The following is a 54,509-nucleotide window of genomic DNA, read 5'->3' as shown; positions in this document are numbered from 1 at the left end:
AGCAGCACGCCCACCGGCCAGTACCAGTGCTCCAGCTCGTGCGGGTGCCGGATCTTGTTGTAGCCCTCGTACAGGGCGAACAGGCCGCCCACGCTGAACAGCACGATGGAGACCAGGAAGGCGTAGACGTAGCGCTCCCGGCCGTAGCCGAACGGGTGCTCGTCGGTGGCCGCGCGCTTGGCCCGCTTGCCGCCGAGCAGCAGCAGCGCCTGGTTGCCCGAGTCGGCGACCGAGTGCACGCCCTCCGCGAGCATCGAGGACGAGCCGCTGAACCCGAACGCCACGAACTTCGCCACGGCGATGGCCAGGTTCGCCCCCAGCGCCGCCACGATCGCCCTGCTACCACCGCTGGCACTCATCTGCGTCCGTCGTCCCCTCGAAGATCATTGTCTTACCGAGCCCTCAACGTACGCGATCGGCGCGGTCGAGAGGAGAGACTAGGGGGATGCAGCCGCTCAGACACGCCGAAACGGTGATGGGCACGGTCGTGTCGTTCGACGTCCGCGATCCGGGGCCGGGTACCGGCGAGGGCCTGCGCCGGGCGGTGGCCTGGCTGCACCGGGTGGACGCGGTGTTCTCCACCTACCGCGCCGACAGCCAGGTCAGCAGGCTCGGCCGGGGCGAACTGGCGCTCGCCGACTGCGATCCGGAGGTGGCCGAGGTGCTGGCGCTGGGCGCCGAGGCGGAACGCGTCGGCGAGGGCTGGTTCAGCGTTCGCCCCGGCGGCGCCGACGGACCATTGGACCCGTCCGGGGTGGTCAAGGGCTGGGCGGTGGAGCGGGCCTCGGCGATCCTGCGCGCGGCCGGGTCGGTCCGGCACAGCGTCAACGGCGGCGGCGACGTGCAGACGGCGGGGGAGCCCGAGCCGGGCCGCGGCTGGCACCTGGCGGTGGCGCACCCGCTGCACCCGGGGGCGTTCGCGGTCCTGGTCCGCGGCAGCGGCGTCGCCCTGGCCACCTCCGGCACCGCCGAGCGCGGCGCGCACATCCTGGACCCGCGCACCGGCGCCCCGGTCAGCGGCGGCGGCCTCGCCTCGGTCTCGGTGGTCGGCGCCTCGCTGACCGCCGCCGACATCGCCGCCACCACGGCCTTCGCGATGGGCGGCGCGGCGGCGAAGGCGTGGCTGGAACGGCGGCCGGGGCTGGAGGGCTTCGCGGTCACCGCGGACGGCCGGGCCTGGTGGACCTCCGGCTTCGGCGCCTACGCGGACCTGCCCGGCGCCGGTTGAGGCCGGTGCCGGGCAGGCGCGGGACGGGCCCGCCGCTACTGCTTGGCGGTCAGCGCGGCGGTGTGCTCCTTGATCTGCTCCTTGGTCAGGTAGGCATCGGTGTACTCGAAGTCCCGCAGCGTCGCCGGGCGACCGCGCTGGAAGCCGGTGCGGACGAAGTCGTCCCCGGCGGTGGCATTCAGCAGCCAGTTGGTCATCACCCTGACCTTGGCGACATTGGTCCGCAGCGCCATCAGGTGGTAGCCGCGGGCCACCGCCTGGGCGGCGACGCCGGTCAGCTCCACGCCGACCGGCTTGGACACCGCGTCCGCGCCGCCGAGGTCCACCACCAGGCCGAGGTCCTTGTGGAAGTAGTCCTTCATCGGCTGGCCGCGCAGCGCGGCGACCACGTTGTCGGCGACCACCTTGCCCTGCCGCTGGGCGTGCTGCGCGGTGGGCGGGCAGACCGAGCCGTCGCCCTTGGCCAGGTCCGGCACGGCGGCGGCGTCGCCGAGCGCGAACACCCCGTCCAGCATCGGGACCTTCATCTCGGCGGTGGTGACCAGCCGTCCGCGCACCGTCTCCGCGTCCAGGGTGGCGATCAGCGGGCTGGCGGCCACGCCCGCGGTCCAGATCAGGGTGCGGCTGGGGATCACCCGGCCGTCGGTGAAGGTGATCGAGTCCTCGCCGGCCTCGGCCACCGACACCCCCAGCGACACCTGGACGCCGCGCTTGCGCAGCACCTCAAGCGCGGTGGCGCCGAGCTTGTCGCCCAGCTCCGGCATCAGCTTGGGGGCGATGTCGATCAGGTGCCACTTGATCAGGTTGGGGTTCAGCCGCGGGTAGCGCTTCACCGCGGAGGTGGTCACCCGCTGCAGGCAGGCCGCCGTCTCGGTGCCGGCGTAGCCGCCGCCGACCACCACGAACTGCAGCCGGGAGATCCGCTCGTCGCGGTCGGTCGCGGCGTCGGCCAGGTCCAGCTGGCTGATCACGTGGTCGCGCACGAAGGCGGCCTCGGCCAGCGTCTTCATGCCGCGGGCGTGGTCGGTCAGGCCGGGGATGTCGAAGCTCCGGGTGATGCTGCCGGGGGCGAGCACGATGTAGTCGTAGTGCTCGGCCACCACCTCGTCGGTGATCTTGCGGATGATGCAGACCTTCGCCTGCGGGTCCACGCCGATCGCGCCGCCGGGGATGATCCGGGTGCGGTGCAGCATTCTGCGCAGCGAGACCGCGACCGACTGCGGCGTCAGCACCCCGGCGGCCACCTGCGGCAGCAGCGGGAGGTAGAGCTCGTAGCTGAAGGGGGCGACGATGGCGATGTCCGCCTCCCCCGGGACCAGCTTGTGTTCGAGCCGACGGGCGCACTCGACGCCGGCGAAGCCGCCGCCGACCACCAGGATCCGGGGTCGTTCCATTGGATGCCATCCCTCACAGGTTCAGACAGATGCGTCGCGACTGGTTCGGGCCTACTCCTGCCCGCCACCCTGGCACGCACACGGGGGCCCTGCCACCGCAGTCCGCCAAGTCGGGGGACGACTTCGCCGGGTCGCCGCTGGGTAGGGTGGGGCGCATGTTGTCTGAGCTGCGGGCCGTCCGCTATGTGACGCCGCTTCGGGAGGGCGGTTCGCTGCCGGGCCTGGTCGAGGCGCGCGGCGGCCCGGACGGCGGCGTCCGCGGGCTGTGGGTCGCCAAGTTCACCGGGGCCGCGCAGGGCAGGAAGGCGCTGGTCGCCGAGGTGGTCGCGGGCGGTCTCGCCCGGCGGCTGCTGGCCGGGGAGCGGCTGCGGGTGCCGGAGCTGGCCACCGTCGAGGTGGACCCGGCGCTCGCGCTGGGGGAGCCGGACGAGCGGGTCCAGCAGCTGGTCCGGGCCTCCGCCGGGACCAACCTCGGGATGGCCTTCGTGTCCCGGGCGCTGGGCTTCGACCCGCTGGCGTTCCCGGTCGACCCGCTGACCGCGGGCCGGGTGCTCTGGTTCGACGCCCTGATCGGCAACGTCGACCGCTCCTGGCGCAACCCCAACCTGCTGGTGCGGGACGGCGACCTGTGGCTGATCGACCACGGCGCCAGCCTGATCTTCCACCACAACTGGCGCACGGCGGCGGCGTCCGTGGACAAGCCGTACGACGCCGAGGGGCACGCGCTGCTGCGCTTCGCCCCGGACCTGGCGGCGGCGGACGCGGCGCTGGCCAGCCGGGTCACCGAGGAACTGCTGCGGGAGGTGCTGGCGGACGTGCCCGAGGTCTGGTTGGCGGACGAGCCGGGCTTCGGCTCGGCCGAGGCGGTGCGCGAGGCGTACACCGCCCAGCTCGCGGCGCGGGTCGGCGGGGCCCGCGAGTGGCTTCCCGAGGTGGCGTCATGAGCCCGGTGGTGTACGAGTACGCGCTGGTCCGGGTGGTGCCGCGGGTGGAGCGCGGGGAGCGGATGAACGCCGGGGTGCTGGTCTACAGCCGCCAGGCCGGGATGGTCCGCGCGCTGATCGAGCTGGACGAGGCCCGGCTGCTGGCGCTGGACCCGGCGGCCGACGTGGCCGCGGTGCGCAGCGCGCTGGCGGCGGTGGCGGACGTCTGCGCCGGCGGCCCGGCGGCGGGCCAGGCCGGGGCGGACGACCCGGGACGGCGCTTCCGCTGGCTGACCGCCCCGCGCAGCACGGTGGTCCAGCCGGGCCCGGTGCACCTCGGGCTGACCGACGACCCGGAAGGCGAGCCGCAGCGGCTGCTGGAGCTGCTGGTGCGGTGACCGCCGTACCGTCGGCGGGTCGCTCCGACCTGGACTGTTAGGCTTGCGAAGCGTGACCGCGAAGCCGAACATCCCGAATGTCCTTGCCGCCCGCTACGCCTCCGGCGAGCTGACCCGACTGTGGTCCCCCGAGCACAAGGTGGTCCTGGAGCGGCAGCTCTGGCTCGCCGTCCTCAAGGCGCAGGCCGACCTGGGGATCGAGGTGCCGGAGAGCGCCGTCGCCGACTACGAGCGGGTGCTGGAGCAGGTCGACCTGGCGTCCATCGCCGAGCGCGAGCGGGTCACCCGGCACGACGTCAAGGCCAGGATCGAGGAGTTCAGCGCCCTGGCCGGGCACGAGCAGATCCACAAGGGCATGACCTCGCGGGACCTCACCGAGAACGTCGAGCAGCTGCAGATCCGGCAGTCGCTGGAGCACGTCAGGGACCGCACCGTGGCCCTGCTGGTCCGGCTGGCGGCGCTGGCCGCCGAGCACGGCGAGCTGGTCATGACCGGCCGCTCGCACAACGTCGCGGCCCAGGCCACCACCCTCGGCAAGCGCTTCGCCTCGGCCGCCGACGAGATCCTGGTCGCGTTCCAGCGTCTTGAGGAGCTGATCGCCCGTTACCCGCTGCGCGGGATCAAGGGCCCGGTCGGCACCTCGCAGGACATGCTCGACCTGCTCGGCGGCGACCAGGACAAGCTGGCCGAGCTGGAGCGCCGGGTCGCCGGGCACCTCGGCTTCCAGCAGGGCTTCACCAGCGTCGGCCAGGTCTACCCGCGCTCGCTGGACTACGACGTGCTGTCCGCGCTGGTCCAGCTGGCGGCCGGGCCGAGCAGCCTGGCCAAGACGATCCGGCTGATGGCCGGGATCGAGCTGGTCACCGAGGGCTTCAAGGAGGGCCAGGTCGGCTCCTCGGCGATGCCGCACAAGATGAACACCCGCAGCTGCGAGCGGGTCAACGGGCTCGCGGTGATCCTGCGCGGCTACGCCTCGATGGTGTCCGAGCTGGGCGGCGACCAGTGGAACGAGGGCGACGTCTCCTGTTCCGTGGTCCGCCGGGTGGCCCTGCCGGACGCGTTCTTCGCCTTCGACGGCCTGGTCGAGACCTTCCTGACGGTGCTGGACGAGTTCGGCGCGTTCCCGGCCGTGATCGCCGCCGAACTGGACCGCTACCTGCCGTTCCTGGGCACCACCAAGGTGCTGATGGCGTCGGTGCGGGCGGGCGTCGGCCGGGAGACCGCGCACGAGGCGATCAAGGAGCACGCGGTCGCCTCGGCGCTGGCGATGCGGGCCGGGGTCCGCGAGAACCAGCTGGTCCAGCGACTGGCCGAGGACCAGCGGATCCCGCTGGACCGGGCCCAGCTGGACGCGCTGCTGGCGGACCGGCTGTCCTTCACCGGCGCGGCGGCGAGCCAGGTGGCCCAGGTGGTCGGCCGGGTCGAGGACGTGGCGGCGGCGTACCCGGCGGCGGCCACGTACGCGCCGGGCGCCATCCTCTGACGGCGGGTCGGGCGGGTCCGGGCGGGTCCGGGCGTCCGGCGGTCCGGCGCGGGCGGGCATGCGGAAGGGCCCCGATGGGGGGATACCGGGGCCCTTCCGGGCGGAGGCCGTCGGGAGTAACCAGGGGGGAGAGGATCCCTCCCGTCGCCGTCCGCAACTGACGCCTTACCCGTGCCGCAGACCCTAAACCTCCCGCATCCGCACCGCCGCGGGCTGTCCCCCGTTGGGGCGAGTCGGCGTCCCCGGGTGTTCGGCGCCGGGCCCCCGGGGGAGACCTCTCGTTGGTCCCGGCAGCGGTCGGACGGAACGAGGGAGCGCAGACGGATGATGTCGACGACGACCGAGGTCGAGAGGCCGCCGCTGCCGCGGGACGGGCTGGCGCTGACGCTGGTGCTGCCCCGGGGACGGCTGCTCGCGCCCGGCGACCACCCCGACCGGGAGTCACTGCGGCGGCGGCACGACGCCTGGTTCCGGGAGCGGATGTCCGGCCTCGGCCTGGACGCCGAGCGGCGGCTGTTCGAGGAGTGCGAGGGCGTCAGCCTGATGTGCCGCGTGCTGCCCGGTGCGGACGGCGAACGGCTGCTCGGCATCTGCCTGGCCGCCTCGGTGCTGTTCCTGCTGGACGACGTGACCGACGGCGACTCGGCCGAGACCTCGCACGCGGACCGCTACCTGGCGGTCCTCGGCGGCGCCTCCGCCGAGGGCGGGTCGGCGCACCTGCGGCTGCTCGGGCAGACCCTGGCCCGGGTCCGCGAGGGCGTCCCGGACCGGCTCTGGGCCCGCTTCACGGCGGGCTTCGCCGAGGTGATCGCCACCGCGGCGGGGAAGTCCGCCGCGCCGGTCCACGACTACCCCGGATACCTCGCGGTGCGCCGCGCCGACGCCGCGTTCGACCTGGTCGGGGTGGCCATCGAGCACGGCCTCGGACTCGACCTGGCGGTCGGCCAGGACGCCCTGGCCGGGCTGCTCGACGCCTGCTTCGAGCACACCGTCCTGGTCAACGACCTGCTCTCGTACCGCAAGGAGTACGCCGCGGACGAGCCGATGAACGCCGTGGGCGTGCTGCGCCGCACCGCGGGCCTCGACCTGCAGCAGGCCGTGGACCAGCTCTGCGCCCGGCTGGCCGCGGCCGAGGACGCCTACTTCAGCGAGCGCGAACGGCTGCTCGGCACCGGCGCGGAGGGGATCGGCGCCTACCTGGACGCCTGGGCGCTGATGCTCAGCGGCAACCTCGCCTGGTCGCTGGCCTGCCCCCGCTACCACGGCCCCGGCGGGGGCTGGGACTGGGCCGACGGCGCGCCGGACCGGATGGTGCTCTACCCCGACCGGACCGTGTTCTCCTCGACCGTCCGCTGAGCCGGCACCGTGCCGACCCCGCCCTAGCGGCGGTGCAGCCGCTCCAGCTCGCGCCGGTCGCGCTTGGTGGGGCGGCCCGCGCCGCGGTCGCGGACGGCGACCACCGGGACCTCCTCGCGCGGCGGGCGCGGCTGGCTCTTGTCGATCAGGCACTCGGCCGCGACCGGTGCTCCCACCCGCTTCCTGACCAGCCGGGCGACCACCACGATCCGCTCGTAGCCGCCGTCCCGCACCCGTACCTCGTCGCCCAGCTTCAGCACCTGGGCGGGCTTCGCCTTGTCGCCGTTCACCCGGACGTGCCCCGCCTTGCAGGCCGCGGCGGCCAGCGAGCGGGTCTTGGTGAGCCGCACCGACCAGATCCAGCTGTCGACCCGCACCGGTCCCTCGTCCGCCGTCATGCCCCGACCTTAGCGCTCCGCCGCCGGGTGGTACCGGGGTACCACGGCCCCGCCCATGATCGGCCCTGGGTACCACGGGTCCGCCCGCACCCCGCTCCTAGCGTGGAGCCGACCGGGCCGCAGTCGGTCGCCCACCGGCCGGTCCGCGGCGACGCCTGAGAGACTGGGTCCCGGAAACAGGAGTCGGAGATGGAGCGCGTGGAGACGACCGAGGACCCGCTCTGGGGGCATCCCCAGGTCGCCCGGCTGGCCAGGGCCGGGCGGCGGATCCAGCGGTTCGACCAGCGCCGCCCCTGGGTGACCGACGCCGTGGCGGTGGTCCTGCTGCTGCTGGTGTTCGCCCTGCCCGACCTGCTGCGCCACGGCCCCCAGCAGGAGGCGTTCCGGATCCACGGGGTGCCGCTGCCCGCCGTGGCCGCGCTGCAGCTGGGGCTGACCCTGCCGCTGCTGTGGCGGCGGCGGGCTCCGGTCCCGGTGCTGGGCGCGGTGGCGGCGGTGTTCCTGCTGCAGTGGTCGCTGGACATCTGGCTGCACAGCGACATCGCGCTGATCTTCGCCCTCTACACGGTCGCCAGGCACGCCCGGATCCGGCAGCTGGCCTGGTGCTGCGGGGCGGTCGCGGCGGTGCTGGTGCTGCCCGCGCTGCGGGTCGCACCGGTGTCCTGGCTGGTCGCGCTGTTCTTCCTGTACTGCGCGGCCACCGCGGGCGCGGCGCTGGGCCTGGCGGTGCGGATCGGCCGGGCCTACCTGGACGCGCTGCGCGACCGGGCCACCCGGCTGGAGGTCGAGCGGGACCAGCGCAGCCGGCTGGCCGCCGCGGCCGAGCGGGCCAGCGTGGCCCGGGAGATGCACGACATCATCGGCCACAACCTCTCGGTGATCATCGGCCTGGCCGACGGCGGAGCGTACGCGGCGGACGTCGCCCCGGAACGCAGCAGGGAGGCGCTCACCCACATCGCCGCGAACGGGCGGCAGGCACTGGACGAGCTGCGCCGGATGCTCGGCGTGCTCTCGGCCCGGCGGGGCGACGCCGGGCAGCTCAGCCCGCAGCCCGGGGTCGCGGACCTGGACGCGCTGTGCGAACGGGTCCGCGCGGCCGGACCCGAGGTGGTCTACCGGACCGTGGGCAGCCCCGAATCCCTGGACCGCGGCCTGCAACTGACGCTGTACCGGATCGCCCAGGAGTCGCTCACCAACACCCTGAAGCACGCCGGACCGCAGACCTCGGTCCGGCTCACCGTGGTCGCCGACCGGACCGAGACCCGGGTCCGGGTGGAGGACAACGGACCCTCCCGCGGCGCGTCCCCGCCGTCCCCGGTGACCGGCGAGGGCCGCGGCATCACCGGGATGCGGGAGCGGGCCGGGCTGTACGGCGGCACGCTCAGCGCCGGGCCCCGCCCCGGCGGCGGCTGGTCGGTCGAGGCCGTGCTGGAAGGCCCGTACGGGGGTGCCGCATGACCACCGTGCTGATCGTGGACGACCAGCCGCTGCAACGCTTCGGGTTCCGGATGCTGCTGGAGAGCAGCCCCGGTTTCGAGGTGGTCGGCGAGGCCGCGCACGGCGCCGAGGCGGTCCGCCAGGTCGCCGCGCTGCGCCCGGACGTGGTGCTGATGGACGTGCGGATGCCCGGCGTGGACGGCATCGAGGCGACCCGGCGGATCGTCGCCACCGGCGGCCGGTCCAGGATCCTGGTGCTGACCACCTTCGACCTGGACGAGTACGCCCACGCCGCACTGCGCGCCGGGGCCAGCGGCTTCCTGCTGAAGGACGCGCAGCCGGAGGAACTGCTGGCCGGGATCAGGGCGGTGGCCACCGGCGACGCGGTGATCGCCCCCACCCTGACCAGGCGGCTGCTCGACGCCTACGCGCACCGGCTGCCCGGTCCGCAGCCCGGCGGTCCCGACGGCGCGGAGGACCCGCGGCTGCGGGCGCTGACCGAGCGCGAGCACGAGATCCTGGTCGCCATCGGGCACGGCTGGACCAACGGCGAGATCGCCGAACGGCTGGTGCTGTCCGAGTCTACGGTGAAGACGCACGTGGGACGGGTGCTGGCGAAGATCGGCGCCAGGGACCGGGTGCAGGCGGTGATCCTCGCCTACGACCTGGGCCTGGTCCGGCCGAGCTGACGATCGCAGCCCGGCCGGACCGGACCTTAGTCCAGGTAGTCGCGCAGGACCTGGGAGCGCGACGGGTGGCGCAGCTTGGACATGGTCTTGGACTCGATCTGGCGGATCCGTTCGCGGGTCACCCCGTAGACCTTGCCGATCTCGTCCAGGGTCTTCGGCTGGCCGTCGGTCAGGCCGAAGCGCATCGAGACCACGCCGGCCTCGCGCTCGGCCAGGGTGTCCAGCACGCCGTGCAACTGCTCCTGGAGCATGGTGAAGCTGACCGCGTCGGCCGGGACGACCGCCTCGGAGTCCTCGATCAGGTCGCCGAACTCGCTGTCGCCCTCCTCGCCGAGCGGGGTGTGCAGGGAGATCGGCTCGCGGCCGTACTTCTGCACCTCGACGACCTTTTCCGGGGTCATGTCGAGTTCCTTGGCCAGCTCCTCCGGGGTGGCCTCGCGGCCCAGGCTCTGCAGCAGCTGGCGCTGCACCCGGGCCAGCTTGTTGATGACCTCGACCATGTGCACCGGGATGCGGATGGTGCGGGCCTGGTCGGCCATCGCGCGGGTGATCGCCTGCCGGATCCACCAGGTGGCGTAGGTGGAGAACTTGAAGCCCTTGGTGTAGTCGAACTTCTCCACCGCGCGGATCAGGCCGACGTTGCCCTCCTGGATCAGGTCCAGGAACAGCATGCCGCGGCCGGTGTAGCGCTTGGCGATGGAGACGACCAGTCGGAGGTTAGCCTCCAGCAGGTGGTTCTTGGCGCGGTGGCCGTCCTCGGCGATGATCTGCAGCTCGCGGCGCAGGGTCGGGGCGAGCTCGTCGTCGCCCTCGATCATGGCCAGCGCGAGCAGCCCGGCCTCGATCCGCTTGGCGAGGACGACCTCCTGCTCGGCGTTGAGCAGCGGGACCTTGCCGATCTGCTTGAGGTAGTCCTTGACCGGGTCGGAGGTCGCGCCGGCGACCGTGACCAGCTGCGCCGGGGCATCGTCCTCGTCCTCGTCCGAGACCGTGAACGACTCCGTCGGAGGCTCGTCGGCGGGGGTTTTCACCGCGGTGTCTGGAGTTTTAGTGATGTCGGCGGAAACGTCCCCGTCGTCTATCACGACGCTTTTCCGGGCCCGCTCGGATGTCTTGGCGGCAGCCACCATCGGTGCTGTGCCTCCCTCTCGAAAGACCTGCTTGAGGACTGCGCAGGACACGCATCCGGGGGTCTGCGACGCGCTCGGCGCTACTGCATCACCCACTGGATTATCGGCGGAAACTGAAATTCGTTACAGCATGCCCCGCGGCAAATGAGTGATCTGCGGCACAGTCGTCCCGGCTCAGCCTACTGCGGCGCCCGCCGCCGCGGGGCCGCCGCCGATTCCGCGCACGATGAAGGCGGTGAGGGTGTCCACCGCCTCCTCGTCGCCCAGTTCCCGGCCCAGCTCCTCGCCGCCGCCGATCAGCCAGGTATAGGCGAACTGCCCGATCAGCGTCACCAGTGCGGAGGCGACCACCAGCGGGTCGCCGGGCAGGCTGCTGCCGCGGGCGCTGATGTACTCCAGATGGTCGACGATGTCGCGCAGGTTGGGGGCGAGGATCTCCCGCAGCCGCCGGGCGAAGTGCTCGTCGACCATTGCGGCCTGGTGCAGCGCGATCACCACCGGGCGGTTGTCCCGGACGAACTGCCAGTACGCGGCGACGTGCCAGCGGACCGCCGCGGGGTCGGAGAAGTCGGGGCTGTGGCCGGGCTCCTCGACCCGCTGGTCGCCCTCGGCCAGCATGTCCGCCAGCAGCGACTCCAGCAGCGACTCCTTGCCGTCGAAGTGGCTGTAGAAGGAGCCCGCGGCGCGGTCCGCCTCGGCGGTGATGTCGGTGATCTTGGCGCGCAGGTAGCCGGTCCTGGCGAAGACCCGCTTGGCGGCCTCCTTCAGCGCGGACTCGGTCTCGGCCGCCCGCGCCGCGCGTGTGCCCGTCATACCCGTCAGGACTCCTCCGGCCTCGTTCGCTTGCGGTGGACGTTAGCAGGGAGTACGGTGAATCCAACTTCAGTGAATCTGGATTCAGTCAACGGGGAGGATGCCATGCGGCAGGACGCAAGGACCGGGGTGCTGATCGCCGGGGCCGGGCCCGCGGGGCTGGTGCTGGCCTGCGAGCTGGCCCGGCGGGGAATCGCCCACCGGCTGGTGGAGCGGGACGAGCAGCCTTTCGCGGGCTCCCGGGGGAAGGGGCTGCAGCCACGCACCCAGGAGGTCTTCGAGGATCTCGGCGTGCTCGACCGGGTGCGGCGGCACGGCGGCCCCTACCCGCCGATGCGCTCCTACCGGGGCGGCGAGGTGGTCTGGGAGGGCCGGATCGACGACCCGCGCGAGCCGACGCCCGACATCCCGTACCCGGAGAGCTGGATGCTGCCGCAGTGGCGCACCGGGGAGATCCTGCGGGAGCGGCTGGCCGAGCTGGGCGGCCGTCCGGAGCCGGGCACCGAGCTGGTCGGCTTCGAGCAGGATCCGGCGGGGGTGACCGCGCTGCTCAGGACGGCCGCGGGGGAGCAACGGGTGCGGGCCGACTACCTGGTCGGGACGGACGGGGGCCGGAGCACGGTCCGTCGGCTGTCCGGCATCGGCTTCGCCGGGGAGACCAGGGAGGACCAGCGGATGGTGGTCGCCGACCTCAGGGTCGAGGGCGTCGACCGGGAGCACTGGCACATCTGGCAGACCGAGGACGCCGAGGGCAACGCCTTCCCGCTGGCGCTGTGCCCGCTCGCCGGGACCGACACCTTCCAGCTGGTGCTGCCGGTGCCGGCCGGGGCGGCGGCCCCTGACCTGACCGTCGCCCTGGCGCAGCGGATACTGGACGCGGCGTCAGGCCCACCGGCGTCAGGCCCACCGGAGCCGGGGCGGGCGGGGTCGGGGCTGGCGGGGACGCGGATGCGGGTGACCGAGCTGGTCTGGAGCTCGCTCTTTCGAGCGAACATCCGGATGGCCGAGCGCTTTCGCGAAGGCCGGGTGTTCCTGGCCGGCGACGCCGCCCACGTCCACTCCCCGGCCGGTGGCCAGGGGTTGAACACCGGGGTCCAGGACGCCTACAACCTGGGCTGGAAGCTGGCGGCGGTGCTCCAGGGGGCTCCGGCCGAGCTGCTGGACAGCTATCAGGAGGAGCGGCTGCCGGTGGCCGCCGAGGTGCTGGGGATCAGCACCCGGCTGCACGACAAGGGCGTCGCGGGCGACGCCGACGCCCACCGCAGGGACGATCCGCGGCTGCACCAGCTGGGCCTCGGCTACCGCGAGGCCGCACTCAGCCGGGAGCAGCGGACCGGGGTGGATCTCGGTGTGGTGCTGGCCGGTGACCGGGCCCCGGACGGGACCACCCGGGAGGGGCGGCGGCTGTTCGAGGTCTTCCGGGGGATCCACGCCACGCTGCTGGCCTTCGGCGCCGGGGCCGAGCGCGCCGCCGTCGCGTCGGCGCGCGGCGCGGGCGAGGCCCTGGCCGTCGCGGTCGGCGATGCCGCGACCCGGCGCGGCTACGGCGTCGCGGTGGACGCCGACGTGCTGCTGCTGGTCCGTCCCGACGGCTACCTCGGCCTGGCGCTCGACGTGGACCCGGAGCGGGTCGAGGCAGCCGTCGACGGGGTGCGGGCCTATCTGGCCGGGATTCAGCCGAAGAGCTGAGCCCCCCAGTCCGCGCCGGGCGCCAGGCCGGGCGGGGTGACGAACAGACCGCCGGAGAGGTGCTTGATGTACTCGTTGAGTGCGTCGTGGGCGCCGAGGATCCGCTGCAGGGTGACGAACTGGTCCGGGTTCTTCATATAGGCGAGGAAGAGCAGGCCGCCGACCAGTTGGCCGGTGACCGGGTCGATCCCGTCGGTGAAGGAGTAGCCGCGGCGCAGGATGCGCAGCCCCCGGTTGTTCTCCGGGGCGGCGAGCCGGACGTGCGCGTCCATCGGGATGGCGTAGTCGCCGGAGGCGTCCTTGGCCGAGAAGTCCGGGGTGTCGAACTCCTTCTTCCCGGTCAGCGGGGCGCCCGAGGCCTTGGCCCGGCCGAAGACGTTCTGCTGGTCGTTGAGGTTGTCCCGGTCCCACTGCTCCAGCAGCATCCGGATCTTACGGCTGACCAGGTAGGAACCGCCGCGCACCCAGTGCTGCGGCTCCTCGGCGCCGATCCAGACGTGGTCGCCCATCACTGCGGCGTCGCCCGCGTCGATGTTGCGGGTGCCGTCCTTGAAGCCCATCAGATTGCGCGGCGTCGCCTGGGCCGGGGAGGTGGAGGAGGTCCGGCCGAAGCCCAGCTCCATCCAGCGCGGGGCGACCACGCCGGTGCCGAGACGGCGCAGGTTGCGGATGGCGTGGAAGGCCACCTGCGGGTCGTCCGCGCAGGCCTGCACGCAGATGTCGCCGTCCGAGCTGCCCGGGTCCAGGTCCTCCTTGGGGAGCTGCGGCAGCGCCTTGAGCTGGGACGGGCGTCGCCCGGCCAGTCCGAAGCGGCTGTCGAACAGCGAGGCGCCGTAGCCGATGGTGATGGTGAGGTTCCCGGGCTTGAGCCCTTCGGCCTCTCCGGTGTCGATCGGCGGCGACTCCAGGTCCCCGGCGTCGCCGGGGACGGTCAGGCCCTTGGTCATCGCCTCGGCGGCGAGGGCCCAACTGGTCAGCATCTGCTGGAGCTGGCCGCGGTCGGTGGTGGTGACGTCGAAGGCGGCGAAGCACAGCCGGTCCTGCGCCGGGGTGGCGATGCCGCCCTGGTGCGGGCCGCGGAAGGCGACGATCTGGCTGCCGCCGTCCGCGGCCGGGGCGGTGCCGCCGGTTGCGGTGGCACGGCCGCCGGTGTCGTGATCGTGCGTCAGCACCGAACCGGCCGCCGCCGCCGCGCCCACGCCCAGGCCGACGCCGATCCCGCTGAGCACCCGGCGCCGGTTGAGACCGCCCGACGGGTTCGTCTGCTCCGGGTCGGCGGCCATCAGGCGACCTCGCCCGCGACCTTGGAGACCGCCTCGGCGTACGCGTCCACGGCGGTGGACAGCTCGCGGCGCTGGGCGGTGGTGACCGTGCTGTAGTCGACGTAGCCGCTGTTCTCGTAGCCGGGGGTGGCGGCGTACTTGGCGAGCAGGGCCGCGGTCGCCGCGTAGCGGGTGGCGATGGTCGACACCAGCTGCGGGTCCTTCTTCTGCAGCGTCGGCAGCAGCACCTTCACGGCCTCGTCGGCGCCTTCGAGGTTGCCCTTGAAGTCCAGCAGGTCGATGTGCGAGTAGCGCTCCTCCTCGCCGGTGACCTTGGAGGTCTGGATCTCGTTGACCAGGTCGGTGGCGCCGTTGGCGATCTCGGCGGGCTGGTAGGCGACGGTCTTGACCTGGGTGTAGAGGCTGGTGACGTCGGCGTCCAGCTGGTTGGCGATCGGGGTCATCCCCTTGACCGACTTGGCGGTCCACAGTGCCTGCTCCAGCCGGTGGAAGCCGGTGAAGTCGGCGGGCGTGGCGGCGTCGTCGACCCGGCCGTCGATCCGGCCGTCCAGGTCGCCCCAGATCTCGGCGGTGGGCTCGACCGCCTCGTAGTGGATCCGGGCCGCGCCGTAGAGCAGCTTGGCCCTGGCGATGTCACCGGCGCGGACCGCGTCGGTGAAGGCCTTGGTGGTGGGCACCAGTTGGGCCACCTCGCCGTCGATCCAGGTCGCGTACTGGGTGGTGGCGGCGACCAGCTCGGGGTCGTCCTTCCAGCTGTGCGCGGTGGAACCGGTGACCGTGAAGTCGGTGGTGTCGGTGCCCGCGCCGGGGCAGTAGACCTGGTAGGTGCCGGCGGTGAGGGTCAGTGAGAAGTCGCCGGACAGGCCGGGGGTGAGGTTCTCCTTCTCGCCGAGCATCTTGCCGTGGTCCTGCAGCTCGGCCTCGGTGACCTTGCCGGAGTTCTTGTTGCTCACGGTGAACTTGACCGACCCGGCCGGGATGGTCGCCGGGGAGGGGGCGCAGCCCTGGTCGGTGATGGTGATGGCCACCGCGGCCGGTCCCTTGTCGGCGGCCTTGGCGGCGCCGGTGCTGCTCCCTGCGGCCGGGGTGCTGGTCTTGGCGGCGCCGCTGCTGCCGCAGGCGGTGAGCAGCAGGCTGGTCGCGGACACGGACACGGTCACGGCCAGGGCCACGGCGGTGGTCCGACGGCGGTTCGGCAGGGAAGTCACGGGTGTTGCTCCTTGGACTCAGGGCGGTGCGGGGTCGGGACGGTGCGGGTGGAGCGGGCTCCGGTCAGGCGGTGGCGGGGTCGGAGGTCGGTGCGGTCTCCGGGTCGGTCCTGCCGTCGGCGTCGGCGGTGGGCTTGGGCCGCCGCTTCGCAGGCCACAGCACCACCGCGGTCATCGGCACGGCGTAGACGAGCCAGCCGGCGACCATCGGCCAGGTCGGGTAGGGCTGGATGCCGAGCACCCCGGTCAGCACCGAGGCGATCGGGGTCCCCGGCCGGACCAGCCAGGACAGGTCGAAGGCCTGCGCGCCCCGGTCGATCCAGCCGCCCTCGAACGCGGTCATCACCGCGGTGGCGACCAGCCCCGCGGCGACCAGCACCAGCACCACCCCGGTGATCCGGAAGAAGCGGGAGAGGTTCAGCCGGACCCCGCCGCGGTAGATGCCGTAGCCGATGAACGCGGCGAGCAGGATGCCGAGCGCCGCGCCGGTGCCCCCGTACCAGGGGTTGCTGCTCTCGTTGAAGGTGGCGAGCAGGAACACGGAGGTCTCGAAGCCCTCGCGGAGGACGGCGAGGAAGGCCATCATCACCAGCGCCGAGGCGGAGCCCTCGGCCAGCGCGCGTCCGGCCGCGCCTTCGAGGTCGCCGCGCAGGTCGCGGGAGTGGCGGCGCATCCACAGCACCATGTAACTGACCATCAGCACGGCGACGACGCCGATCACGGTCTCCAGCTGCTCCTGCTGACGCTGCGGCAGGTCGCTGGACAGCACCTGCAGGGCTACCGCCACCACGACGCAGATGGCCACGGCGATGCCGACGCCGATCCACACCTTGCGCAGCGCGTCCCGGCGTCCCTGCTGGCCGAGGAAGGAGGCGATGATGCCCACGATGAGCGCGGCCTCCAGCCCCTCGCGGAGCCCGATCACGAACGTGGGGAGCATGGGGAGAACCTTCCGGATCTTCAGTTAACTAAGCCTTGCCTTAGTTAGGCATGCCTTAGTTTTAGCCGGAAGGCGAGGGGTGGCACCAGCGGGCCTGCGGGGGGAATGTCCGAATAGGCCAGCCGTGAGGCATTCCTGATGACGAGTTGTTATGCCGCTGTGACCTGCTCGGCCCGGCCGCAGATGGACGGCGGGTGACGCGCAGCAGGCAGGCTGCCGAAGTCTGCGACCGATGCCTCGACTGCCGCCCGAGCCGTCGGGACACTGCCGGTGTGGGCAACGACACTCTGCTTGTTCTGGTGGTCGTCACGGCTCTGGCCTTCGACTTCACCAACGGCTTCCACGACACGGGCAACGCGATGGCGACCTCGATCGCCACCGGTGCCCTCGGCCCCAGGACGGCCGTCGCGCTGTCCGGGGCACTCAATCTGGTGGGCGCCTTCCTGTCCCTCAGCGTCGCGGCGACCATCGCCAGCGGCCTGGTGGACACCCACCTCGTCACTCTGACCGTGGTGTTCGCCGGACTGGCCGGCGGCATCACCTGGAACCTCCTCACCTGGTTCCTGGGCATACCCTCCAGTTCCTCGCACGCGCTGATCGGCGGTGTGGTCGGCTCGACCATCGCCGCGGCGGGCGGCCACGCGGTCAAGTGGCACGGCCTGTTCCAGAAGGTGATCATCCCGGCCGGGCTCTCCCCGGTCATCGCCGGACTGGTCGCCGCGGCCGGGACCTACCTGGTCTACCGGATCAGCCGCTCGGTCTCGGCCGGGGCGCGCGGCCACGGCTTCCGGATCGGCCAGATCGGCTCCGCCTCCATGGTCTCGCTGGCGCACGGCACCAACGACGCCCAGAAGACCATGGGCATCATCACCCTCGCCCTGATCGCCAACGGCACCGTCGGCGCCGACGCCAAGGCGCCGTTCTGGGTCATCCTCAGCTGCGCCCTGGCCATCAGCCTCGGCACCTACATGGGCGGCTGGCGGGTGATCAGGACCCTCGGCAAGGGCCTGGTGGAGATCGAGTCGCCGCAGGGCATGGCCGCCGAGTCCTCGTCGGCCGCGATCATCCTGCTGTCCAGCCACTTCGGCTACTCGCTGTCCACCACCCACGTCGCCACCGGCTCCATCCTCGGCACCGGCGTCGGCAAGAAGGGCGCCCAGGTCCGCTGGGGCGTGGCCGGCCGGATGGCCACCGCCTGGCTGTTCACCCTCCCCGCGGCCGGCCTGGTCGGCGCGGGCGCGTACGGGCTGGCCGACGTCATCGGCGGCGACGCCGGCGTGGTGGTGGTGCTGGTCCTGCTGCTCGCGGTCGCGGGCGGGATCTACTACCGCTCCCGCAGGACCGCGGTCAGCCATGACAACGTCAACGCCGAGTGGACCGGCTCGGTCGCTCCGGCCGCTGCCCCGAAGGAGGTTGCGGCGGTATGAACGACTGGGTGAACCTGCACGCGCTGTGGCAGATCGTGGTGGTGGGCCTGCTCGCGGGCGCCGGGCTGCCGGCCCTGTTCGCGGTCGGCCTGCGGGCCCTGAGCACGCGTCCGGACGGGGCCGCGGTGCAGGCGGACGACGAGCACGTGATGGGCGGCAGCACGGCCGGCCTGGCCGCCGCGGTGCTGTGCTTCGCGGTGGTGCTGGCGGCCGTCGGCTACGGCATCTACATCATCGTCAACGGCGGCTGAACCGCCCTTCCGACCGAGGAGGTCCCGCGGTGCCCCTGCCGCCCGTACTCTCGTCCATCGTGGGCTGGCTCCGCGCCGGCTACCCCGAGGGCGTGCCCGAGCACGACTACATCCCCCTGTTCGCCCTGCTCTCACGGCAGTTGAGTGAGAGCGAGGTCACCGAGATCGCCGAGGAGCTGGCCGGGAGCAGCGACCCGGTCTCCGCCGAGGCGATTCACCGGGCGGTCTCGGCCGTCACCGCCGGGCCGCTGCTGGACTCCGACGTGGCCAGGGTCAGTGCCCGGCTCGCGGCCGGCGGCTGGCCGCTGGCCCGTCCGGACGCCGCGGGCTGAGGCCCCGTCAGCCACCCCGGGCCGGGGACGGGAGCCTGCTCCCGTCCCCGGCCGCTTCATGTGCGGCAGCCGACTGATCGTGGGAATCTCTTTCTCGGCAGAAAGTTGTGCCAGATTCATAGACAATTGCGTGATCTGATGGAAGTTTTGCGGAGCCTACTCATCCCCACCCCCCGTTGAGAGGTTCCACCCATGGCTGTATCCCGAAGGACGTTCCTCGGCACGGTGCTGGCCGGATCCGCGGTCTCCGCGATCGGCGTGTTCAGCGGTACCCAGGCGGCGCGGGCCGCGAGTCCGGCCGGTGACGTGGTCGGCAAGATCACCGTCGGCTACCAGGGCTGGTTCGCCTGCGCCGGGGACGGCGCCCCGATCAACGGCTGGTGGCACTGGAGCCAGAACTGGTCGCAGACCCCGTCGACCGGCAACAACGTCATCAAGGCCTGGCCGGACATGCGCGAGTACGCCCACGCCTACCCGACCGCCTACCCGAACCTGGGCAACGGCCAGCCCGCCACGCTGTTCTCCTCCTACGACCAGCAGACCGTGGACACCCACTTCCTGTGGATGCAGCAGAACGGCTGCGACACCGCCGCGTTGCAGCGGTTCAACCCCAACAGCAGCGAGGGCCCGACCCGGGACGCGATGGCCGTCAAGGTCCGCAGCAGCGCGGAGGCCTACGGGCGCAAGTTCTACATCATGTACGACGCCACCGGCTGGACGAACATGCAGTCGGAGATGAAGGCGGACTGGACCGGCAAGATGTCCGCGCACACCGCCTCGTCCGCCTACGCCCGGCAGAACGGCAAGCCGGTGGTGTGCATCTGGGGCTTCGGCTTCAACGACGCCAACCACCCCTGGGACGCCGCGACCTGCCTGGACGTGGTCAACTGGTTCAAGTCCCAGGGCTGTTACGTGATCGGCGGGGTCCCGCGCGAGTGGCGCACCGGCACCGGCGGCTCCCGGTCCGGCTACCTCGGGGTCTACCACGCCTTCAACATGCTCTCGCCGTGGATGGTCGGCGCGATCGGCAACGCCGCCGACTCCGACTCGGTCTACCAGAACATCAACGTCCCGGACCAGGCCGACTGCAACGCCAACGGCGTGGACTACCAGCCCTGCGTCCTGCCCGGCGACGTCTCCGGGCGGCAGCGCGCGCACGGCGACTTCATGTGGCGGCAGTTCTACAACATGGTCAGGGTCGGCGCCCAGGGCATCTACATCTCCATGTTCGACGAGTACGGCGAGGGCAACCAGATCGCCAAGACCGCCGAGAACCAGGCCATGACCCCGGCCAACTCCGGTCTGCTGGCCCTGGACGAGGACGGCACGGTCTGCTCCTCCGACTACTACCTCAGGATCACCAACGACGGCGGCCGGATGCTCAAGGGCCAGATCGCGCTGACCGCGACCCGTCCCACCGCCCCGGTGGCGGGCGGCGGCGGGGACACCCAGCCGCCCACCGCGCCCGGCGGGCTCCAGGTCAGCGGGCATACCGCGACCAGCGTCGCACTGAGCTGGACCGCCTCGACCGACAACGTCGGGGTGACCGGCTACAGCGTGCACCAGGTCGCCGGCGGCGGGAACACGGTAGTGGGGTCGCCGACCGGGACGTCGTTCACCGTCTCCGGGCTGGCCCCGTCCACCGGCTACAGCTTCTTCGTCACCGCGCGGGACGCGGCGGGCAACACCTCCGCGGCCTCGGGCACGGTCAGTGCCACCACCGACGCCCAGTCGGGCAGCACCGACCTGGCCCTGCACCGGCCCACCTCGGAGAGCAGCCACACCCAGGTCTACGCCAGCGGCAACGCCGTGGACGGCGACCCCAACAGCTACTGGGAGAGCAACAACAACGCCTTCCCGCAGTGGCTCCAGGTCGACCTGGGCGCGGCCCAGCACATCGGCCGGATCGTGCTGACGCTGCCGCCGCCCTCGGCCTGGAACGCCCGGACCCAGACCCTGTCGGTGTCCGGCAGCACGGACGGCTCGTCCTTCGCCACGCTGGTGGGCTCGGCCGGCTACACCTTCGACCCGGCGACCGGGAACACCGCCACGGTGACCCTGCCGTCCAACGCCAGTGCCCGCTACCTGCGGCTGACCTTCACCGCCAACACCGGCTGGCCGGCCGGGCAGTGCTCCGGGTTCCAGGTGTACTCCTCCTGACCCGGGGAGGGGTCAGCCGAGCAGGCCGGTCAGCACCCTGGTGACCACCCGGTCGAACAGGGCCTCCGGCGGCTCCTCCCCCCGGGAGCGCCCCTCCTGTGCCGCGCCCGCCAGCGCCGCGGCCAGGTGCGGGTGCTCCCCGGTGGCGACGACGTGCCCGAGGTACTCCGCCTGCGCCGCCTGCCACTGCGGCAGGGTGCGCCCGGTCAGCCGCTGCGCCGCCTCGGCCCTGGCCAGTGCGGCGACCACGGCGCCGAGCATGCCGACCGCCTCCATCCTGGTCCTGACCGCGACTCCGTCGAGCCCGGACAGCGCCGCCAGGGCGTGCTCCAGGTAGCGGACCGCCTGCGGGCCCAGCGGGGTCCTGGCGCTGAGCAGGTCCAGCAGCCAGGGGTGCGCGAGGTAGACCCGCCTGCTCTGCCGGGCCAGCTCCAGCAGGTCCGCGAGCCAGTCGCCGGTGCCGGGGGAGTAGCGGATCCCCGCGTTCGCCCGGTCGGCCATCAGCTCCAGCAGCTCGTCCCTGGTGGCGACATAGCGATAGAGCGACGCGGGCCCCGCGCCGAGGGCGAGTGCGACCGCGCGCATGGTGACCGCGGCCAGGCCGTCCGCGTCGGCGAGGGCGACGCCGGCGTCGGCGATCCGGTCCCGGCCGTACTCGGGTGCGGGGCCGCGTCCGGCGCGTTCCGGGCGCAGCCAGATGCTGTGCGCGGCGCCCTGCTCCTCGGGCATGGGCCCTCCTTCTCTGCGAACGGCGGTTGCAGTATATTCGTGGACAAGAACTGCGAACGACGTTCGCAGTGAAAGCGAGAGGAGCTGCCGTGCCCCAGCACCGCGAGGGGTGGACCCCCACCGGTACGCCCGCAACGGCGCCGTGGAGGTGGCCTACGACCTGCTGGAACCGCTCGCCGACCAGGGGTCGGCGGACGAGCCGCTGCTGCTGGTGATGGGGCTGGCCACGGCCAGGACCTGGTGGCCGACCGGGCTGTGCCGGGCCCTCGCCGGGGCCGGTTTCCAGGTGGCCCGCTACGACCAGCGCGACGCGGGGGAGTCGACCCGGATGCCGGACACCTCGGTCGGCAACCCGTTCCGCGCCCTGTTCGGACGGCGCGGCGAGGCCTACACCTCCGAGGACATGACCGACGACGCGGTCGCGGTACTGGACGCGCTGGGCTGGGAGCGGGCGCATGTGCTCGGCCACTCGCTGGGCGGGGTGATCGCCCAGCGGCTGGCGCTGCGGCACCCCGACCGGGTGCTCAGCGTCACCAGCTCGGCCGCGCTGCCGAGCGACGTCTCCGGGCTGCGGGTGCTGCGCCACCTGCGCCCCGGGCTGCTGGCGAAACTCGCCACGGCCCGCTTCCCGGCGGGGCGGGAGGGCGACATCGCCGCCTCGATGGCGGTCTGGCGCGGGGTCGCCTCGCCCGGCTACCCCTTCGACGAGCAGGCGGCCCGCGCCTGGATCGAGGCCGAGGCGGACCGCGGGCCGCGCGACGCCAAGGCGCAGAGCAGGCAGATCGGGGCCCAGTGGCACGGCCCCGGGCTGGCCGGGTTGGCCCGGCCGACCCTGGTCCTGCACGGCGAGCGGGACCCGATCCTGCGGGTCTCGGCCGGCCGGGCCACGGCGGCGGCGGTGCCGGGGGCGCGGCTGGAGGTCCTGCCCGGGGTCGGGCACGACCTCCCGGCGCCGCTGTGGCCGACCGTGGCCGGGCTGGTGCAGTCGGTCGCCCGGCAGGCCCCGGCCCCGCGCTGAGCGGGCCAGGCCCCGGCCCCGCGCTGAGCCGGGCGTCCTTGCCCGGAGGGCGTCGGCGGGCGGAGCATGGCAGGGACGGCGAGGAGGCAGGACGTGGATCCGATCGACGCGGCGCCCGCGGACGGCGACACCGGGCTGTTCGGGCCCGACTCGGTCACCTGGCGGGTGCACGCGGAGCCGACCATGCTGCTGGCCGGGGTGCGCGCGCTGCTGCTGCAGGCGCTGCACCCGCTGGCCATGGCCGGGGTGGCCCAACACTCCGCCTTCCGGGAGGACCCCTGGGGGCGGCTGCGCCGCACCGCCGAGTACCTGGGCGCGGTCAGCTACGGGACGACCGAGCAGGCCGACCGGGCGATCACCCGGGTCAGGACCGTGCACCGGGCGGTCCGCGGCACCGACCCGTACTCCGGTGCGCCGTACCGGGCCGACGACCCGGAGCTGCTGCTGTGGGTGCACTGCTGCGAGGTGGACTCCTTCCTCGGGGTGACCCGGCGGGCCGGACTGCGGCTCACCCCGGCCGAGGCCGACCGCTACCTGACGGAGCAGCAGTTGCTGCCGCACCGCCTCGGCGTCCCGCGCGGGCATCCGGTGCCGGGCGGGACCGAGGAGCTGGCCGCGTACTTCGCCCGGATCCGGCCGCGGCTGCGGGCGGTGCCCGAGGCGCGGGAGGCGGCGCGGTTCGCACTGCTGCCGCCGCTGCCGGGCTGGGTCGCGGTGCTCACCCCGGCCCGGCCCACCTGGGTCGGCCTGGCCTGCACCGCGATGGGCCTGCTGCCGCCGTGGGCGCGGCGGATGTACGGGCTTCCGGTCCCGCCGGGCGCGGAGCTGGCCGCGACGGTCACCGCCCGTGCCTGGCGGTCCGGACTCGGCCTGCTGCCGGGGATGCTGACGGAGGGTCCGTACCTGCGGGCGGCGAAGGCCCGGCTCTCGGTTGCCGAAAATCGTGCCGCCGAAAATATTCTCTCCTGACGACCCATCCATCGGTCCGGCGGCTACGAAGGCGCGGATAAGGGGCGGTGACAGCTGCTCCGGGTGACCCGTGCGCGCTGCACCGATCCCTGAGGACGGCGATGACCAGTCGGACCTTCGTACCCAGCCCGATTCCGACCGACCGCGTCGCCGCGGTGGTCGACGACGACTGCGCCACCTGCCACGGCACCGGCCGTAGCAGCGGTGGCGTCCCCTGCCGCCCCTGCGGGGTGCGGATGACCCCGAAGCAGCGCGAGAACGTGGCCCGGCTGCGGCTGGCCCGGTGGTCCGGGCTGCGCACCGCCCCGTACCGGCAAGGGTTCTGACGGACAGCCGGCGTACATTGTCATGTCACTGGCGCTTCTTGTGCCCGCGCCAGCATGGGCGGACCGGGCCGCGCGCGGCTGAGCCCGGCACCGCTTCCGTCCTGGAGGATTCATGTCCCGTTTGTCGCTGTTCCGTGCGCTCTCCACCCGGATGACGCCGTCCCGGGCGGCGGCCCGGCGGCTGCTCGCCGTCGGCACCGCCGCGACCGCACTGCTCGCCGGGGCGATGCTGGCCCCGGGCGGGGCCGCCGCGGTCGACGGCGGAAGCCTGTCCGAGGGCGACGCCACCACCGTCGGCCTGCACAACACCTACGACCCGAGCGCCTTCCCCTACCTGGCGAAGGCGCTGGACACCGGCACCTCGATGATCGAGCTGGACGTTTGGGACGACTTCATCACCAAGGAGTGGAAGGTCAGCCACTCCAACCCGCTGGGCAACAGCAACAACTGCGTGGACGCCGGCACCGCCGCCCAGCTCTACACCGGCGGCGCCAACAAGGACCTCGGCAGCTGCCTGGACGACGTCCGGGTCTGGCTGGCGGCGCACCCCGGGCACGCCCCGCTGATGATCAAGATCGAGCTGAAGGCGGGCTTCCAGGCCACCTACGGGCTCGGCCCGACCCAGCTCGACCAGACCATCGCCGCCCACCTCGGCGGCGACGTGTTCCGCCCGGCCGACCTGCTCGCCAAGCCCGGCGGCGGCAGCTACCCGACCCTGGACGCCGCGGCCAAGGCCGACAACTGGCCCAGCCGCGACGCGCTGGCCGGCAAGGTGATCCTGGAGATCATTCCGGGCACGGTGGAGGAGAACAACCCGACCGACACGCTGTGGACCGACAAGGAGTACGCCCAGCACCTCCAGGCGCTGCAGGTGGCCGGCACGCTGGGCCAGGCGCAGATCTTCCCCGCGGTGCACAACGCCGCCGCGGGCGACCCGCGCACCCGCTACAGCGACACCACGCTGCGCCCCTGGTTCGTGGTGTTCGACGGCGACGCCTCGACCTACCTGAACGGCAGCATCGACACCTCCTGGTACTCCGTCAACCACTACCTGCTGGTGATGACCGACGCGCAGAACGTGCCGCCGGCGATCAGCGACACCGCCCCGAGCGTCGCCGACGCGCAGGCCCGGGTGGCGCTGCTCGCCGCCGCCCACGCCAGCGTGGTCTCCAGCGACTGGACCGGGCTGACCGCGGTCCAGCCCGAGGCGCTGCCGCGCGGCTGAGCGGCCCCGGAACGACGCCCGGAAAAGTCGGGCTGGCCTAATTGGCCGCGTACATGCCACAATTGAAACGCACGCCGTCCCCCCGGACGTGCAACGGCGCCCCGGTCGCGTGGATTCGGGGCGCCGCTCCATGTCCACGGCGCACGGGGGGACTGCTCGGCGCAGGGCCGGGGATCAGCGCTCAGGCGCGACCTCGAGCCGCGGCGGCGAACGCCCGGAGCAGGACGCCGACGCCGTCGTCCCGCTCCGGGCACCGCACGGCTCTGACCTGCTGGCACTCCTTGGCACACAGGGTGCAGAGAGGTCAAGGTCACACGAGTCTGACCTGCGATCAGCTGTTAACCGGCTCTAACCTGCCTTCATGACGGTCTCGCCCGAAGGGCTCTCCCTGGCCGCCGAGTTCCCTGGGGCGACCCGGGAGCATTGGCAGCGTCTCGTCGAAGGCGTCCTCCGCAAGTCGGGGGCCTCCGACGCCGAAGGCGCACAGGCGGAGGACGCCCTCGCCACCCAGCTGCAGGACGGCATCCGCGTCCACCCGCTCTACACCGCCGCCGACGCCGGGTCCGCCGGTCCCGGCTACCCGGGCCTGGCCCCGTACGTACGCGGGGGCAGGGCGGAGGGCTCGGTCGGGTCCGGCTGGGACGTCCGGCAGCGGCACGCCGACCCCGACCCGGCCCGCGCCAACGCGGCGGTGCTGGCCGACCTGGAGCACGGCGTCGGCTCGCTCTGGCTGGTGCTGGGAGCGGGCGGGGCACCGGTGGCGGCGCTGCCGCAATTGCTCGACGGCGTCTACCTGGATCTCGCGGGCGTCGTCCTGGACGCGGGGGCCGAGACCGGAGCCGCCGCCGAGCAGCTCTTTCGAGTGCACCGGGAGCGCGGAGTCCCGGCGCACGCCGTCCTCGGCAACCTGGGCGCCGACCCGCTCGGCCTGCGCGCCCGCACCGGCGCAGCCGGCCTGGACCAGGCCGAGGCCTCGGCGCTGGCCCTGCGCTGCGCCGCGGACCACCCCGGGCTGCGCGCGCTGACCGTGGACGCGCTGCCCTACCACGACGCCGGGGCCTCGCCCGCGCAGGAGCTGGGCTGCTCGCTGGCGACCGGGGTCGGCTACCTGCGCGCGCTGACCGACGCCGGACTGGGCGTCGAGCAGGCGGCCGGACAGCTGGAGTTCCGCTACGCCGCCACCGCGGACCAGTTCCTGACGATCGCGAAGCTGCGCGCGGCCCGCCGGATCTGGGGCCGGGCGGTGCGGGCCTGCGGCGCCCCGTCGGCCTCCGGCGCGGGCGCCCAGCGGCAGCACGCGGTGACCTCGGCGGTGATGGCCACCGAGCGCGACCCGTGGGTGAACATCCTGCGCGGCACCCTGGCCTGCATGGCGGCCGGGGTCGGCGGCGCCGACGCGGTCACCGTCCAGCCCTTCGACAGCGCCCTCGGCCTGCCGGACGCCTTCGCCCGCCGGGTCGCCAGGAACACCCAGTCGATCCTGGTCGAGGAGTCGCACCTGGCCCGGGTGATCGACCCGGCCGGCGGCTCCTGGTACGTGGAGCAGCTGACCGACGAGCTGGCACGGGCCGCCTGGGCCTGGTTCCAGGAGATCGAGCGGGCCGGCGGCCAGGCCGCCGCGCTGGACTCGGGGCTGGTCGGCGCTCGGATCGCGGCCACCTGGGCCGAACGCGAGGCGGACCTCGCCACCCGGCGCGAACCGATCACCGGGGTCAGCGAGTTCCCGAACCTGGCCGAGAAGCCGGTGCTGCGCGAGGCCGCCCCCGCGGCGGAGCGCACCGGCGGCCTGCCGGTGGTCCGCCGCTCGCAGGCGTTCGAGGCGCTGCGCTCGCGCTCGGACGCCGAACTGGCCGCGACCGGGCGGCGGCCCCGGCTGTTCCTGGCCACGATCGGACCGGCCGCGGTGCACACCGGGCGCTCCTCGTTCGCCGCCAACCTGTTCCAGGCCGGCGGGATCGAGACGGTCGCCGGGGACGGGGCCGAGGCCTTCGCCGCCTCCGGGGCGACCGTCGCCGCGGTCTGCTCCAGCGACAAGCTCTACGCCGAGCAGGGGGAGGCGCTGGTGGCGGAGCTGCGCGCGGCGGGCGCGCGCCGGGTGCTGGTGGCCGGGCGGCCCGAGGCGCTGCCCGGTGCGGACGGCGCGGTGTTCACGGGCTGCGACGCCGTCGCGGTCCTCGGCTCCACCCTCGACCTGATCGGAGCGGTGCGATGATCCCCGACTTCACGGAGATCCAGCTCGACGACGCCGACCCGGCGGCCCCGGCAGACCCGGAGAGCCCGGCCGGCTCGGCGGGGGAGTGGCGCGAGGCCTGGGCGCAGGCGGTGGGCAAGCCGGTCGAGGAGTTCGTCTGGGAGACCCCCGAGGGCATCGCGGTCAAGCCGCTCTACGATGCCGACGACCTGGCCGACGTGGACTTCCTGGACACCTACCCCGGCATCGCCCCGTTCCTGCGCGGCCCGTACCCCACCATGTACGTGAACCAGCCGTGGACGGTCCGTCAGTACGCCGGGTTCTCCACCGCCGAGGAGTCCAACGCCTTCTACCGGCGGAACCTGGCGGCGGGTCAGAAGGGTCTCTCGGTCGCCTTCGACCTGCCGACCCACCGCGGTTACGACAGCGACCACCCCCGGGTGACCGGGGACGTCGGCATGGCGGGCGTCGCCATCGACTCCCTCTACGACATGCGCCAGCTGTTCGACGGCATCCCGCTGGACCGGATGTCGGTGTCGATGACCATGAACGGCGCGGTGCTGCCGGTCCTGGCGCTCTACATCGTGGCGGCCGAGGAGCAGGGGGTCCCGGCCGAGAAGCTCACCGGGACCATCCAGAACGACATCCTCAAGGAGTTCATGGTCCGCAACACCTACATCTACCCGCCGCAGCCCTCGATGCGGATCATCTCCGACATCTTCGCCTACACCTCGCAGAAGATGCCGCGCTACAACTCCATCTCCATCTCCGGCTACCACATCCAGGAGGCCGGGGCCACGGCCGACCTGGAGCTGGCCTACACCCTGGCCGACGGGGTCGAGTACCTGAAGGCCGGGCTCGCCGCCGGGATGGACGTGGACTCCTTCGCGCCCCGGCTGTCGTTCTTCTGGGCCATCGGCATGAACTTCTTCATGGAGGTCGCCAAGCTCCGCGCGGCCCGGCTGCTGTGGGCGAAGCTGGTCCAGGAGTTCGCCCCGAAAAACCCCAAGTCGCTGTCGCTGCGCACCCATTCGCAGACCTCCGGCTGGTCGCTCACCGCGCAGGACGTCTTCAACAACGTCACCCGCACCTGCATCGAGGCGATGGCCGCGACCCAGGGCCACACCCAGTCGCTGCACACCAACGCGCTGGACGAGGCGCTGGCGCTGCCCACCGACTTCTCCGCCCGGATCGCCCGCAACACCCAGCTGCTGCTGCAGCAGGAGTCCGGCACCTGCCGGGTGATCGACCCCTGGGGCGGCAGCGCCTACGTCGAGAAGCTCACCCACGACCTGGCCACCCGCGCCTGGCAGCACATCCAGGAGGTCGAGGCGGCCGGGGGCATGGCCAAGGCCATCGACGCCGGCATCCCCAAGCTGCGGATCGAGGAGGCGGCGGCGCGCACCCAGGCCCGGATCGACTCCGGACGGCAGCCGGTGATCGGGGTCAACAAGTACCGGGTCGCCACCGACGAGCAGATCGACGTGCTCAAGGTGGACAACTCCTCGGTGCGCGCCCAGCAGGTCGAGAAGCTGCGGCGGCTGCGCGAGGAGCGGGACGAGGACGCCTGCCGGGCCGCGCTGCGCGCGCTCACCGCCTCCGCCGAGGCCGGCCCGGCGGCCGGCGGCGGCCTGGAGGGCAACCTGCTGGCGCTGGCCGTGGACGCGGCCAGGGCGATGGCCACCGTCGGTGAGATCTCCGACGCGCTGGAGGCCGTCTACGGACGGCACAGCGGCCAGATCCGTACCATCTCCGGTGTGTACCGCGACGAGGCAGGACCGTCCAGCGCCGTGGAGCAGAGCCGCGCGCTGGTCCGGGCGTTCGAGGAGGCGGAGGGGCGGCGTCCGCGCATCCTGGTCGCCAAGATGGGCCAGGACGGCCACGACCGCGGCCAGAAGGTGATCGCCACCGCCTTCGCCGACCTGGGCTTCGACGTGGACGTCGGCCCGCTGTTCCAGACCCCGGCCGAGGTGGCCCGGCAGGCGGTGGAGGCGGACGTGCACATCGTCGGCGTCTCCTCGCTGGCGGCCGGCCACCTGACCCTGGTGCCCGCGCTGCGGCACGAGCTGGCCGAGGCCGGACGCGAGGACATCACCATCGTGGTCGGCGGGGTGATCCCCCCTCAGGACTTCGACGCCCTGTACGCGGCGGGCGCGGCGGCGGTCTTCCCGCCCGGGACGGTCATCCCGGACGCCGCGGTCGACCTGCTGCGGAAGCTGGCCGCGTCGCTCGGCCACGAGCTCTGATGGCCCCTCGTCCGATCGACCTGGACGCCTACGTCAAGGGCGTCCTCGACGGCTCGCGCGCCTACATCGCGCGGGCCGTCACCCTGGTCGAGTCCACCAGGGCCGACCACCGGGCGCTGGCGCAGCAGCTGCTGGTCGCCCTGCTGCCGCACTCCGGCGACGCGGTGCGGGTCGGCATCAGCGGCGTGCCCGGGGTCGGCAAGTCGACCTTCATCGACTCGCTCGGCTGTCTGCTCACCGCGCGCGGCCACCGGGTCGCGGTGCTCGCCGTCGATCCCTCCTCGACCCGCACCGGCGGCTCCATCCTCGGCGACAAGACCCGGATGGAGCGGCTCGCGGTCGACCCGCAGGCCTTCGTCCGCCCGTCGCCCACCTCGGGCACGCTCGGCGGGGTGGCCCGTGCCACCCGGGAGAGCATGGTGGTGATGGAGGCGGCCGGCTACGACGTGGTGCTGGTGGAGACGGTCGGCGTGGGCCAGTCGGAGACCGCGGTGGCGCAGATGGTGGACACCTTCCTGCTGCTCACCCTGGCCAGGACCGGCGACCAGCTGCAGGGCATCAAGAAGGGCGTGCTGGAGCTCGCCGACGTGATCGCGGTCAACAAGGCCGACGGCGAGTTCGCCCTCGCCGCCCGCTCCGCCGCGCGGGAGCTCGCGGGCGCACTGCGGCTGATGCGCGCCCCCGACGCCGCGTGGACGCCCCCGGTGCTGACCTGCAGCGGACGCGAGGGCACCGACCTGGACGCGCTGTGGGAGCGGATCGAGCAGCACCGGCGGATCCTGGACGGCCTCGGGCTGCTCGCCGCCCGCCGCGCCGAGCAGCAGGTCGACTGGACCTGGAGCATGGTCCGCGACCAGCTGCTCACCCGGCTGCGCGAGCACACCGGCGTCCGCCGGATCGCCCCCGAGCTGGAACAGCAGGTCAGGGATGGCCGGCTGACGGCGACCCTGGCGGCGGAACGCATCCTCGGCGCGTTCGACGCTTAGGCGGCACTTCGCCGACTTCTTCGACGTCATGGGGGACCTGACCATGGAGGCCATCGCCGGGCGGCTCGGCGTCTCCGAACGCACCCTGGGCAAGCGCCTGACCAAGCTCAGGGCCAAACTGGGCGTCACCTCCCTGTACGGCCTCGGCCGCACGTGGCAGGAGTTGCGGGACGGCGCCGACGACCGCGCGGAAGCGGCTGCCTCGGACCGATGAGTCCGGGCCGCCGCGGCCGTCCTACCTCCGACCGCACGAGCGAGAAGGTGGACCGTATGAGCAGCCTGCACGACATCCTGGACGCGCACGTCAGCAAGGGCCCGCTGCCCGGCGCGGTGGGCCTGGTGGCCCGCGGCGACCGGGTCGAGGTGAGCGCGGTCGGCTCGGTCGACGTGGAGGGCAGCGCCCCGATCGCCCGGGACTCGATCTTCCGGATCGCCTCGATCAGCAAGCCGATCACCGCCGCCGCGGCGATGCTGCTGGTCGACGACGGCGCGATGGCGCTGGACGACCCGGTGGCGCGCTGGCTGCCGGAGCTGGCCGCGCCGATGGTGGTCCGCACGCCGGAGTCGCCGGTGGACGACGTGGTCCCGGCGGCCCGGCCGATCACCGTGTTCGACCTGCTGACCTTCCAGGCCGGGTACGGCTTCCCGGCCGACTTCTCGCTCCCGGCGGTCGCGCTGCTGTTCGCCGAGCTGATGCAGGGTCCGCCGGAGCCGCAGCAGGTGCTGGCGCCGGACGCCTGGATGGCGGCGCTGGCCCGGATCCCGATGCTGCGTCAGCCGGGCGAGGCCTGGCTCTACAACACCTGCTCCGACATCCTGAGCGTGCTGGTCGCCCGGGTCTCCGGACGCCCGCTGCCCGCGTTCATGGCCGAGCGGCTGTTCGAGCCGCTGGGGATGGCCGACACCGGGTTCCACGTCCCCGCCTCCGAGCGGGGACGGCTGGTCAGCTACTACCAGCCGGACCCGTCCGGCGGGCTGACCCTGCTGGACCCGCCGGACGGGCAGTGGGGCAAGCCGCCCGCCTTCCCTTCCGGCGCGGGCGGCATGGTGTCGACCGTGGACGACTGGTACGCCTTCGCCCGGATGCTGCTGGCCGGGGGGACCGCTCCGGACGGACGGCGGCTGCTGTCGGCCGCGTCGGTGCGGGCGATGACCACGGACCGGCTGACCCGGGCGCAGCGCGAGGCCAGCGACCTGTTCCTGGAGGGCCAGGGCTGGGGGTTCGGCGGTTCGGTCGACGTCGAGGCGGTCGACCCGTGGAGCGTCCCCGGCCGCTACGGCTGGGTCGGCGGCACCGGCACCACCGCCTACCTCACCCCGTCCACCGGCACGGTCGCGCTGATGTTCAGCCAGCAGGCGATGACCGGCCCGGTCGCGCCCCAGCTGATGCGGGACGTCTGGCAGTACGCGGCAACGTTCGGCGAAGGCGGGGACAGCGAGGGCGGGGACGGGGGCGGGGGCGCAGCCGGAGGTCAGGACGCCTGAGCGGCGCCCGCCGATCCCGCTCCGCGCACCACCAGGCTGTCCAGCAGCCGTGCGGTGGCCTCGGCGACGGCTTCCACGGCCTCGTCGAAGGCCTCCTTGTTGTGCGCGGCGGGCGCCCGGAAGCCGGACACCTTCCGCACGTACTGCAGGGCGGCGGCTCTGATGTCCTCGTCCTCCACCTGGGGCGTCACGGGCGGGCGAAGGGTCTTGATGCTCCGGCACATGCCTCCAGTGTGCCGCAGCCGGGCCCGGCCCGGCAGGGTCAGCCGCCCGCGGTGATCCGGGCCAGGTCGTCCGGGGTGAGCGAGGGACGGCCGCTGGGCGCGGTGGGGGAGCGGAAGCCGGCCAGGTGGATGTCGAGGTGCCGCTCCCAGGCGTCCGGGGCCGCCTCGCCGGTGGCGGCGACGATGCCGCGCAGCCCGTAGATGGTGGCCATGACGTCGCCGAGGGTGATGTCCTCGCGGACCCGGCCGAGCCGCTGGGCCTGCGCCAGCAGCTCGGCGATCCGGGCGCGGAGGCGGGCGGCGCAGGCCGCCTTGGTGCGGCCGACCAGCTTGTCGGCGTAGCCGCGGTGCTCGCTGAGCGAGCGGCCGAGCACCCGCAGGAAGGCGTCCAGGCCGGAGCCCTCGCCGCGGGCCAGCTCGCTCTCGGCGGCGGTGACCAGCTCGTCCAGGATCAGCCGGACCAGCTCGTCGATCAGCGCCTCCTTGTTGGGGAAGCGCCGGTAGACCGTCCCCACGCCGACGCCCGCGCGGGAGGCGATGTGCTCCATGCTGGCGTCGGTGCCGAACTCCGACAGCACCTCACGGGCGGCGTCGACGACCAGCTGGTGGTTGCGCACCGCGTCGCGTCGCTGCGGGCGCGGGTCGGCGTGCTGCACGGCCATGGTCGCTCCGTTCAGAGGTCGCGGGGGCGGCGGGGTGGGCGCAACCCGTGGATGCAGTCTAGGGCCGCGGGGCCGCTACTCGGGCTTGTCGCCGATCAGCGTGCCGCCGGCCAGCAGGCCCAGCTCGGCGTGCTCCGGCTCGTCGGCCGGGAGCGAGCCGCCGACCGGGAGCGAGCGCCCGGCGGTCGGGATCAGCAGCGCCGCGACCGCGGCCACCCCCAGCGCCACCGCGAGCATCGCGAAGCCGTTGGTGTAGCCGGACTCCCGCGGCAGCCCGCCGGGGGCGGCGTTGGAGGTGACGATGCTGGCCATCAGGGCCGCGCCGATGGAGCCGCCGATGGTGCGGATGTTGGCGTTCATCCCGCTGGCCACCCCGGTCTGCTCGGCCGGGACGGCCGCCACGATCAGGCTGGACATGGCTGCGAAGGCCAGGCCGAAGCCGACGCCCATGATCGCGGTGGCGAGGTAGAGCTCCCACTGCTGGCTGTGCGCGTAGGCGAGCAGCGCCATCGAGACGCCGCCGACGACGCAGCCGAGCAGGACCACCGTCTTGGCGCCGATCCGGCGGGCCAGGCCGCCCGCGGCCATGCCGATCAGGAACATGGTGACGGTGGAGGGCAGCAGGATCAGCCCGGACCGGGTGATGCTCGCGCCGAAGCCGTAGCCCGCGGCGGCGGGGGTCTGCACGAACTCGGGCAGGAAGGCGAACACCGCGTACATGCCGACCCCGATCAGCAGCGCGACCAGGTTGTTGGTCCACACGGCCGGGCGGCGCATCATCGTCATGTCGATCAGCGGGGTCGCCGAGCGGCGCTCGACCTCGACCCAGCCGACCGCGAGCAGCACGGCCAGCACCAGCAGTCCGATCACCTTGGTCGAGCCCCAGCCCCAGACCGGCGCCTCGCTCAGCGCCAGCAGCAGCGCGACCAGCCAGGCCGAGAGCAGCACGGCCGGCAGCCAGCTGATCCGGCCGGGGGTGCGCGTCGGCGAGGCGGGGACGAGCAGGAAGGCGGCGACGGCGGCGGCGATCGTCATGATCATGGGTAGCCAGAACAGCCAGTGGTAGTCCAGTGCGTTGACGATCGGTCCGGCCAGCACGATGCCGAGACCGGCGCCGACGGCGGTGAGCGAGGCGATGGTGCCGATCGCGCCGTTCAGCTTCTCGCGCGGGAACTCGTCCCTGATGATGCCGAAGGCCAGCGGCAGCACGCCGCCGCCGATGCCCTGGATCGCCCGAGCGATGATCATCACGGTGACGTTGCCGGCGAGGGCGGCGAGCAGGGAGCCCGCCGCCAGGGCTATCAGCGTCGCGGCGAAGACCCGCTCCTTGCCGATCATGTCGCCGATCCGGCCCATGATCGGGGTGAAGATCGACGCCGAGAGCAGGTAGGCGGTGAGCACCCAGGTGACGGTGTTCTGGTTGGTGTGCAGGCTGGCCTGGATGGTCGGCAGGACCGGGGTGACCAGGGACTGGAGCAGCGCGTAGGCGGCGACGCCTGCGGCCAGGACGGCGAAGGTGACCTGGTGGTGGGTGCGCCGGGTTTCGGACGCCATGGAACTCCCTCGATCGGTGCGCAGCGGGGGATCGAAACGGAATACCCATTCCGAAGATCTGATCAGCAGGTTACGGCATCGGAATGACTATTCCGTTTCGTTCGGCGCTTATCGGACCCTTACGCGACGCACATCACATTTCCCTCAGGAGTGGGAGAGTCGAGGGCATGAGCGAAAAGGGCGGGGACGGCGGCGGTGCGGCGCTGCACGGGGCGGTCGGACGGTGGGTGCTGTTCACCACTGTGCTGGGCTCGGCTATGGCGCTGCTCGACGGGACGGCGGTGAACGTCGCGCTGCCGCACATCGGCGCCGATCTGCATGCCTCGCTGGCCGCGCTGCAGTGGACGGTGAGCGCCTACCTGCTCACCCTGGCCGGGCTGATCCTGCTCGGCGGCGCGCTCGGCGACCGCTACGGGCGGCGCCGGGTGTTCCTGGTCGGGGTGGTCTGGTTCGCGCTGGCGTCAGCCGGCTGCGGGCTGGCCCCCGACCCCTGGGTGCTGGTCGCGGCCAGGGCCCTGCAGGGCATCGGCGGGGCGCTGCTGACGCCCGGTTCGCTGGCGCTGATCCAGTCCGCCTTCCGGCGCGAGGACCGCGCGGCGGCGGTCGGGCTGTGGTCCGGGCTCGGCGGGGTGGCCGGGGCGCTGGGCCCGCTGCTCGGCGGCTGGCTGGTCGGCGGTCCCGGCTGGCGCTGGGTGTTCCTGCTCAACCTGCCGATCGCGGTGGCCGTGGTCGCGGTCGGCCTGCGGCACGTCCCGGAGAGCCGGGACGAGAGTGCCACCGGCCGCTTCGACGCGGCCGGGGCCGCGCTGGCGGCGCTGGCGCTGGGCGCGGTCACCGCCGCGCTGACCGGCACCGGGGGAGGGGTGACCGTGCCGGTCGCGGCCGGGCTGCTGGCGGTGCTGGCGGCGGTCGGCTTCGTCCTGACCGAGCGTCGGGCGGCGGTGCCGATGCTGCCGCTCGGGCTGTTCTCCTCACGGGTGTTCACCGTGGTCAACCTGGTCACTGTGCTGATCTACGGGGCGATGGGCGGGGTGCTGTTCTTCCTGGTCCTGGAACTGCAGATCGCCGCCGGGTTCACCCCGCTGCTGGCCGGTCTGGCCACCCTGCCGCTGACCCTGGTCATGCTGGCGCTGTCGCCGTCCGCGGCCCGGCTCGGCGACCGGATCGGGCCGCGGGTCCCGCTCACCGTCGGTCCGCTGCTGGCGGCGGCCGGCATCCTGCTGATGCTGCGGATCGGCCCGCACGCCTCCTACGCCGCGGACGTGCTGCCCGCCGCCACCGTGCTCGGCTTCGGGATGACGCTGCTGGTCGCGCCGCTGACGGCGACCGCGCTGAACGCGGTGGAGGACCGCAGGGCCGGGATCGCCAGCGGGGTCAACAACGCGGCGGCCCGGATCGGCAGCCTGCTGGCGGTGGCCGCGCTGCCGGCGCTGGTCGGCCTGTCCGGCGGGCGCTACCGCTCGCCGGGCGCGGTGGACCGGGCGTTCCACGGCGCGGTGCTGGTCTGCGCCGGGCTGATGGTCGGGGCCGCGCTGCTGACCTGGTTCGAGATCTGCGGCCGCGGTGCCGCGGTGGTGCCGGACGCCGCCGCGGAGGCCGCCTGCCCGGCGCCCAGGGTCTGACCCGCCGTCAGTCCCGGTCGGACACGGTCGCATCGGGGACGGCGGCGCCGGGGACGGTCGTGCCGAGGAAGCAGAGCTTGCGGCGGACCCGGAAGCCCAGCGCCTCGTAGAGCCGGATCGCGTCGGCGTTCTCCAGCGCCGCGTGCAGGAACGGGACGTCGCCGCGGGCCCTGATCCCGACCGCGACCGCGCGGACCAGACGGGCCGCCAGGCCCTGGCCGCGGAAGGCCGGATCGGTGCAGACCGCGCTGATCTCGGTCCAGCCGGGCGGACGCATCCGCTCCCCGGCCATCGCCACCAGCGCGCCGTCCCTGCGGATGCCGAGGTAGGCGCCCATCTCGACGGTGCGCGGCAGGAACGGGCCCGGCCTGGTCCTGGCGACCAGGTCCAGCATCTCCGGGACGTCCGCCGCGGTCAGCGGCACCGCCTCCGGATCGGCCTCGGCCCGCAGCGCCTCGCCGGTCAGCTGCACGCCGGGGATCCGGAACACCTGCTCCCAGTGCTCCGGCGGCGGGGCGGCGTACCCGGCCAGCACCAGCAGGCCGCCGGGACCGACCAGCGCCGCCGCGTCGGCCCAGTCCGCGGAGTCCGGCGCGGACGGCACCCCGGCGAAGGGCGACATGTCGACCGGGTAGCGCAGCACCCGGCCGCGGCGCTCGGCGAACCGGGCCTGCGGGCCGGCCTCCAGGGCGGCCAGCGCCGGATTGTCCAGGGGATGCGGCCCTGCTCCGCCCACTGCGCCACCTCTGTTCGACCAGGTCCGCCGGGCAGTCGCCCGGTCGCACGACAGTATGTTTCGGCGGCGCGCCGGGGCAAACCGGGGGTTGCGGAACAGGGCCTCTCGAACAACAGCACGGCGTACGGAGGTTAGACGCAGTCCACTCGGGAAGTTGCTTCTGCAGAATGCTTACTGGGACGTGCGGAGGAGGTGGCGGCGATGGATGGACCCACGCTGTCCCGGCGCGAACTGCAGATGCTGGCGGGGATCGAGGAGCGGCTGCGGGCCGACGCGGAACTCGACCGGCGGCTGCGCACCATGAAGCTGCACCGGGCCCGCCATCTGTGGCACGTCGTGCGCGCTGAACGGGAGATCACCATCCTGGTGCTGCTCGCCTCGGCCGGGGTGCTGCTGGCGGTCGGCGTCCCGGCGGTCCGGCCCGCCTCCGCCGTGGTGGCGGGCGGACTGGTGCTGCTGATCCTGGCCGGGGCGGTGGCCGTGTCCGGCCCGCTGCTGCTGGCCCGCCGCCGCCGGCCCAGCCACGCCGCCCCCTCCTGGGAGGAGGCGGCCTGACGGCGGAGCAGCGGGGGCCGGGGCAGGGCAGCCGGGGTCAGGGCAGCTGCTTCTCGACCGCGATCCTGCCCTCCTCGGCCAGTCGGCGCCGGGCCCACTCCAGCGTCGCCGGGGTGACGTCCCGCCCGCTGGCCAGGACCAGGTCCTCGGCCGACACCTCCCCCTCGGCGCCGGTGTGCAGCAGCCGGTCCGGGGTGACCTCGTCCGGGGTCGGGGTGCGCACCGCGTCGGACGCCTGGCCGCCCGCCGCCGCGCCGCCCGCCGCGCCGTCGCCGTAGCGGCGCTGGAACTTGGCGATCTCGCCCTGCGGGTCCACCGTCCTGGCCCGGCCGGTGTGGAACGGGTGGCTCTCCGCCGAGATCTCCACGTCCACCACCGGGTAGGTGTTGCCGTCGTCCCAGGCGATGGTCTGCTCGCTGGTCGCGGTCGAGTGGGTGAGGAACGCGTAGCCCGCGGAGCGGTCCCGGAAGACCACGGGGCCGTACTCGGGGTGCTTCTCCTGTCGCATGCGTGCTCTCCTTGCCTCCGTGGTGGACGGTTCGCCGGTTTTCCCTCCCCGAACCGGTATATCCCAGGGCCGCCGATCACGCTTGCCCCCACCGGTCCGGACGGGATCAGCGAGCCGGGTCGCCGCGCAGCTGCCGCAGGGTCCAGCCGCGGCCGTCCGGGCCCAGGCCGCGGGTGGCGGCGGTGAGGACCTCGGCGGCGCGGCGGTAGGAGAGCCGGGCGCGGCCGGTCAGCGGACAGAGGTCGGCCGGGGCGGTGCCGGCCGGGGCCCGGCGGCCGGTCAGGAAGACCGGGCCCGAGGTCCGGCCGGACAGCAGCAGGGCCAGCAGCCGCCCGGTGTGCGGCTGCCAGTGCAGGTCGAGGCCGCTGCGGCGGTGGGTGCGGCGGCGGGCGAGGTCCAGATCGGCGATGTCCAGGGCGAGCGCGCGTTCGACCGGGGCCCGGGTGTCGTGCAGGAAGTGCCACAGCGCCTGTTCGCGCAGCGGCGCGCGGAGCGCCAGCACAGCCCGGATGCCGTCGCTGTCCGGGCGCGGCGGCGGCAGCGGAGGCGGCACCGCTGCCGTCGGCGGCGGCAGCGCGGGCAGCGGGTCGCCGTCGAGCCAGCCCTGTGCGCGCCACCAGGTGTGCGCACTGCGGAGGATGGACCACTCCCGGCTGAGCGTGCGCGGGTCCGCGTCGGCGGCGCGCTCCGCGCGGGCGGCCGGCAGCCGGGCGCGTACGGCGGGGTCGTCCAGTCGGTGCAGCGGGACGACCGGCGGCTCGGCCCGGCGGCGGTCCGGGCCGACCGGGGCGGTCCGGCCGACCAACGGCCAGGCCCAGCCGCGGAGCGCGATCCGGTAGACCCGGCGGGAGCCGGGCGCCAGCCCGGCCGCGTCGAGATAACGGTCCACGGCGACGGCGTACTCGACCGGCTGACTCATCTGCTCCCCGCAGTAAACATCGACGTCAGATGCCTTGGGTCAGTCAATTTACTGCGGTTGAGCGCCCGTGTCGAGAAATTGACCCGTCCGGACTCAACTTTATCGGCGGAACCCGTTGTGCGACCCGCGCGGACCGATGCAGTCTGCTGTCCGTGACCCTTCGTGCGCACCGCCTGTCCGTCCTCGGCCGCCCCGACTTCCGCCGCTTCTTCACCGGCTACGCGACCTCGCTGCTCGGCTCGGCGATGTCCGGGGTCGCCCTCGCCTTCGCGGTGCTGGCGACCGGCGGCGGCGGGACCGCCCTCGGCGCGGTGATGGCGGCCCGGATCCTGCCGCTGGTGCTGTTGCTACTGCTCGGCGGGGTGGCGACGGACCGGCTCGGCAGCCGGGCGGTGATGCTGGTCGCGGACGTGCTGCGCTGCTCGGCCCAGGCCGCCTTCGCCGTGGTCCTGCTGACCGGGCGCCCCGGGCTCGCGGTGATGCTGCTGCTGGCGGCGCTCGGCGGGATCGGGGAGGGACTGTTCACCCCGGCGCTGTCCGCGCTGATCCCCACCCTGTCGCCGCCGGAGGACCTGGCCCAGGCCAACTCGCTGCTGCAGATCGCCCGTTCCGGTGCCACCGTGGCCGGACCCGCGCTGGCCGGGCTGCTGGCCGGGCTGGTCGGCCCGGCGCCGGTGCTGGCCGTGGACGCGGCGAGCTACGCGGTCAGCGTGCTGGCGCTGAGCGGGCTGCCGACGGTGCGTCAGCACAGCGGCGAGGCTGCAGGTCCGTCCCTGGCGGGGGAGCTGCGGGCGGGCTGGTCGCTGTTCCGCGGGCAGACCTGGCTCTGGGTCACCACCCTGCACGTCGGCCTGTTCAACCTGCTGGTCTGGGCGCCGTTCCTGGTGCTGGGCCCGGTGCTGGCCAGGGACCGGCTCGGCGGCGCGGGGGCCTGGGGCGCGGTGATGGCCTGCTACGGGACCGGCGCCGTCGCGGGCGGCCTGCTGCTGCTCCGGCGCAGGCCGGGCCGGCCGCTGCTGGTCGCCGCGGTCGCCTCGCTGTGCTGGGCGCTGCCCTCCGCGGCACTGGCGCTGGGGCTGCCGGCGGCGGCGGTGTGCGTCGGCGCCGCGGTGGCCGGTGTCGGCTCCTCGGTCAACGGGGTACTGGGCGGCACGGTGATCCAGCAGCGCGTCCCGGCGGAGTACCGGGGCCGGATCGGCGCCTACACCACGCTGGGCGCGTTCGTGCTGGGACCGCTCGGCCTGGCCGCGGCCGGCCCGCTGGCCTCGGCCGTCGGCGCCACCGTGGTGCTCGGCTGCGGCGCGCTCTGGCTGCCGGTCGCGGTCGCGGCGGTGGTCGCCGTCCCGGAGGTGCGCGCGCCGGACCGGGGGACGGTGCCGGGGGCGCGGTCGCCGCGCCGGGACCGGAGCCGCCGGATAGGTTGACCGGACCAACGGTGACGGCGGGGAGGCAGCGGTGTGCTGGAGTTCCACGGCTGACCTGGTGGCGGGCGGGACCGTGGCCGGGCTCGGCGTCGCGGCGCTGACGCAGGTCCGCCGGGTCCGCCAACTGCCGCTGGCCGCGCTGCCGCTGCTGCTGGGGGTGCACCAGCTGATCGAGGCCCTGGTCTGGTGGGGCGAGGAGGGCCGGATCGGGGCGGGCACCGCGGGCGCGGCCCGGGTGGCCTGGGCGGTGATCGCCTATCCGCTGCTGCCCGCGCTGGTCCCGCTCGGGGTGCTGCTGGTCGCGCCGCCCGCCCGGCGGGCGCTGCCGGCCGTGTTCCTGACGGTGGGCCTGGCCAGTTCGGCGGTGCTGGCCTACGCGGTGGCCTCGGGCCCGGTCACCGCCGCCGTGGACGGGCACACCCTCCGCTACGGCGTGGGCGTCCCGCACGGCACGCTGGTGGGCGCGGGCTACCTGCTGGCCACGGTCGGCGCACTGCTCGCCAGTGGCCAACGGGACATCAGGACCCTCGGCCTGGTCTGCGGAGCCGGTGCGGCCGTGTGCCTGACGCTGTGGCAGACCGCGTTCGTCTCCACCTGGTGCGCGCTGGCGGCGCTGAGCAGCGTGTTCGTGCTGCGCTGGCTGGTCAGGGCGCGGGGGTGGCCGTCCGGACCGGCCGACGGGGCCGATCGGGGTGCGGCGTCCCCCGTCCGGTCGGTCCTGCCTGGCGGTGACGGTCCATCGGCGGTGTGATCGGAGCCAGAGGCTTTGTTCAGGGATGGGTGAGGGAGGAACGCGTGGCCCGGTTTCGATCCAGTGCCGCCATCGACCTCGGTGCGGCGACGCTGCGGCTGCGCCGGGGCACGGACGCCCCGGTCTCCGAGATGGTGGCCCGCGCCGTGCTCGACGAGGACGGCTCGGTGTTCGCCATGGGCGACGACGCGCTGGTGATGGAGGGGCGCACCTGGGGTGCGCTGAGGATGTGCCGCCCCACCGCGGGCGGAACGGTCGCCGACCAGCAGGTGGCCCAGCTGATGCTGCGTCATATGCTGCGGGACACCGGCCGCGGCCGGTACAGCTACGGCGGCCGGATGGGGGTCTGCGTCTCGGCGGCGGTCACCGACCTGGGCGTGGCCGCGCTGAAGCAGCTCTGCCGGGACGCCGGGTTCACCGACGTCCGGCTGGTGCCGCAGGCGCTGGCGGCGGCGGTCGGCTCGGGGATCCCGGTGGACACCCCGTACGCCACCGTGATCGTCGACCTGGGCGCCGAGCACACCAGTGCGGCGCTGCTGGTCTGCGGGCGGGTGATCGCCTCCCGGTCCACCCGGTTCGGCGGGGACGCGCTGGACCAGCTGGTCGCCCGCTACCTGCGCGAGGTGCACCAGCTGGTGGTCAGCTCGGCGGCGGCCCAGCAGGTGAAGATCGCGCTGAGCCGGACCCGTGGCGACGACGGCGCCGACGGCGGCGTCAGCAGCGCGGGCACGGTGACGCTGCGCGGGCAGAACGCGGCGACCGGACGGCCGCGCGGTCTGGCGCTGCCGGTCGAGGAACTGCACGAGCTGCTGCTGCCGCGCGCGGTGGCGGCGGTCTGCGACCAGGTCACCGCGGTGCTGGCGGGCTGCCCGGTGGAGATGTCCGCGGACATCTTCGACCGCGGCCTGGTGCTCACCGGCGGTGGCGCCAAGCTCCGCGGCCTGGCCGACGCGATCCGCGCGGAGGTGGACCTGCCGGTGCACTTCGCGGACGAGTGCGAGCACGCGGCGGTGCTGGGCACCCAGCGGCTGATGCGGGACAACTGGGCCGGTCTGGACCGCGCCGCGCTCCGGGCCACCACGCTGTCGCTGACCGGCGCGGAGCCGGACGTGGAGGTGACGGCGGTGGAGGTCGCCCCGGAACCGGTGTGACCCCGCCGTCGAACGAGCAGGAGAGAGCCGCCATGACGACGATGTCCGGTCCCGCCCCGGCGCGTTCCGGGGCGGGACGGCCGGAGCGGTCCGCCGGGGTGGGCCGGTCCGCGGTGGGGCGGCTGGCACCGGCGGACGCTCGGGCGCTGTCCAAGCCGATGTTCCGGCGGCTGGCGGAACTGGAGCCGGGCTCGTACGAGTACCACTACGTGCGGGACACCCTGGTCGAGCTGAACCTCGCGCTGGTGAAGTTCGCCGCCGCGCGCTTCCGTGGTCGCAGCGAGCCGATGGAGGACATCGTCCAGGTCGGCATGATCGGGCTGATCAAGGCCATCGACCGGTTCGACGTCGACCGCGAGTGCGAGTTCCCGACCTTCGCGATGCCGACCGTGCTGGGCGAGATCCGCCGGTTCTTCCGGGACACCAGCTGGACCGTCCATGTGCCGCGGCGGCTGCAGGAGCTGCGGCTGCGGCTGGCGAAGGCCGGGGACGAGCTGTCCCAGGAGCTGGGCCGCCCGGCCACCGACCGGGAGCTGGCCGCCCGGCTCGGCCTCACCGAGGAGGAGGTCCGCGAGGGCGTGCTCGCGGCCAACGCCTACACCGTGGGCTCGCTGGACGCGCACACCCAGGACGACGGCGAGGACGGGCACGCCATCCTGGAGCGCCGGGGCGAGCCGGACCCGGCGCTGGCCGCGGTGGACGACCTGGCCACGCTCAAGCCGCTGATGGACACCCTCTCGCAGCGCGAGCGGGACATCATCCGGCTGCGCTTCGGCGCGGACCTGACCCAGTCCCAGATCGGCGCGGAGCTGGGGATCTCGCAGATGCACGTGTCCCGGCTGCTGGCCCGCGCGCTGGGGCGGCTGCGCGAGCACCTGCTGCTGGAGGAATGAGCGGCGGCCGGGCGGTTGTTGCCAGCAGCTGTCGGGGGAACCGAGGGACACGAGGTCAGGAGACACCATGGGTGCGGAGCTTTCGGCGGCGACGGTCGCGCGGTCCGGCACGTTCAGGCTGGGCGGTGACCGCGAGGTCACCCGGCTGGGGTACGGCACGATGCAGCTCACCGGTCCCGGCGTCTGGGGCGACCCGCGCGACCCGGACGAGGCGGTACGGGTGCTGCGGCGCGCCGTCGAGCTGGGGGTGAACCTGCTCGACACGGCCGACTCCTACGGGCCGGTCGTCGCCGAGCCGCTGATCAGGAAGGCGCTGCACCCCTACGCCGACGACCTGGTGATCGCCACCAAGGCCGGGCTGACCCGCTCGGGACCGAACGACTGGCGGCCGGTCGGCCGTCCCGAGTACCTGCGCCAGCAGGCCGAGATGAGCCTGCGCCACCTGGGCGTGGAACGGATCGGGCTGTTCCAGCTGCACCGGATCGACCCCGAGGTGCCGCTGGCCGACCAGGTCGGCGAGCTGAAGCTGCTGCGGGACGAGGGCAAGATCGCGCACATCGGACTGTCCGAGGTGGACGTCGACCAGCTGCGGGCCGCGGCGGAGATCGCGCCGATCGTCTCGGTGCAGAACCGCTACAACCTCACCGACTGCGCCGCGGAGCCGCTGCTGGAGTACGCCGAGCAGCACGGCATCGGCTTCATCCCCTGGTTCCCGCTGGCCACCGGCGCCCTGGCGGAGCAGGACGGGCCGCTGCGGGACATCGCCGCGCGGCTGGACGCCACCCCGTCCCAGGTGGCGCTGGCCTGGCTGCTGCACCGCTCGCCGGTGATGCTGCCGATCCCCGGCACCTCCAGCGTCGCCCACCTGGAGGACAACCTGGCCGCGGCCGGGCTCGCGCTGTCCGACAAGGATCTGGCCGAGCTGACCGCGGTGGCGGGGAGCTGACCGGCTGCCGGGGCCTGCCCGCCGGCTCAGTCCGCGAAGCGCTTCTGCAGGCGCAGGAAGCCCGCGGAGACCACGACCACGATCACGAATCCGATCAGCGCCAACGCCGTCGCCAGGCCCATCGACTGGGCGGTGGTGCCGAAGCCGCCGAAGCCGGTGCGGTAGAAGAGGGTGCCGAGCACGTCGGTGGAGTAGTTCGGGCCGGCCTGCGAGCCCTCCATGATGTAGATCAGGTCGAAGGTGCCGAAGGCCCCGATGAAGTTCATCGTGGTGACCATCAGGATGGTCGGCCGGATCGCCGGGATCAGCACCGACCACAGGGTGCGGAACCGGCCCGCGCCGTCCAGCGCGGCGGCGTGCAGCAGGTCCTGCGGGACGTCGCTGAGCGAGGCGAGGAACAGCAGCACCGGGAAGCCCATCCCGGCCCAGGCGGTGATCACCGCGATGGTCGGCAGGGCGAGCGTGCCGGAGCCCAGGAAGGGCGCGGCGAGCGCGTTCAGGTGCAGGGCCTGCAGGATGGTGTAGAGGACTCCGCTGTTGGGCTCCAGGTAGACCGTCCAGACGTAGGCGACGGCCACCGGCGGCAGGGTGAACGGCAGCATCATGACCACCGAGTAGCGGCGTGACGCCTTCTCGCTCTGCAGCAGCAGGGTGTAGGCGAGGCCGATGCCGAAGACCAGGGTGAGCACCATGGAGACGGCGAAGAAGTACAGGTTGTGCCCGACGGCCCGCCAGAACTGCGGGGCGAACTGCGGGTCGAAGAGGGTGTAGGTGTAGTTGCGCAGGCCGATGAAGTCGTCGAGCGGGCCGGTGCCGTTCCAGTTGTAGAAGCTGTACCGCACGCCGGAGAGCAGCGGGTAGACGACGAACAGCCCGAACAGCGCGAAGGCGGGCGCCACCAGCCCGGCGAGCACGAGGCGCTGGCGGCGGCCGGCCCGGCGGGCCGGCGACCCGCCGGGGGGTGCGGTGGTGGGGTCCATGGCGGGTCGCTCCCGGTGGTGGTCGAGGGTCTCGGCGGGCGGAGGGGTCACTGCTTGCCGAAGTACCAGCCGAGGGTGGTGTCGATGGTGGCCGCCGCCTGCTGCGGGCTCACCTTGCCCTCCAGCAGCGGAACGGCGACGTTCTGCTCGGCGGTGAAGATGCCGGGGGTGGTGGCCGCGGTCTTCTTCTTGATGTCGGACGGGCTCACCGGCGGGGTGTCCATCGGGGAGCGGATGCCGAAGACCGGGTTGACGCTCTGGTTCTGGTACCAGTGCTCGGCCTGCACGCTCAGCGGGTACTTGGCCGGCACCTGCACCCCGGCGATCGGCGAGATCTCCCCGGCGGTCTGTGAGAACGCGTCGCCGAAGGCCTTGGTCGCGGTGAACGCGACGACCTGCTCCGCGGCCTTCGCGGTCGCGGCGTCGGAGACGTGGGCGTTGAGCGAGATGTCGCCGTCCATGTACCAGTCGAGGCGCGGCTGCTTGCCGTCCGGCGAGGGCACCAGCATCTGGCCGTAGTCCAGCGAGGGGTTGACCTGGTTGATGGTCGCGGTGTCGAAGATGCCGTCGATGATGAAGGCGGTCTTGCCCAGCGCGAACGCGGTCTCCTGCTCGTTCCCGGCGGAGCCGGTGGCCTGCCAGTTCTTCTCCAGGTAGGGCGCGAACTGCTGGAAGGCGGTCAGCGTCTGCACGAACTGCGGGTCGCTGTAGGTGCTCTGCTTGGCGGTGATGGCCTGGGCGGTGGAGTCGTCCAGGGTGGAGGCGCCGACGGCGTCGATCTGCAGGGCCAGCAGCCACTGCTGGACGCCCATCACATACATCGGGGTGACCCCCTTGGACTTCAACTGCCCCATCGCCGCGAGCAGTCCGGCCCAGGTCTGCGGGACCGCCACCCCGTGGTCGGCGAGGATCTTCTTGTTGTAGAAGAGGCCCATGGTCTGCACCGCGAACGGCACGCCGTAGGTCTTGCCCTGGTACTGGGCTCCGGCGAGGGCGGCCTTGCTGATCGCGGAGGTGTCCACCTTCCCGTCGATCGCGGCCGTCATCCCCGCCGCCGCGTACTTGTCGGTGCCCTCGCCGGCCCGGTCGTAGAAGACGTCGGGGCCCGCGCCGCCGTTCATCGCGGTCTGCAGCACCGAGTCGTAGGACGTCGGGCTGATCGCACGGAAGTTGATCCGGACCTTGACGCCCTGCCGGGCCAGGTCGTCCTGGACCGTCTTCCACACCGGGGCGTCCTGCGCGCGCCAGGACCAGACGCTGACGGTGGGTTCGCCGGCCGAGGCGCCGGAGGCGCCGCAGCCGGTGAGCCCGGTCATGGCGGCGGTGACCGTGCCGGAGAGCAGGAGCACCGCGGTGCGACGACGACGGCGGGCCGGGGCGGCAGGGGTGTGGGACATGGGCAAGCGCTCCTTACGGGGGAGGGAGACCGAAGGGTGACGGCACGTCAGGGCTTCGCGCGGGGTCACATCTTGACGCCGCCGCTGATCAGCCCGCGCCGGAACTGCCGTGCCACCAGGGTGAATCCGATGATGGTCGGCAGCGAGATGATGACCAGCCCGGCCAGCAGCAGCTGCCAGGCCGTGCTGTGCTCGCCGACGAAGGAGAGGATGCCGACCGCCACCGTCATGTTCTGCGGGTCCTGGATCAGCAGCAGCGGCAGGAAGAACTCCTTCCAGGCCGTCAGGAACTGGAAGACGGCCACGATGCCGAGCGCCGGGCGCACCAGCGGCAGCACCACGTGCCAGTAGATCCGCAGCGGGCCCGCGCCGTCGATCACCGCGGCCTCCTGCAGCTCGAACGGGATCGAGCGCATGTAGGTGACCAGGATGAAGACGCTGTACGAGGTGCCGCCGGAGGCGAAGACCAGGATCAGCGCGGGCAGGGTGTCCAGCAGGTGGAGGTTCTCGATCAGGATGAACACCGGCAGTGCGACGATCTGGATCGGCAGGGCCAGGCCCGAGACGAAGAACAGGTACAGCAGCTGGTTGCCGCGGAACCGGTAGCGCGCGATGACGAACGCGGCCAGCGAGGCGACCACCAGGATCACCGCGATGGTCGCTCCGGCCACGATCGTGGTGTTGAACAGGAACCGGCCGAGGTCGCCCTCGCTCCAGGACTGCGTGTAGTTCTCCAGGTGCACCCTGGTCGGCGGCGCGAGCGGGGTGCCCAGGATCCCGGGGATGTCCTTGACCGAGAGGTAGACCACGAACAGCAGCGGCAGCAGGACCACCGCGGAGGCGAGTACCAGCACGGTGTGGCCGATGACCGGCGCGGCGGCGTGCCCCCGCTTCGCCGACCGGGCTTGGTGCTTGACGGCGGGCATGACGCGGCTCCTTCCGTTGGCAGGTGCACTCCAGGCGCTCCGGAATGTCGGAAGGTTACCCACCGAAGGAAAATTACGTCAATGGTTTACAAACGTTGGGCGTCGGCCCGGCCGCGAGGCGCGGTGCACCGGGCCGGGTGAGAATGGGCCCATGCTGCTGGAGCAGGTCGCCGCCACCTCCCGGGCCACCGCGGCCGAGCCGGCCCGCAACGCCAAGGTGGCGCTGCTGGCCGAGCTGCTGCGCGGGCTCGACCCGGTGGACCTGCCCGCCGCGGTCGCGCTGCTGTCCGGCGAGTCCCGGCGGATGCGGGTCGGCGTCGGCTACGCCGCGCTGCGCGACCTGCCGCCGCCCGCCGAGCGGGCCACCCTCGGCATCGCCTCGACCGAGCAGGCGCTGCGCGAACTCGCCGCGGTCCAGGGCGCCGGTTCGCAGGCCGAGCGCAAGCGCCGGCTGGCCGACCTGTTCGGCCGGGCCACCGCCGACGAGCAGGCGTTCCTGCGGGCCGTGCTGGGCGGCGAGCTGCGCCAGGGCGCACTGGACGCGGTGATGGGCGACGCCGTCGCCAAGGCCGCGGGCGTGCCGCTGGCGGAGGTGCGCCGGGCGCTGATGTTCCGCGGCTCGGCCGCCGCCGTGGCCGCCGCCGCGATGGAGGGCGGGGCCGCCGCGCTGCGCGCCTTCGGGCTGGAGGTCGGACGGCCGGTGCGGCCGATGCTGGCGGCGTCCGCGCCGAACGTCGCCGCCGCGCTCGACAAGGTCCGCCCGGCCGCGCTGGAGTGGAAGCTGGACGGGATCAGGGTCCAGGTGCACCGCGACGGCGACCGGGTCGGCGTGTTCACCCGCAGCCTGGACGACATCACGGCCAGGGTGCCCGAGGTGGTGGAGGCGGCGCTGGCGCTGCCGCTGCGCTCGGCTGTGCTGGACGGCGAGGTGATCGCGCTGGGCCCGGACCGGCGTCCGCGCCCGTTCCAGGAGACCGCCGCCCGCACCGCCTCCCGGCAGGACATCGCCGAGCTGCGCGCCCGGGTGCCGCTGAGCGTCTTCTTCTTCGACCTGCTGCACCTGGACGGCGCCGACCTGCTCGACCTCCCCGGCGAGCGGCGGACCGAGGCGCTGGCCGCGCTGCTGCCGCCGGAGCTGCGGGTCCCGCGCCTGGTCAGCGCGGACGACGGGGCCGCGCTGGCGTTCTTCAGGGAGGCCCTGGCGCAGGGCCACGAGGGCGTGGTGGTGAAGGACCCGCAGGCCCGCTACGCGGCCGGGCGGCGCGGGGCGGGCTGGATCAAGGTCAAGCCCCGGCACACACTGGACCTGGTGGTCCTGGCCGTCGAGTGGGGCAGCGGACGCCGCGAGGGCCTGCTCAGCAACCTGCACCTGGGTGCGCGCGGGGACGGCGCGGAGGGGCTGGGCGAGTGGGTGATGCTGGGCAAGACCTTCAAGGGCCTGACCGACGAGATGCTCGCCTTCCAGACCCGTGAGCTGCTGGCCCGGGAGGTGGACCGGGACAGCTGGGTGGTGCGGGTCCGCCCCGAGCTGGTGGTGGAGGTGGCCTTCGACGGGGTCCAGCGCAGCCCCCGCTACCCGTCCGGGCTCACCCTGCGCTTCGCCCGGGTGCTGCGCTACCGCGACGACAAGGGGCCGGAGCAGGCCGACACCATCGCCGCGGTCCGCGAGCTGGCCGCCGAGGAGGGGCTCTGACCCGGCGGGTCGGGCGGGTCCGGTCGGGGTGCGTACCGGGGGCACCACGGGGAACGTATGTCCCATGAGCGACATTCCGAACGAGCACCACGCGCCGCACGACGCGCACATCGTGGTCCGGCCCCCGGTGATGACCGAGCGACCGCCGTACCGCCGGGTCGAGATCCTCGGCACGGTGGTGGGCAAGGCCTACAACGTCGAGGACGTGACCGAGTTCGCCCGCAGGGCCGGGCTGGAGGACGTCGACCTGGCCAACACCGACGCGGTGCGCTGGGAGGGCGGCGGGCCCGGCTTCTGGGGGACCGACACCGGCGTCTGAGCCGGGGCCGGCCCCCTTCGGCCGCGGCGGTCAGCCCTTGGCCAGGGCCCGGCGCAGCTCGTCCGAGTTCAGCCGGGGGCCGTAGGCGGGCTTGTCCCGGTCGAAGCGGCGGCCCTCGACCAGCGGGCCCGCGTCCACCACGTCGAAGCCGAACTCCTCGATCAGGTCGGTGACCAGCTGCTTGGCCTCGGCGTCGTCGCCCGCGATCGGGAGCGCCCGGCGGTCCGGGCTGCCGGCCGGGGAGGCGTGTTCGAGGATGTGCGCGGCCTGGATGTTGTTGAAGGCCTTGACCACCCGGGAGTCCGGCAGCTGGGCCGCGAGCAGCCCGCTCACCGTGGCCCGGCCGCTGTCGATCTCCTCGTAGTGGCCGTCCCGCTCGAAGTAGTAGTTGTTGGTGTCGATGACCACCTTGCCCGCGAGCGGTTCGGCCGGAACCCGCTGGTAGGCCTTGAACGGGACGGTCACCACCACCAGGTCGCCGTCCGCGCCGGCCTCGGCCGGGGTCGCCGCCCGCGCCTTGGGGCCGAGCTCGGCGACGAGGTCGGCCAGGGTCTCCGGGCCGCGCGAGTTGCTGAGCACCACGCTGTGGCCGTGCGCGATCGCCTGCCGGGCGACGGCCTGGCCGATGTTGCCGCTGCCGATGAGTCCGATGGTTGCCATGGGATCTGCCTCCGGTGTGTCAGATGGCCGCTTCGATGAGCGTACGGGCGAGTTCGGCCGAGGAGCCCGGGTTCTGCCCGGTGTGCAGGTTGCGGTCGGTGACGGTGTGTCCGGCGAACGGCGTGCCCTCGACGTAGTCCGCGCCCAGCTCCTGCAACCGGTCCTGGAGCAGCCACTTCGCCCGGTCGGCGAACCCGGCCGCGCGCTCCTCGGCGTTGCTGAAGCCGGTCATCCGGTAGCCCGCGAACGGCCAGCCGCCGTCCTCGCGGCGGGCGGCGAGCAGCGCGGCCGGTGCGTGGCAGAGCACGCCGAGCGGCTTTCCGGAGTCGAGCACCCGGGTCAGCAGCCGCCCGGAGGCCTCGTTGACGGCGAGGTCCTCCATCGGGCCGTGGCCGCCGGGGTAGAACACGAGGTCGAAGTGGTCCGGGTCGACCTTCTCCAGCGCCTGCGGCTCCTCCAGTTCGAAGCGGATCGACTCCAGGTAGCCGGTGATCGCGTCGGCCCGCTCCTGGCCGCCGTTGGCCTGCGCGGTCAGACTGCCCGGGTCCGCGGTGGGGACCACGCCGCCGGGGGTCGCCACGGTGACGTCGAAGTCGGCGGCGCGGAAGATCCGGTGCGGCTCGGCCAGCTCCTCGGCCCAGTAGCCGGTGGGGTGGGTCGTGCCGTCAGCGAGGGTCCAGGCGGTGGCGCCGGTGACAACGAAGAGGACGGAGGTCATGTCGCTGCTCTCTCTTCTCTCGATCGTTTCCCCCATCATGCCCCGGGGCCCGGTCCGACCCGGCCGGACGCGCGGTGGCGTCCGGGCCGGGCCGTCCGCACTCCGTGAGGTGGGGGCCAACAGCAGGTGAACAGTGGCGTCGAACAGGTTTCGACGGGCGGCGGCGGGTAGCTGGCGGGCATGACCGCCACCCTCCCCTCCACGCTCGGCGCGGCAGCCGGGCCCCGCCCGCCGCAGGCCCGAAGGCTGCGGCGGGCGGTCGCCGCCTGGCTGCCCAGCGCGGTTGCGCTCACGCTGGGGCTGCTCGGACTGACCTCCCCCTCGCTGTGGCGGGACGAGGCGGTCAGCTACACCGTCGCGCAGGAGTCGGTCGGCCAGATCCAGCAGCTCACCAGGACCGTCGACGCGGTGCACGAGGTGTACTACCTGCTGGTCCACCTGGTGTTCCTGGTCGGCACGCCGAGCCCGGGGCTGCTGCGGGCCCCCTCGGTGCTGGCCGTCGCCGCGACCGCCTGGTTCGTCGCCGCGACGCTGCGGCGGCTGGCCGGGCCGCGGGCCGGGCTGCTGGCCGGACTGTCCTGGGCCTGCGTGCCGCTGGTGAGCCGGTACGCCCAGGAGGGGCGCTCGTACGCGCTGGTCTCGCTCGCCGTGGCCGCAGCTGTGTACCTGCTGCTGCGCGGGGTCGAGGCGGGCGAGGCGGGGCGCCGTACGGCCTGGTGGTGGAGCGGGTACGCGGTCGCGGTGGCGGTGGCCGGGGCGCTCAATGTGATGGCGCTGCTGAGCCTTCCGGCGTTCGCGGTGACCGTGGCGCTGTGGCGGCCCGGGTGGGCCGCGGCGCTGCGCTGGGCCGCGGCGAGTGTGCTGGGCGCCCTGGCGGTGCTTCCGGTGGCGCTGCGGTCGGCCGGTCAGACCAACGCGGTGGACTGGCTGTCGGCTCCGACCTGGCGCACCCCGTTCGCGCTGGCCGCGGACTTCGCCGGGGGGCGGGCCGCGCTGCCGCTGGTGCTGGTGGCGGTGCTGCTGGTCGCGCTGCGGCGGTCGCCGGGCGGTCGGTCGGGCGGTTCGCCGGGTCGGCGGCGGGGGCCGGTCGCGCTGGCCGTGCCGCTGTTGCTGCTGCCGCCCGGGGTGCTGCTGCTGGTGTCGTTGCAGCACTCGTTCTACCAGCCGCGCTATGTGCTCTACGCGCTGATCGGACTGAGCTTCCTGATCGGCGCCGGCTGGGACGCGGCGGCCCGCAGGCTGCCGGTCCGCCCCGAGCCGGCCGCGGTCGCCGCGCTGGCGGCGGTGGCGGCCACGGCCGCCCTCGGCATCCCGGCCCAGCTGCAACTGCGTCAGTCGGACGGGCACGGCTCGGACGCGCGAGCGCTGGCCGAGGCCGTCGCCGTCCGGGCCCGTCCCGGCGACGCCGTGGTGTTCGCCTCGCTGCCGGCCCGCTCGATCGCCTTCGCCTATCCGCGGGACTTCGCCGGGACCGCCGACGTCGCGCTGCTCAGCGCCTTCAACCCGCTGAAGCCGGACGGCCTGGAGCGGCCCCCCGCCGCGACGGCGGCCCTGCTGGGCCGGTACGCCCGGGTCTGGTACGTCTACAGCGGCCACCGCAACCTGCGGACCGGCACCCGCGACCAGGTCCTGCTGCAGGCCGTGAGCGGCACCCGGCGGCTGGCCGGAACCTGGAGCGCGGACGGGCAGAGCGTGCAGCTGTTCACCCGCTGACGGCGTCTCGCCGGCGTCAGCCGCGCCGCCGCTCGACGACTCCGCGGACGAACGCGGCCTGGCCGACGTGCTGGAGGTCGTCCGCGATCACGCTCACCAGGCGGACGCCCAGGGTGACCGGCGGCTGCCAGCCCTCGTCCACCACCCGGTCCAGGTCGGCCACGTCCAGGGTGGCCAGGTAGTCGAGGGTCCTGGCCAGGACCGCGGCGTGGTACTCGGCCAGCAGCTCGGCCGGGACGCCCTGGAAGGCGGCCACGTCCGCGTCCGACTGGCCGTAGCCGTGGGCCCCGGCCGGGTAGGGGAGGTCGAAGCGCTTCTGCCAGCCGTCCGCGAGCCACAGCTGCGGGGTGCCGGCCACCCCGGCCACATGGTCGTCCTGGATCCGGGTGAGGTGCCAGACCAGCCAGCCGATCGGGTTGGCCGCGGGGTCCAGCCGGACCGTCAGTTCCTCGGGGCTCAGGCCGTCGAGGACCTGGTCGACCAGCTCCCCGATCCGTCCGAAGGCGTCGGCGAGGGGTGCGATGGTGGGTGAGGTCATCCTCTGGGTGTTCCCAGCGGCGGCGGCCTCCTCTCTGTGATCTGGGTCACATGCCTGACTGGTGTACTGTGACGGCGTCGCAGTCGTCGCAGAACGCGTTTCGAGGAGGTGGGACCCATTACCGCTGTAGCAGGCCGGGTGCTCTCGCCCCGCGGTGCGTGTGCCACGACCGCGCGGTCCCGCCGACACGGTTGACCGGAGAGCGCCCCCAGGCGTTCCGAGAGGTCACTCATTTGTCCGCGTCACCGCCCCTCCTTTCCCTCCCCGCCATCGTCACCCGGCTGCGCGCCGCAGGCTGCGTCTTCGCCGAGGACGAGGCGGAACTGCTGCTCTCCGCCGCCGACACGCCCGAGCGGCTGGCCGCCATGGTCGAGCGGCGGGTCGTCGGCCTGCCGCTGGAGCACGTGCTCGGCTGGGCCGAGTTCTGCGGTCTGCGGATCGCCGTGGACCCCGGCGTCTTCGTCCCCCGCCGCCGCACCGAGTTCCTGATCCGCGAGGCCGTCGCGCTGGCCCGGCCCGGCGCGGTCGTGGTCGACCTCTGCTGCGGCAGCGGCGCGATGGGCGTCGCGGTCGCCTCCGCGCTCTCCGCCACCGGGCGGGTGGAACTGCACGCCGCCGACGTCGAACCGGCGGCGGTGCGCTGCGCCCGACGGAACGTCAGCCCGCTCGGCGGGCGGGTCCACCAGGGCGACCTGTACCGCGCGCTGCCGGGCGCGCTGCGCGGCCGGGTCGGCATACTGCTCGCCAATGCGCCCTACGTCCCCACCGACGAGATCGGCCTGCTGCCGCCCGAGGCCCGCGAGTACGAGCCGCTGGTCGCGCTGGACGGCGGCGCGGACGGCCTCGACGTCCAGCGCAGGGTCGCTGCCGGGGCCGCGGACTGGCTCGCGCCCGGCGGGCACCTGCTGATGGAGACCAGCGAGCGTCAGGCCCCGCACACCGCCGAGGCGTTCGCCCGCGGCGGGCTCACTCCGCGGGTCGTCGGCGACGACGAGCTGTACGCGACCGTGGTCATCGGGGTGCGGGAGTGAGGGGTACCGCGGGCGTGAGGGGTACCCGGGCGTGAGGGGTACCGCGGGCGGCCGTTGCCGTTAGCATCTCGGCCATGTCGTCCATACGCGGGGCCGCCCCCGTCGTCGCCGGTCTGCTGTGCTGTCTGCTGCTCGCCGGCTGCGGGTCGGCCGGGTCCTCCGGCGGGGTCGCGGTCGGCGCCGGTCCGGCGGCCGGGGCGGTGGGCACCGCGGTCGCGGTCCCGGCGCCGAGCGGCGGGTCGGGCACGGCCGGTCCGTCCGCGAGTCGCAGCGCCACCGCGAGTGCCGGCGCCGGCGGCGCGGCGAAGCCGAAGCAGTCGGCCGCGGTGCTGCCGCGGGCCGGGAACCCGGGTGGCGGCGCGGCCGTCCCGGCAGCGGCGCGGGCGGTCGACAGCTCGCACCCGGATCGGGTCATCGGCCATGGCACGGCGGCGAGTTGCACCTCGGCGGCAGTGGTGGCCGCGGTCGCGGCCGGGGGCGTGATCACCTTCTCCTGCGGGCCGGACCCGGTGGTGATCACCATGACCGCCACCGCCAAGGTCCGCAACGCCTCCGCGCGGGTGGTCCTGGACGGCGGCGGCAAGGTCACCCTCAGCGGCGGCGGGCAGCGCCGCATTCTCTACCAGGACACCTGCGACCAGGCGCAGGGCTGGACCACCTCGCACTGCCAGGACCAGAGCACCCCGCAGCTCACGGTGCAGAACCTGACCTTCGCGGACGGCAACTCCACCGGGGACACCGCCGAGGGCGGCGGCTGTCAGCGACGGCGCTTTTCCCCTACTTCGGGCGGTTGCTGTCGGCGTAATTCCCCACCCTGACGGCGGTCGGTTCCCCAGGGGGATCCCGGTCGTCGGCAGGGGCCGGTCTACTCCCGG

General features: G+C 73.6%; 52 protein-coding genes and 2 pseudogenes (1 of these 54 running past the window's edge). 33 read left to right on the top strand and 21 right to left on the bottom strand.

What is annotated here, in order from left to right:
- A protein-coding gene (locus ACEZDE_RS22810) for a cation diffusion facilitator family transporter (RefSeq protein WP_380538754.1) crosses the window boundary here: on the bottom strand, nucleotides 1-359 show its start. Its footprint begins 556 nt before the window's first position; only the first 359 of its 915 coding nucleotides appear in the window; its start codon is at nucleotides 357-359; the stop codon falls past the left edge of the window.
- 86 nt (nucleotides 360-445) lie between these two features.
- Here ACEZDE_RS22810 and ACEZDE_RS22805 point away from each other — a divergent pair, with 86 nt between their 5' ends.
- On the top strand, nucleotides 446-1,228 hold the full coding sequence (locus ACEZDE_RS22805) for an FAD:protein FMN transferase (RefSeq protein WP_380538752.1): 783 nt from the start codon (nucleotides 446-448) through the stop codon (nucleotides 1,226-1,228).
- A gap of 35 nt (nucleotides 1,229-1,263) precedes the next feature.
- Here ACEZDE_RS22805 and ACEZDE_RS22800 read toward each other — a convergent pair whose 3' ends face one another.
- Nucleotides 1,264-2,622, bottom strand: a complete 1,359-nt coding sequence (locus ACEZDE_RS22800) for an NAD(P)/FAD-dependent oxidoreductase (protein WP_380538750.1) — start codon at nucleotides 2,620-2,622, stop codon at nucleotides 1,264-1,266.
- A 155-nt stretch (nucleotides 2,623-2,777) separates the two neighbouring features.
- Here ACEZDE_RS22800 and ACEZDE_RS22795 point away from each other — a divergent pair, with 155 nt between their 5' ends.
- The 4 genes from ACEZDE_RS22795 (at nucleotide 2,778) to ACEZDE_RS22780 (ending at nucleotide 6,782) form a co-directional block, all read left to right on the top strand.
- A complete protein-coding gene (locus ACEZDE_RS22795) occupies nucleotides 2,778-3,566 on the top strand; it encodes a HipA family kinase (RefSeq protein WP_380538748.1) in 789 nt (262 codons plus the stop codon).
- A complete protein-coding gene (locus tag ACEZDE_RS22790) occupies nucleotides 3,563-3,943 on the top strand; it encodes a DUF3037 domain-containing protein (RefSeq protein WP_380538746.1) in 381 nt (126 codons plus the stop codon). The genes ACEZDE_RS22795 and ACEZDE_RS22790 overlap by 4 nt, the downstream gene beginning before the upstream one ends.
- A gap of 43 nt (nucleotides 3,944-3,986) precedes the next feature.
- Nucleotides 3,987-5,426: an adenylosuccinate lyase gene (gene purB / locus ACEZDE_RS22785; RefSeq protein ID WP_380538744.1), complete on the top strand. Its 1,440-nt coding sequence runs from the start codon at nucleotides 3,987-3,989 to the stop codon at nucleotides 5,424-5,426.
- A gap of 324 nt (nucleotides 5,427-5,750) precedes the next feature.
- A complete protein-coding gene (locus ACEZDE_RS22780; RefSeq protein ID WP_380538742.1) occupies nucleotides 5,751-6,782 on the top strand; it encodes a terpene synthase family protein in 1,032 nt (343 codons plus the stop codon).
- 23 nt (nucleotides 6,783-6,805) lie between these two features.
- Here the strand turns inward: ACEZDE_RS22780 and ACEZDE_RS22775 are convergent, their stop codons facing one another.
- Nucleotides 6,806-7,180, bottom strand: a complete 375-nt coding sequence (locus ACEZDE_RS22775; RefSeq protein WP_380538740.1) for an RNA-binding S4 domain-containing protein — start codon at nucleotides 7,178-7,180, stop codon at nucleotides 6,806-6,808.
- A 189-nt stretch (nucleotides 7,181-7,369) separates the two neighbouring features.
- On the opposite strand from ACEZDE_RS22775, the gene ACEZDE_RS22770 reads away from it, so the two are divergent.
- Both ACEZDE_RS22770 and ACEZDE_RS22765 read left to right on the top strand, forming a co-directional pair.
- Nucleotides 7,370-8,638 carry a sensor histidine kinase gene (locus tag ACEZDE_RS22770; RefSeq protein WP_380538737.1) on the top strand — a complete coding sequence of 423 codons (1,269 nt, stop codon included), beginning with the start codon at nucleotides 7,370-7,372 and terminating at the stop codon, nucleotides 8,636-8,638.
- Entirely contained in the window at nucleotides 8,635-9,306 is a 672-nt protein-coding gene (locus tag ACEZDE_RS22765; RefSeq protein ID WP_380538735.1) for a response regulator, read from the top strand. Before ACEZDE_RS22770 ends, ACEZDE_RS22765 begins: the two co-directional genes overlap by 4 nt.
- A gap of 26 nt (nucleotides 9,307-9,332) precedes the next feature.
- Here ACEZDE_RS22765 and ACEZDE_RS22760 read toward each other — a convergent pair.
- Both ACEZDE_RS22760 and ACEZDE_RS22755 read right to left on the bottom strand, forming a co-directional pair.
- Nucleotides 9,333-10,436 (bottom strand): annotated as a pseudogene (locus tag ACEZDE_RS22760) (RNA polymerase sigma factor); the annotation flags it as partial.
- A 174-nt stretch (nucleotides 10,437-10,610) separates the two neighbouring features.
- Nucleotides 10,611-11,249: a TetR/AcrR family transcriptional regulator gene (locus ACEZDE_RS22755; protein WP_380538733.1), complete on the bottom strand. Its 639-nt coding sequence runs from the start codon at nucleotides 11,247-11,249 to the stop codon at nucleotides 10,611-10,613.
- A 105-nt stretch (nucleotides 11,250-11,354) separates the two neighbouring features.
- Here ACEZDE_RS22755 and ACEZDE_RS22750 point away from each other — a divergent pair, with 105 nt between their 5' ends.
- Complete coding sequence (locus ACEZDE_RS22750; RefSeq protein ID WP_380538731.1) at nucleotides 11,355-12,938, top strand: FAD-dependent monooxygenase; 1,584 nt, start codon at nucleotides 11,355-11,357, stop codon at nucleotides 12,936-12,938.
- On the opposite strand, the gene efeB is transcribed toward ACEZDE_RS22750, so the two are convergent.
- The 3 genes from efeB to efeU form a co-directional block, all read right to left on the bottom strand.
- Complete coding sequence (gene efeB / locus ACEZDE_RS22745; protein ID WP_380538729.1) at nucleotides 12,923-14,221, bottom strand: iron uptake transporter deferrochelatase/peroxidase subunit; 1,299 nt, start codon at nucleotides 14,219-14,221, stop codon at nucleotides 12,923-12,925. The genes ACEZDE_RS22750 and efeB overlap by 16 nt on opposite strands.
- A complete protein-coding gene (efeO, locus tag ACEZDE_RS22740; RefSeq protein ID WP_380538727.1) occupies nucleotides 14,221-15,429 on the bottom strand; it encodes an iron uptake system protein EfeO in 1,209 nt (402 codons plus the stop codon). Before efeO ends, efeB begins: the two co-directional genes overlap by 1 nt.
- Nucleotides 15,430-15,493: 64 nt before the next feature.
- Nucleotides 15,494-16,369: an iron uptake transporter permease EfeU gene (efeU, locus tag ACEZDE_RS22735; RefSeq protein WP_380538725.1), complete on the bottom strand. Its 876-nt coding sequence runs from the start codon at nucleotides 16,367-16,369 to the stop codon at nucleotides 15,494-15,496.
- Between the two features lie 272 nt (nucleotides 16,370-16,641).
- On the opposite strand from efeU, the gene ACEZDE_RS22730 reads away from it, so the two are divergent.
- The 4 genes from ACEZDE_RS22730 to ACEZDE_RS22715 all read left to right on the top strand — a co-directional run bounded on the left by ACEZDE_RS22730 (nucleotide 16,642) and on the right by ACEZDE_RS22715 (nucleotide 20,539).
- Nucleotides 16,642-17,796: an inorganic phosphate transporter gene (locus ACEZDE_RS22730; protein ID WP_380538723.1), complete on the top strand. Its 1,155-nt coding sequence runs from the start codon at nucleotides 16,642-16,644 to the stop codon at nucleotides 17,794-17,796.
- Nucleotides 17,793-18,047, top strand: a complete 255-nt coding sequence (locus ACEZDE_RS22725; RefSeq protein ID WP_380538721.1) for a hypothetical protein — start codon at nucleotides 17,793-17,795, stop codon at nucleotides 18,045-18,047. The genes ACEZDE_RS22730 and ACEZDE_RS22725 overlap by 4 nt, the downstream gene beginning before the upstream one ends.
- Nucleotides 18,048-18,076: 29 nt before the next feature.
- A complete protein-coding gene (locus ACEZDE_RS22720; protein WP_380538719.1) occupies nucleotides 18,077-18,379 on the top strand; it encodes a DUF3349 domain-containing protein in 303 nt (100 codons plus the stop codon).
- Between the two features lie 192 nt (nucleotides 18,380-18,571).
- On the top strand, nucleotides 18,572-20,539 hold the full coding sequence (locus ACEZDE_RS22715; protein WP_380538717.1) for a discoidin domain-containing protein: 1,968 nt from the start codon (nucleotides 18,572-18,574) through the stop codon (nucleotides 20,537-20,539).
- A gap of 12 nt (nucleotides 20,540-20,551) precedes the next feature.
- On the opposite strand, the gene ACEZDE_RS22710 is transcribed toward ACEZDE_RS22715, so the two are convergent.
- Nucleotides 20,552-21,268, bottom strand: coding sequence for a TetR/AcrR family transcriptional regulator (locus ACEZDE_RS22710; RefSeq protein ID WP_380538715.1), 717 nt, complete (start codon nucleotides 21,266-21,268; stop codon nucleotides 20,552-20,554).
- 109 nt (nucleotides 21,269-21,377) lie between these two features.
- Here ACEZDE_RS22710 and ACEZDE_RS22705 point away from each other — a divergent pair, with 109 nt between their 5' ends.
- From ACEZDE_RS22705 to ACEZDE_RS22665, 9 genes are all read left to right on the top strand, one after another.
- Complete coding sequence (locus ACEZDE_RS22705) at nucleotides 21,378-22,286, top strand: alpha/beta fold hydrolase (RefSeq protein ID WP_380538713.1); 909 nt, start codon at nucleotides 21,378-21,380, stop codon at nucleotides 22,284-22,286.
- Nucleotides 22,287-22,379: 93 nt separating this feature from the next.
- Nucleotides 22,380-23,255 carry an oxygenase MpaB family protein gene (locus tag ACEZDE_RS22700; protein ID WP_380538710.1) on the top strand — a complete coding sequence of 292 codons (876 nt, stop codon included), beginning with the start codon at nucleotides 22,380-22,382 and terminating at the stop codon, nucleotides 23,253-23,255.
- A 101-nt stretch (nucleotides 23,256-23,356) separates the two neighbouring features.
- Nucleotides 23,357-23,581, top strand: a complete 225-nt coding sequence (locus ACEZDE_RS22695) for a hypothetical protein (RefSeq protein WP_380538708.1) — start codon at nucleotides 23,357-23,359, stop codon at nucleotides 23,579-23,581.
- 151 nt (nucleotides 23,582-23,732) lie between these two features.
- Nucleotides 23,733-24,806: a phosphatidylinositol-specific phospholipase C domain-containing protein gene (locus ACEZDE_RS22690; RefSeq protein ID WP_380538959.1), complete on the top strand. Its 1,074-nt coding sequence runs from the start codon at nucleotides 23,733-23,735 to the stop codon at nucleotides 24,804-24,806.
- 361 nt (nucleotides 24,807-25,167) lie between these two features.
- Nucleotides 25,168-27,018: a methylmalonyl-CoA mutase family protein gene (locus ACEZDE_RS22685; protein ID WP_380538706.1), complete on the top strand. Its 1,851-nt coding sequence runs from the start codon at nucleotides 25,168-25,170 to the stop codon at nucleotides 27,016-27,018.
- Nucleotides 27,015-29,243: a methylmalonyl-CoA mutase gene (gene scpA, locus ACEZDE_RS22680; protein WP_380538704.1), complete on the top strand. Its 2,229-nt coding sequence runs from the start codon at nucleotides 27,015-27,017 to the stop codon at nucleotides 29,241-29,243. Before ACEZDE_RS22685 ends, scpA begins: the two co-directional genes overlap by 4 nt.
- Complete coding sequence (gene meaB / locus ACEZDE_RS22675) at nucleotides 29,243-30,229, top strand: methylmalonyl Co-A mutase-associated GTPase MeaB (protein WP_380538702.1); 987 nt, start codon at nucleotides 29,243-29,245, stop codon at nucleotides 30,227-30,229. The genes scpA and meaB overlap by 1 nt, the downstream gene beginning before the upstream one ends.
- 28 nt (nucleotides 30,230-30,257) lie before the next feature.
- Complete coding sequence (locus tag ACEZDE_RS22670) at nucleotides 30,258-30,443, top strand: hypothetical protein (RefSeq protein WP_380538700.1); 186 nt, start codon at nucleotides 30,258-30,260, stop codon at nucleotides 30,441-30,443.
- 56 nt (nucleotides 30,444-30,499) lie between these two features.
- Nucleotides 30,500-31,714 carry a serine hydrolase domain-containing protein gene (locus ACEZDE_RS22665; protein ID WP_380538698.1) on the top strand — a complete coding sequence of 405 codons (1,215 nt, stop codon included), beginning with the start codon at nucleotides 30,500-30,502 and terminating at the stop codon, nucleotides 31,712-31,714.
- On the opposite strand, the gene ACEZDE_RS22660 is transcribed toward ACEZDE_RS22665, so the two are convergent.
- The 3 genes from ACEZDE_RS22660 to ACEZDE_RS22650 all read right to left on the bottom strand — a co-directional run bounded on the left by ACEZDE_RS22660 (nucleotide 31,702) and on the right by ACEZDE_RS22650 (nucleotide 34,154).
- Nucleotides 31,702-31,938 carry a DUF2277 domain-containing protein gene (locus ACEZDE_RS22660; RefSeq protein WP_380538696.1) on the bottom strand — a complete coding sequence of 79 codons (237 nt, stop codon included), beginning with the start codon at nucleotides 31,936-31,938 and terminating at the stop codon, nucleotides 31,702-31,704. The two genes, ACEZDE_RS22665 and ACEZDE_RS22660, sit on opposite strands and share 13 nt — an antisense overlap.
- Before the next feature lie 38 nt (nucleotides 31,939-31,976).
- Entirely contained in the window at nucleotides 31,977-32,600 is a 624-nt protein-coding gene (locus ACEZDE_RS22655; protein ID WP_380538694.1) for a TetR/AcrR family transcriptional regulator, read from the bottom strand.
- A 75-nt stretch (nucleotides 32,601-32,675) separates the two neighbouring features.
- The gene (locus tag ACEZDE_RS22650; RefSeq protein WP_380538692.1) at nucleotides 32,676-34,154 is read right to left on the bottom strand and encodes an MFS transporter; all 1,479 of its coding nucleotides are present in this window, start codon (nucleotides 34,152-34,154) and stop codon (nucleotides 32,676-32,678) included.
- A gap of 167 nt (nucleotides 34,155-34,321) precedes the next feature.
- Between ACEZDE_RS22650 and ACEZDE_RS22645 the strand changes: the two genes are divergently transcribed.
- On the top strand, nucleotides 34,322-35,776 hold the full coding sequence (locus ACEZDE_RS22645; RefSeq protein WP_380538690.1) for an MFS transporter: 1,455 nt from the start codon (nucleotides 34,322-34,324) through the stop codon (nucleotides 35,774-35,776).
- A 7-nt stretch (nucleotides 35,777-35,783) separates the two neighbouring features.
- Here ACEZDE_RS22645 and ACEZDE_RS22640 read toward each other — a convergent pair whose 3' ends face one another.
- Nucleotides 35,784-36,512: a GNAT family N-acetyltransferase gene (locus tag ACEZDE_RS22640; protein ID WP_380538688.1), complete on the bottom strand. Its 729-nt coding sequence runs from the start codon at nucleotides 36,510-36,512 to the stop codon at nucleotides 35,784-35,786.
- Between the two features lie 201 nt (nucleotides 36,513-36,713).
- On the opposite strand from ACEZDE_RS22640, the gene ACEZDE_RS22635 reads away from it, so the two are divergent.
- Nucleotides 36,714-37,067, top strand: a complete 354-nt coding sequence (locus ACEZDE_RS22635; protein ID WP_380538686.1) for a hypothetical protein — start codon at nucleotides 36,714-36,716, stop codon at nucleotides 37,065-37,067.
- A 247-nt stretch (nucleotides 37,068-37,314) separates the two neighbouring features.
- Here the strand turns inward: ACEZDE_RS22635 and ACEZDE_RS22630 are convergent.
- Nucleotides 37,315-37,575: pseudogene (locus tag ACEZDE_RS22630) on the bottom strand (type B 50S ribosomal protein L31); the annotation flags it as partial.
- A 106-nt stretch (nucleotides 37,576-37,681) separates the two neighbouring features.
- A complete protein-coding gene (locus ACEZDE_RS22625; protein ID WP_380538684.1) occupies nucleotides 37,682-38,494 on the bottom strand; it encodes a hypothetical protein in 813 nt (270 codons plus the stop codon).
- Nucleotides 38,495-38,646: 152 nt separating this feature from the next.
- Here ACEZDE_RS22625 and ACEZDE_RS22620 point away from each other — a divergent pair, with 152 nt between their 5' ends.
- The 5 genes from ACEZDE_RS22620 (at nucleotide 38,647) to ACEZDE_RS22600 (ending at nucleotide 43,659) form a co-directional block, all read left to right on the top strand.
- Nucleotides 38,647-39,918, top strand: coding sequence for an MFS transporter (locus ACEZDE_RS22620; RefSeq protein ID WP_380538682.1), 1,272 nt, complete (start codon nucleotides 38,647-38,649; stop codon nucleotides 39,916-39,918).
- Between the two features lie 31 nt (nucleotides 39,919-39,949).
- Nucleotides 39,950-40,669, top strand: coding sequence for a DUF6629 family protein (locus ACEZDE_RS22615; RefSeq protein ID WP_380538680.1), 720 nt, complete (start codon nucleotides 39,950-39,952; stop codon nucleotides 40,667-40,669).
- A 44-nt stretch (nucleotides 40,670-40,713) separates the two neighbouring features.
- On the top strand, nucleotides 40,714-41,820 hold the full coding sequence (locus ACEZDE_RS22610; RefSeq protein ID WP_380538678.1) for a rod shape-determining protein: 1,107 nt from the start codon (nucleotides 40,714-40,716) through the stop codon (nucleotides 41,818-41,820).
- Nucleotides 41,821-41,852: 32 nt separating this feature from the next.
- Nucleotides 41,853-42,713: a SigB/SigF/SigG family RNA polymerase sigma factor gene (locus ACEZDE_RS22605; protein WP_380538676.1), complete on the top strand. Its 861-nt coding sequence runs from the start codon at nucleotides 41,853-41,855 to the stop codon at nucleotides 42,711-42,713.
- A 67-nt stretch (nucleotides 42,714-42,780) separates the two neighbouring features.
- Nucleotides 42,781-43,659, top strand: coding sequence for an aldo/keto reductase (locus ACEZDE_RS22600; protein WP_380538674.1), 879 nt, complete (start codon nucleotides 42,781-42,783; stop codon nucleotides 43,657-43,659).
- A 26-nt stretch (nucleotides 43,660-43,685) separates the two neighbouring features.
- Here the strand turns inward: ACEZDE_RS22600 and ACEZDE_RS22595 are convergent, their stop codons facing one another.
- The 3 genes from ACEZDE_RS22595 to ACEZDE_RS22585 all read right to left on the bottom strand — a co-directional run bounded on the left by ACEZDE_RS22595 (nucleotide 43,686) and on the right by ACEZDE_RS22585 (nucleotide 46,962).
- A complete protein-coding gene (locus tag ACEZDE_RS22595) occupies nucleotides 43,686-44,639 on the bottom strand; it encodes a carbohydrate ABC transporter permease (RefSeq protein WP_380538672.1) in 954 nt (317 codons plus the stop codon).
- Between the two features lie 47 nt (nucleotides 44,640-44,686).
- Complete coding sequence (locus tag ACEZDE_RS22590) at nucleotides 44,687-46,036, bottom strand: ABC transporter substrate-binding protein (protein WP_380538670.1); 1,350 nt, start codon at nucleotides 46,034-46,036, stop codon at nucleotides 44,687-44,689.
- Nucleotides 46,037-46,101: 65 nt separating this feature from the next.
- Nucleotides 46,102-46,962, bottom strand: coding sequence for a carbohydrate ABC transporter permease (locus ACEZDE_RS22585; RefSeq protein WP_380538668.1), 861 nt, complete (start codon nucleotides 46,960-46,962; stop codon nucleotides 46,102-46,104).
- A gap of 151 nt (nucleotides 46,963-47,113) precedes the next feature.
- Between ACEZDE_RS22585 and ACEZDE_RS22580 the strand changes: the two genes are divergently transcribed.
- Together ACEZDE_RS22580 and ACEZDE_RS22575 are read left to right on the top strand one after the other, a co-directional pair.
- Nucleotides 47,114-48,655, top strand: a complete 1,542-nt coding sequence (locus ACEZDE_RS22580; RefSeq protein WP_380538666.1) for an ATP-dependent DNA ligase — start codon at nucleotides 47,114-47,116, stop codon at nucleotides 48,653-48,655.
- A 64-nt stretch (nucleotides 48,656-48,719) separates the two neighbouring features.
- Nucleotides 48,720-48,974, top strand: coding sequence for a hypothetical protein (locus tag ACEZDE_RS22575; RefSeq protein ID WP_380538664.1), 255 nt, complete (start codon nucleotides 48,720-48,722; stop codon nucleotides 48,972-48,974).
- Between the two features lie 30 nt (nucleotides 48,975-49,004).
- On the opposite strand, the gene ACEZDE_RS22570 is transcribed toward ACEZDE_RS22575, so the two are convergent.
- On the bottom strand, nucleotides 49,005-49,634 hold the full coding sequence (locus ACEZDE_RS22570) for an NADPH-dependent F420 reductase (protein ID WP_380538662.1): 630 nt from the start codon (nucleotides 49,632-49,634) through the stop codon (nucleotides 49,005-49,007).
- Between the two features lie 19 nt (nucleotides 49,635-49,653).
- On the bottom strand, nucleotides 49,654-50,352 hold the full coding sequence (locus ACEZDE_RS22565) for a type 1 glutamine amidotransferase domain-containing protein (protein ID WP_380538660.1): 699 nt from the start codon (nucleotides 50,350-50,352) through the stop codon (nucleotides 49,654-49,656).
- Between the two features lie 180 nt (nucleotides 50,353-50,532).
- Here ACEZDE_RS22565 and ACEZDE_RS22560 point away from each other — a divergent pair, with 180 nt between their 5' ends.
- The gene (locus ACEZDE_RS22560) at nucleotides 50,533-52,065 is read left to right on the top strand and encodes a glycosyltransferase family 39 protein (protein WP_380538658.1); all 1,533 of its coding nucleotides are present in this window, start codon (nucleotides 50,533-50,535) and stop codon (nucleotides 52,063-52,065) included.
- A 16-nt stretch (nucleotides 52,066-52,081) separates the two neighbouring features.
- On the opposite strand, the gene ACEZDE_RS22555 is transcribed toward ACEZDE_RS22560, so the two are convergent.
- Nucleotides 52,082-52,603 (bottom strand): mycothiol transferase, encoded by a 522-nt coding sequence (locus tag ACEZDE_RS22555; protein WP_380538656.1) that lies wholly within the window; start codon nucleotides 52,601-52,603, stop codon nucleotides 52,082-52,084.
- A gap of 233 nt (nucleotides 52,604-52,836) precedes the next feature.
- On the opposite strand from ACEZDE_RS22555, the gene ACEZDE_RS22550 reads away from it, so the two are divergent.
- Nucleotides 52,837-53,634, top strand: coding sequence for a putative protein N(5)-glutamine methyltransferase (locus tag ACEZDE_RS22550; RefSeq protein ID WP_380538654.1), 798 nt, complete (start codon nucleotides 52,837-52,839; stop codon nucleotides 53,632-53,634).
- 74 nt (nucleotides 53,635-53,708) lie between these two features.
- Entirely contained in the window at nucleotides 53,709-54,452 is a 744-nt protein-coding gene (locus ACEZDE_RS22545) for a hypothetical protein (protein WP_380538652.1), read from the top strand.
- The last annotated feature ends 57 nt before the right edge of the window (nucleotides 54,453-54,509 follow it).

The organism is Streptacidiphilus cavernicola, from assembly GCF_042510955.1.
GTDB classification, from domain to species: domain Bacteria; phylum Actinomycetota; class Actinomycetes; order Streptomycetales; family Streptomycetaceae; genus Streptacidiphilus; species Streptacidiphilus cavernicola.
This window is presented reverse-complemented; position numbering and strand designations above follow the sequence as displayed.

Bases quoted from the DNA above. Each gene is read 5' to 3' on its own strand.
- ACEZDE_RS22625 (WP_380538684.1), bottom strand. From the start codon at position 38,494: ATGAGTCAGCCGGTCGAGTACGCCGTCGCCGTGGACCGTTATCTCGAC.
- ACEZDE_RS22585 (WP_380538668.1), bottom strand. From the start codon at position 46,962: ATGCCCGCCGTCAAGCACCAAGCCCGGTCGGCGAAGCGGGGGCACGCC.
- ACEZDE_RS22775 (WP_380538740.1), bottom strand. From the start codon at position 7,180: ATGACGGCGGACGAGGGACCGGTGCGGGTCGACAGCTGGATCTGGTCG.
- ACEZDE_RS22710 (WP_380538715.1), bottom strand. From the start codon at position 21,268: ATGCCCGAGGAGCAGGGCGCCGCGCACAGCATCTGGCTGCGCCCGGAA.
- ACEZDE_RS22765 (WP_380538735.1), top strand. From the start codon at position 8,635: ATGACCACCGTGCTGATCGTGGACGACCAGCCGCTGCAACGCTTCGGG.
- scpA (WP_380538704.1), top strand. From the start codon at position 27,015: ATGATCCCCGACTTCACGGAGATCCAGCTCGACGACGCCGACCCGGCG.
- ACEZDE_RS22580 (WP_380538666.1), top strand. From the start codon at position 47,114: ATGCTGCTGGAGCAGGTCGCCGCCACCTCCCGGGCCACCGCGGCCGAG.
- ACEZDE_RS22560 (WP_380538658.1), top strand. From the start codon at position 50,533: ATGACCGCCACCCTCCCCTCCACGCTCGGCGCGGCAGCCGGGCCCCGC.
- ACEZDE_RS22665 (WP_380538698.1), top strand. From the start codon at position 30,500: ATGAGCAGCCTGCACGACATCCTGGACGCGCACGTCAGCAAGGGCCCG.
- ACEZDE_RS22635 (WP_380538686.1), top strand. From the start codon at position 36,714: ATGGATGGACCCACGCTGTCCCGGCGCGAACTGCAGATGCTGGCGGGG.
- ACEZDE_RS22670 (WP_380538700.1), top strand. From the start codon at position 30,258: ATGGGGGACCTGACCATGGAGGCCATCGCCGGGCGGCTCGGCGTCTCC.
- ACEZDE_RS22790 (WP_380538746.1), top strand. From the start codon at position 3,563: ATGAGCCCGGTGGTGTACGAGTACGCGCTGGTCCGGGTGGTGCCGCGG.
- ACEZDE_RS22685 (WP_380538706.1), top strand. From the start codon at position 25,168: ATGACGGTCTCGCCCGAAGGGCTCTCCCTGGCCGCCGAGTTCCCTGGG.
- ACEZDE_RS22595 (WP_380538672.1), bottom strand. From the start codon at position 44,639: ATGGACCCCACCACCGCACCCCCCGGCGGGTCGCCGGCCCGCCGGGCC.
- ACEZDE_RS22590 (WP_380538670.1), bottom strand. From the start codon at position 46,036: ATGTCCCACACCCCTGCCGCCCCGGCCCGCCGTCGTCGTCGCACCGCG.
- ACEZDE_RS22725 (WP_380538721.1), top strand. From the start codon at position 17,793: ATGAACGACTGGGTGAACCTGCACGCGCTGTGGCAGATCGTGGTGGTG.
- ACEZDE_RS22660 (WP_380538696.1), bottom strand. From the start codon at position 31,938: ATGTGCCGGAGCATCAAGACCCTTCGCCCGCCCGTGACGCCCCAGGTG.
- ACEZDE_RS22555 (WP_380538656.1), bottom strand. From the start codon at position 52,603: ATGACCTCACCCACCATCGCACCCCTCGCCGACGCCTTCGGACGGATC.
- efeB (WP_380538729.1), bottom strand. From the start codon at position 14,221: ATGGCCGCCGACCCGGAGCAGACGAACCCGTCGGGCGGTCTCAACCGG.
- ACEZDE_RS22655 (WP_380538694.1), bottom strand. From the start codon at position 32,600: ATGGCCGTGCAGCACGCCGACCCGCGCCCGCAGCGACGCGACGCGGTG.
- ACEZDE_RS22575 (WP_380538664.1), top strand. From the start codon at position 48,720: ATGAGCGACATTCCGAACGAGCACCACGCGCCGCACGACGCGCACATC.
- ACEZDE_RS22570 (WP_380538662.1), bottom strand. From the start codon at position 49,634: ATGGCAACCATCGGACTCATCGGCAGCGGCAACATCGGCCAGGCCGTC.
- ACEZDE_RS22770 (WP_380538737.1), top strand. From the start codon at position 7,370: ATGGAGCGCGTGGAGACGACCGAGGACCCGCTCTGGGGGCATCCCCAG.
- ACEZDE_RS22750 (WP_380538731.1), top strand. From the start codon at position 11,355: ATGCGGCAGGACGCAAGGACCGGGGTGCTGATCGCCGGGGCCGGGCCC.
- ACEZDE_RS22800 (WP_380538750.1), bottom strand. From the start codon at position 2,622: ATGGAACGACCCCGGATCCTGGTGGTCGGCGGCGGCTTCGCCGGCGTC.
- ACEZDE_RS22545 (WP_380538652.1), top strand. From the start codon at position 53,709: ATGTCGTCCATACGCGGGGCCGCCCCCGTCGTCGCCGGTCTGCTGTGC.
- ACEZDE_RS22605 (WP_380538676.1), top strand. From the start codon at position 41,853: ATGACGACGATGTCCGGTCCCGCCCCGGCGCGTTCCGGGGCGGGACGG.
- ACEZDE_RS22645 (WP_380538690.1), top strand. From the start codon at position 34,322: ATGAGCGAAAAGGGCGGGGACGGCGGCGGTGCGGCGCTGCACGGGGCG.
- meaB (WP_380538702.1), top strand. From the start codon at position 29,243: ATGGCCCCTCGTCCGATCGACCTGGACGCCTACGTCAAGGGCGTCCTC.
- ACEZDE_RS22780 (WP_380538742.1), top strand. From the start codon at position 5,751: ATGATGTCGACGACGACCGAGGTCGAGAGGCCGCCGCTGCCGCGGGAC.
- ACEZDE_RS22565 (WP_380538660.1), bottom strand. From the start codon at position 50,352: ATGACCTCCGTCCTCTTCGTTGTCACCGGCGCCACCGCCTGGACCCTC.
- ACEZDE_RS22690 (WP_380538959.1), top strand. From the start codon at position 23,733: ATGACGCCGTCCCGGGCGGCGGCCCGGCGGCTGCTCGCCGTCGGCACC.
- ACEZDE_RS22755 (WP_380538733.1), bottom strand. From the start codon at position 11,249: ATGACGGGCACACGCGCGGCGCGGGCGGCCGAGACCGAGTCCGCGCTG.
- ACEZDE_RS22805 (WP_380538752.1), top strand. From the start codon at position 446: ATGCAGCCGCTCAGACACGCCGAAACGGTGATGGGCACGGTCGTGTCG.
- ACEZDE_RS22715 (WP_380538717.1), top strand. From the start codon at position 18,572: ATGGCTGTATCCCGAAGGACGTTCCTCGGCACGGTGCTGGCCGGATCC.
- ACEZDE_RS22650 (WP_380538692.1), bottom strand. From the start codon at position 34,154: ATGGCGTCCGAAACCCGGCGCACCCACCACCAGGTCACCTTCGCCGTC.
- ACEZDE_RS22600 (WP_380538674.1), top strand. From the start codon at position 42,781: ATGGGTGCGGAGCTTTCGGCGGCGACGGTCGCGCGGTCCGGCACGTTC.
- efeU (WP_380538725.1), bottom strand. From the start codon at position 16,369: ATGCTCCCCACGTTCGTGATCGGGCTCCGCGAGGGGCTGGAGGCCGCG.
- ACEZDE_RS22695 (WP_380538708.1), top strand. From the start codon at position 23,357: ATGACCAGTCGGACCTTCGTACCCAGCCCGATTCCGACCGACCGCGTC.
- ACEZDE_RS22795 (WP_380538748.1), top strand. From the start codon at position 2,778: ATGTTGTCTGAGCTGCGGGCCGTCCGCTATGTGACGCCGCTTCGGGAG.